Origin of the sequence: Vibrio sp. (assembly GCF_050299255.1) — a bacterium.
Classification (GTDB): domain Bacteria; phylum Pseudomonadota; class Gammaproteobacteria; order Enterobacterales; family Vibrionaceae; genus Vibrio.
This window is the reverse complement of the sequence record NZ_JBNKVP010000001.1, coordinates 1-57,671: the sequence shown is the minus strand read 5'-3', so window position 1 is coordinate 57,671 and position 57,671 is coordinate 1. Positions and strand designations below refer to the sequence as shown.

Annotated in this window: 51 protein-coding genes and 1 other annotated feature (1 of these 52 running past the window's edge); of the genes, 30 read left to right on the top strand and 21 right to left on the bottom strand. The window is 50.5% G+C overall.

Features of this window, described 5'->3' with window-relative positions:
• A protein-coding gene (prfC, locus tag ACQY6F_RS00255) for a peptide chain release factor 3 (RefSeq protein ID WP_428771270.1) crosses the window boundary here: on the top strand, nucleotides 1-797 show its 3' portion. It extends 793 nt beyond the left edge of the window; the window shows 797 of its 1,590 coding nt (coding positions 794-1,590); its start codon lies off the left edge, out of view; its stop codon occupies nucleotides 795-797.
• Nucleotides 798-1,030: 233 nt separating this feature from the next.
• Here the strand turns inward: prfC and srmB are convergent, their stop codons facing one another.
• Entirely contained in the window at nucleotides 1,031-2,266 is a 1,236-nt protein-coding gene (gene srmB, locus ACQY6F_RS00250; RefSeq protein ID WP_428771268.1) for an ATP-dependent RNA helicase SrmB, read from the bottom strand.
• Between the two features lie 86 nt (nucleotides 2,267-2,352).
• Entirely contained in the window at nucleotides 2,353-3,072 is a 720-nt protein-coding gene (locus tag ACQY6F_RS00245; RefSeq protein WP_428771266.1) for a tRNA1(Val) (adenine(37)-N6)-methyltransferase, read from the bottom strand.
• A gap of 304 nt (nucleotides 3,073-3,376) precedes the next feature.
• Between ACQY6F_RS00245 and brnQ the strand changes: the two genes are divergently transcribed.
• The 5 genes from brnQ to ACQY6F_RS00220 all read left to right on the top strand — a co-directional run bounded on the left by brnQ (nucleotide 3,377) and on the right by ACQY6F_RS00220 (nucleotide 9,853).
• Entirely contained in the window at nucleotides 3,377-4,693 is a 1,317-nt protein-coding gene (gene brnQ, locus ACQY6F_RS00240; RefSeq protein WP_428771264.1) for a branched-chain amino acid transport system II carrier protein, read from the top strand.
• Between the two features lie 148 nt (nucleotides 4,694-4,841).
• Nucleotides 4,842-5,940, top strand: a protein-coding gene (gene prfB, locus ACQY6F_RS00235) for a peptide chain release factor 2 (RefSeq protein ID WP_428771262.1) whose coding sequence is annotated in 2 segments (ribosomal slippage) — nucleotides 4,842-4,916 and nucleotides 4,918-5,940 — 1,098 coding nt in all. Because the reading frame shifts where the segments join, the coding sequence is not laid out codon by codon here.
• 34 nt (nucleotides 5,941-5,974) lie between these two features.
• On the top strand, nucleotides 5,975-7,492 hold the full coding sequence (gene lysS / locus ACQY6F_RS00230; protein WP_428771260.1) for a lysine--tRNA ligase: 1,518 nt from the start codon (nucleotides 5,975-5,977) through the stop codon (nucleotides 7,490-7,492).
• A gap of 259 nt (nucleotides 7,493-7,751) precedes the next feature.
• Nucleotides 7,752-9,086, top strand: coding sequence for a cyclic-di-GMP-binding transcriptional regulator VpsR (gene vpsR / locus ACQY6F_RS00225; protein WP_428771258.1), 1,335 nt, complete (start codon nucleotides 7,752-7,754; stop codon nucleotides 9,084-9,086).
• Between the two features lie 515 nt (nucleotides 9,087-9,601).
• Nucleotides 9,602-9,853 (top strand): DUF1127 domain-containing protein, encoded by a 252-nt coding sequence (locus ACQY6F_RS00220; RefSeq protein ID WP_428771256.1) that lies wholly within the window; start codon nucleotides 9,602-9,604, stop codon nucleotides 9,851-9,853.
• 35 nt (nucleotides 9,854-9,888) lie between these two features.
• Here ACQY6F_RS00220 and ACQY6F_RS00215 read toward each other — a convergent pair whose 3' ends face one another.
• Nucleotides 9,889-10,923 carry an NADP(H)-dependent aldo-keto reductase gene (locus tag ACQY6F_RS00215; protein ID WP_428771254.1) on the bottom strand — a complete coding sequence of 345 codons (1,035 nt, stop codon included), beginning with the start codon at nucleotides 10,921-10,923 and terminating at the stop codon, nucleotides 9,889-9,891.
• A gap of 129 nt (nucleotides 10,924-11,052) precedes the next feature.
• Between ACQY6F_RS00215 and ACQY6F_RS00210 the strand changes: the two genes are divergently transcribed.
• On the top strand, nucleotides 11,053-11,364 hold the full coding sequence (locus tag ACQY6F_RS00210; protein WP_428771252.1) for a DUF6482 family protein: 312 nt from the start codon (nucleotides 11,053-11,055) through the stop codon (nucleotides 11,362-11,364).
• A 3-nt stretch (nucleotides 11,365-11,367) separates the two neighbouring features.
• Here ACQY6F_RS00210 and mutH read toward each other — a convergent pair whose 3' ends face one another.
• Nucleotides 11,368-12,033 carry a DNA mismatch repair endonuclease MutH gene (gene mutH, locus ACQY6F_RS00205; RefSeq protein WP_428771250.1) on the bottom strand — a complete coding sequence of 222 codons (666 nt, stop codon included), beginning with the start codon at nucleotides 12,031-12,033 and terminating at the stop codon, nucleotides 11,368-11,370.
• A gap of 624 nt (nucleotides 12,034-12,657) precedes the next feature.
• On the opposite strand from mutH, the gene rppH reads away from it, so the two are divergent.
• Genes rppH through ACQY6F_RS00180 form a run of 5 tightly spaced genes read left to right on the top strand, consistent with a single transcriptional unit; the run spans nucleotide 12,658 to nucleotide 17,945 of the window.
• Complete coding sequence (rppH, locus tag ACQY6F_RS00200; RefSeq protein WP_428771248.1) at nucleotides 12,658-13,176, top strand: RNA pyrophosphohydrolase; 519 nt, start codon at nucleotides 12,658-12,660, stop codon at nucleotides 13,174-13,176.
• Nucleotides 13,177-13,178: 2 nt separating this feature from the next.
• Nucleotides 13,179-15,425, top strand: a complete 2,247-nt coding sequence (gene ptsP, locus ACQY6F_RS00195) for a phosphoenolpyruvate--protein phosphotransferase (RefSeq protein WP_428771246.1) — start codon at nucleotides 13,179-13,181, stop codon at nucleotides 15,423-15,425.
• Nucleotides 15,426-15,433: 8 nt separating this feature from the next.
• The gene (locus ACQY6F_RS00190; protein ID WP_428771244.1) at nucleotides 15,434-16,225 is read left to right on the top strand and encodes a sulfite exporter TauE/SafE family protein; all 792 of its coding nucleotides are present in this window, start codon (nucleotides 15,434-15,436) and stop codon (nucleotides 16,223-16,225) included.
• A gap of 43 nt (nucleotides 16,226-16,268) precedes the next feature.
• A complete protein-coding gene (lgt, locus tag ACQY6F_RS00185) occupies nucleotides 16,269-17,084 on the top strand; it encodes a prolipoprotein diacylglyceryl transferase (protein ID WP_428771242.1) in 816 nt (271 codons plus the stop codon).
• Nucleotides 17,085-17,093: 9 nt separating this feature from the next.
• Nucleotides 17,094-17,945: a thymidylate synthase gene (locus ACQY6F_RS00180; protein ID WP_428771240.1), complete on the top strand. Its 852-nt coding sequence runs from the start codon at nucleotides 17,094-17,096 to the stop codon at nucleotides 17,943-17,945.
• Between the two features lie 176 nt (nucleotides 17,946-18,121).
• Here the strand turns inward: ACQY6F_RS00180 and ACQY6F_RS00175 are convergent, their stop codons facing one another.
• Nucleotides 18,122-19,267 carry a Na/Pi symporter gene (locus ACQY6F_RS00175; RefSeq protein WP_428771514.1) on the bottom strand — a complete coding sequence of 382 codons (1,146 nt, stop codon included), beginning with the start codon at nucleotides 19,265-19,267 and terminating at the stop codon, nucleotides 18,122-18,124.
• Nucleotides 19,268-19,676: 409 nt separating this feature from the next.
• Between ACQY6F_RS00175 and nhaR the strand changes: the two genes are divergently transcribed.
• Both nhaR and ACQY6F_RS00165 read left to right on the top strand, forming a co-directional pair.
• The gene (nhaR, locus tag ACQY6F_RS00170) at nucleotides 19,677-20,567 is read left to right on the top strand and encodes a transcriptional activator NhaR (RefSeq protein ID WP_428771238.1); all 891 of its coding nucleotides are present in this window, start codon (nucleotides 19,677-19,679) and stop codon (nucleotides 20,565-20,567) included.
• A gap of 205 nt (nucleotides 20,568-20,772) precedes the next feature.
• Nucleotides 20,773-21,081: an ArsR/SmtB family transcription factor gene (locus tag ACQY6F_RS00165; RefSeq protein WP_428771236.1), complete on the top strand. Its 309-nt coding sequence runs from the start codon at nucleotides 20,773-20,775 to the stop codon at nucleotides 21,079-21,081.
• A 115-nt stretch (nucleotides 21,082-21,196) separates the two neighbouring features.
• Here the strand turns inward: ACQY6F_RS00165 and rpsT are convergent, their stop codons facing one another.
• Nucleotides 21,197-21,457: a 30S ribosomal protein S20 gene (gene rpsT / locus ACQY6F_RS00160; RefSeq protein ID WP_428771234.1), complete on the bottom strand. Its 261-nt coding sequence runs from the start codon at nucleotides 21,455-21,457 to the stop codon at nucleotides 21,197-21,199.
• Between the two features lie 259 nt (nucleotides 21,458-21,716).
• On the opposite strand from rpsT, the gene murJ reads away from it, so the two are divergent.
• The 6 genes from murJ (at nucleotide 21,717) to ispH (ending at nucleotide 29,304) form a co-directional block, all read left to right on the top strand.
• Nucleotides 21,717-23,279, top strand: a complete 1,563-nt coding sequence (gene murJ / locus ACQY6F_RS00155; protein ID WP_428771232.1) for a murein biosynthesis integral membrane protein MurJ — start codon at nucleotides 21,717-21,719, stop codon at nucleotides 23,277-23,279.
• A gap of 70 nt (nucleotides 23,280-23,349) precedes the next feature.
• Complete coding sequence (ribF, locus tag ACQY6F_RS00150; protein ID WP_428771230.1) at nucleotides 23,350-24,285, top strand: bifunctional riboflavin kinase/FAD synthetase; 936 nt, start codon at nucleotides 23,350-23,352, stop codon at nucleotides 24,283-24,285.
• Between the two features lie 64 nt (nucleotides 24,286-24,349).
• Complete coding sequence (gene ileS, locus ACQY6F_RS00145; protein ID WP_428771228.1) at nucleotides 24,350-27,193, top strand: isoleucine--tRNA ligase; 2,844 nt, start codon at nucleotides 24,350-24,352, stop codon at nucleotides 27,191-27,193.
• A 5-nt stretch (nucleotides 27,194-27,198) separates the two neighbouring features.
• The gene (gene lspA, locus ACQY6F_RS00140) at nucleotides 27,199-27,702 is read left to right on the top strand and encodes a signal peptidase II (RefSeq protein WP_428771512.1); all 504 of its coding nucleotides are present in this window, start codon (nucleotides 27,199-27,201) and stop codon (nucleotides 27,700-27,702) included.
• A gap of 185 nt (nucleotides 27,703-27,887) precedes the next feature.
• On the top strand, nucleotides 27,888-28,319 hold the full coding sequence (gene fkpB, locus ACQY6F_RS00135) for an FKBP-type peptidyl-prolyl cis-trans isomerase (RefSeq protein ID WP_428771226.1): 432 nt from the start codon (nucleotides 27,888-27,890) through the stop codon (nucleotides 28,317-28,319).
• A 34-nt stretch (nucleotides 28,320-28,353) separates the two neighbouring features.
• Nucleotides 28,354-29,304, top strand: coding sequence for a 4-hydroxy-3-methylbut-2-enyl diphosphate reductase (gene ispH, locus ACQY6F_RS00130; RefSeq protein ID WP_428771224.1), 951 nt, complete (start codon nucleotides 28,354-28,356; stop codon nucleotides 29,302-29,304).
• 108 nt (nucleotides 29,305-29,412) lie between these two features.
• Here the strand turns inward: ispH and ACQY6F_RS00125 are convergent, their stop codons facing one another.
• From ACQY6F_RS00125 to ACQY6F_RS00115, 3 genes are all read right to left on the bottom strand, one after another.
• Nucleotides 29,413-30,153, bottom strand: a complete 741-nt coding sequence (locus ACQY6F_RS00125; protein WP_428771222.1) for an MBL fold metallo-hydrolase — start codon at nucleotides 30,151-30,153, stop codon at nucleotides 29,413-29,415.
• The gene (locus tag ACQY6F_RS00120) at nucleotides 30,131-30,760 is read right to left on the bottom strand and encodes a chemotaxis protein (RefSeq protein WP_428771220.1); all 630 of its coding nucleotides are present in this window, start codon (nucleotides 30,758-30,760) and stop codon (nucleotides 30,131-30,133) included. Before ACQY6F_RS00120 ends, ACQY6F_RS00125 begins: the two co-directional genes overlap by 23 nt.
• 237 nt (nucleotides 30,761-30,997) lie before the next feature.
• Entirely contained in the window at nucleotides 30,998-32,482 is a 1,485-nt protein-coding gene (locus tag ACQY6F_RS00115) for a carbon starvation CstA family protein (protein ID WP_428771218.1), read from the bottom strand.
• A 213-nt stretch (nucleotides 32,483-32,695) separates the two neighbouring features.
• Between ACQY6F_RS00115 and ACQY6F_RS00110 the strand changes: the two genes are divergently transcribed.
• A complete protein-coding gene (locus ACQY6F_RS00110) occupies nucleotides 32,696-33,037 on the top strand; it encodes a DUF2799 domain-containing protein (RefSeq protein ID WP_428771216.1) in 342 nt (113 codons plus the stop codon).
• Nucleotides 33,038-33,052: 15 nt separating this feature from the next.
• Here ACQY6F_RS00110 and murQ read toward each other — a convergent pair whose 3' ends face one another.
• From murQ to ACQY6F_RS00090, 4 genes are read right to left on the bottom strand one after another with little or no spacing between them, the layout of a single operon-like run.
• Entirely contained in the window at nucleotides 33,053-33,982 is a 930-nt protein-coding gene (gene murQ / locus ACQY6F_RS00105) for an N-acetylmuramic acid 6-phosphate etherase (RefSeq protein WP_428771214.1), read from the bottom strand.
• Nucleotides 33,983-33,990: 8 nt separating this feature from the next.
• On the bottom strand, nucleotides 33,991-35,103 hold the full coding sequence (locus tag ACQY6F_RS00100) for an anhydro-N-acetylmuramic acid kinase (RefSeq protein ID WP_428771212.1): 1,113 nt from the start codon (nucleotides 35,101-35,103) through the stop codon (nucleotides 33,991-33,993).
• 2 nt (nucleotides 35,104-35,105) lie between these two features.
• Entirely contained in the window at nucleotides 35,106-35,975 is an 870-nt protein-coding gene (locus ACQY6F_RS00095) for a BadF/BadG/BcrA/BcrD ATPase family protein (RefSeq protein WP_428771210.1), read from the bottom strand.
• On the bottom strand, nucleotides 35,972-37,570 hold the full coding sequence (locus tag ACQY6F_RS00090) for a sodium:solute symporter (protein WP_428771208.1): 1,599 nt from the start codon (nucleotides 37,568-37,570) through the stop codon (nucleotides 35,972-35,974). The genes ACQY6F_RS00095 and ACQY6F_RS00090 overlap by 4 nt, the downstream gene beginning before the upstream one ends.
• Before the next feature lie 250 nt (nucleotides 37,571-37,820).
• Here ACQY6F_RS00090 and ACQY6F_RS00085 point away from each other — a divergent pair, with 250 nt between their 5' ends.
• Entirely contained in the window at nucleotides 37,821-38,669 is an 849-nt protein-coding gene (locus ACQY6F_RS00085; protein ID WP_428771206.1) for a MurR/RpiR family transcriptional regulator, read from the top strand.
• Nucleotides 38,670-38,693: 24 nt separating this feature from the next.
• Nucleotides 38,694-39,683: a beta-N-acetylhexosaminidase gene (gene nagZ / locus ACQY6F_RS00080; protein ID WP_428771204.1), complete on the top strand. Its 990-nt coding sequence runs from the start codon at nucleotides 38,694-38,696 to the stop codon at nucleotides 39,681-39,683.
• A gap of 28 nt (nucleotides 39,684-39,711) precedes the next feature.
• On the opposite strand, the gene btsR is transcribed toward nagZ, so the two are convergent.
• Both btsR and ACQY6F_RS00070 read right to left on the bottom strand, forming a co-directional pair.
• Nucleotides 39,712-40,431, bottom strand: coding sequence for a two-component system response regulator BtsR (btsR, locus tag ACQY6F_RS00075; RefSeq protein ID WP_428771202.1), 720 nt, complete (start codon nucleotides 40,429-40,431; stop codon nucleotides 39,712-39,714).
• 11 nt (nucleotides 40,432-40,442) lie between these two features.
• A complete protein-coding gene (locus ACQY6F_RS00070; RefSeq protein WP_428771200.1) occupies nucleotides 40,443-42,107 on the bottom strand; it encodes a LytS/YhcK type 5TM receptor domain-containing protein in 1,665 nt (554 codons plus the stop codon).
• A gap of 236 nt (nucleotides 42,108-42,343) precedes the next feature.
• On the opposite strand from ACQY6F_RS00070, the gene ACQY6F_RS00065 reads away from it, so the two are divergent.
• Nucleotides 42,344-43,417: a 3-deoxy-7-phosphoheptulonate synthase gene (locus tag ACQY6F_RS00065; protein ID WP_428771198.1), complete on the top strand. Its 1,074-nt coding sequence runs from the start codon at nucleotides 42,344-42,346 to the stop codon at nucleotides 43,415-43,417.
• A gap of 16 nt (nucleotides 43,418-43,433) precedes the next feature.
• Entirely contained in the window at nucleotides 43,434-44,561 is a 1,128-nt protein-coding gene (tyrA, locus tag ACQY6F_RS00060) for a bifunctional chorismate mutase/prephenate dehydrogenase (protein WP_428771196.1), read from the top strand.
• A gap of 93 nt (nucleotides 44,562-44,654) precedes the next feature.
• Here tyrA and ACQY6F_RS00055 read toward each other — a convergent pair whose 3' ends face one another.
• Nucleotides 44,655-45,029 carry a PilZ domain-containing protein gene (locus tag ACQY6F_RS00055; protein ID WP_428771194.1) on the bottom strand — a complete coding sequence of 125 codons (375 nt, stop codon included), beginning with the start codon at nucleotides 45,027-45,029 and terminating at the stop codon, nucleotides 44,655-44,657.
• A gap of 181 nt (nucleotides 45,030-45,210) precedes the next feature.
• A complete protein-coding gene (gene ettA, locus ACQY6F_RS00050) occupies nucleotides 45,211-46,878 on the bottom strand; it encodes an energy-dependent translational throttle protein EttA (RefSeq protein WP_428771192.1) in 1,668 nt (555 codons plus the stop codon).
• A gap of 255 nt (nucleotides 46,879-47,133) precedes the next feature.
• Between ettA and sltY the strand changes: the two genes are divergently transcribed.
• Nucleotides 47,134-49,080, top strand: coding sequence for a murein transglycosylase (gene sltY, locus ACQY6F_RS00045; protein WP_428771190.1), 1,947 nt, complete (start codon nucleotides 47,134-47,136; stop codon nucleotides 49,078-49,080).
• 58 nt (nucleotides 49,081-49,138) lie between these two features.
• Nucleotides 49,139-49,459, top strand: coding sequence for a trp operon repressor (trpR, locus tag ACQY6F_RS00040; protein ID WP_428771188.1), 321 nt, complete (start codon nucleotides 49,139-49,141; stop codon nucleotides 49,457-49,459).
• A gap of 6 nt (nucleotides 49,460-49,465) precedes the next feature.
• Here trpR and yjjX read toward each other — a convergent pair whose 3' ends face one another.
• The 4 genes from yjjX to ACQY6F_RS00020 all read right to left on the bottom strand — a co-directional run bounded on the left by yjjX (nucleotide 49,466) and on the right by ACQY6F_RS00020 (nucleotide 52,972).
• On the bottom strand, nucleotides 49,466-49,999 hold the full coding sequence (gene yjjX, locus ACQY6F_RS00035) for an inosine/xanthosine triphosphatase (protein WP_428771186.1): 534 nt from the start codon (nucleotides 49,997-49,999) through the stop codon (nucleotides 49,466-49,468).
• A 55-nt stretch (nucleotides 50,000-50,054) separates the two neighbouring features.
• The gene (gene pheA, locus ACQY6F_RS00030) at nucleotides 50,055-51,230 is read right to left on the bottom strand and encodes a prephenate dehydratase (protein WP_428771184.1); all 1,176 of its coding nucleotides are present in this window, start codon (nucleotides 51,228-51,230) and stop codon (nucleotides 50,055-50,057) included.
• A gap of 15 nt (nucleotides 51,231-51,245) precedes the next feature.
• Nucleotides 51,246-51,369 (bottom strand) — a sequence feature (Phe leader region).
• Nucleotides 51,370-51,465: 96 nt separating this feature from the next.
• Entirely contained in the window at nucleotides 51,466-51,798 is a 333-nt protein-coding gene (gene hpf / locus ACQY6F_RS00025; RefSeq protein WP_428771182.1) for a ribosome hibernation-promoting factor, HPF/YfiA family, read from the bottom strand.
• 448 nt (nucleotides 51,799-52,246) lie between these two features.
• A complete protein-coding gene (locus tag ACQY6F_RS00020) occupies nucleotides 52,247-52,972 on the bottom strand; it encodes an outer membrane protein assembly factor BamD (protein ID WP_428771180.1) in 726 nt (241 codons plus the stop codon).
• 134 nt (nucleotides 52,973-53,106) lie between these two features.
• Between ACQY6F_RS00020 and rluD the strand changes: the two genes are divergently transcribed.
• The 3 genes from rluD (at nucleotide 53,107) to clpB (ending at nucleotide 57,506) form a co-directional block, all read left to right on the top strand.
• Nucleotides 53,107-54,084: a 23S rRNA pseudouridine(1911/1915/1917) synthase RluD gene (rluD, locus tag ACQY6F_RS00015; RefSeq protein WP_428771178.1), complete on the top strand. Its 978-nt coding sequence runs from the start codon at nucleotides 53,107-53,109 to the stop codon at nucleotides 54,082-54,084.
• 1 nt (nucleotide 54,085) lies between these two features.
• Nucleotides 54,086-54,811, top strand: coding sequence for a peptidoglycan editing factor PgeF (gene pgeF / locus ACQY6F_RS00010; protein WP_428771176.1), 726 nt, complete (start codon nucleotides 54,086-54,088; stop codon nucleotides 54,809-54,811).
• A 121-nt stretch (nucleotides 54,812-54,932) separates the two neighbouring features.
• Nucleotides 54,933-57,506 (top strand): ATP-dependent chaperone ClpB, encoded by a 2,574-nt coding sequence (gene clpB, locus ACQY6F_RS00005; RefSeq protein ID WP_428771174.1) that lies wholly within the window; start codon nucleotides 54,933-54,935, stop codon nucleotides 57,504-57,506.
• Nucleotides 57,507-57,671: the final 165 nt, after the last annotated feature.

The following is a 57,671-nucleotide window of genomic DNA, read 5'->3' as shown; positions in this document are numbered from 1 at the left end:
TCGACCATATGCTGGATGGCCTGACCGAGTGGGCACCATCGCCACTGCCACGCCAGGCCAATGAGCGTGAAGTGGAAGCCACGGAAGAAAAATTCTCCGGCTTTGTGTTTAAGATCCAGGCCAATATGGACCCGAAACACCGTGACCGTATCGCCTTTATGCGTATTGTCTCTGGTACTTACAGCCAGGGCATGAAGATGAATCACGTCCGTATCGGCAAGCAGATTAATATTTCCGACGCGGTGACCTTTATGGCTGGCGACCGTTCCCGGGCTGAAAATGCCTATGCCGGTGATATTATCGGTTTGCACAACCACGGCACGATTCAGATTGGTGATACCTTCACCCAGGGCGAAAGCCTCAAATTCGCCGGCATTCCGAACTTTGCTCCGGAACTGTTCCGCCGGATCCGTTTAAAAGATCCACTTAAGCAGAAGCAGCTGCTGAAAGGCCTGGTGCAGTTGTCTGAAGAGGGTGCGGTTCAGGTATTCCGCCCGCTGCAAAACAACGATTTGATCGTCGGTGCGGTCGGTGTGCTGCAGTTTGATGTCGTGGTCGCACGTCTGAAAGCGGAATACAACGTGGAAGCCATCTATGAAAGCGTCAACGTCGCGACCGCCCGTTGGGTTGAGTGCGATGACGAGAAAAAACTGGATGAGTTCAAGCGCAAAAACCAGGCTAACCTGGCGCTGGATGGCGGTGACAATCTGTCCTACGTTGCGCCGACTATGGTCAACCTGAACCTGGCCCAGGAGCGTTTCCCTGAAGTGAATTTCCGCGCCACCCGCGAACACTAATCTTGTTACAACAGCAACTGCTTTGCTGATAACGTGTTTTGAATGCCGCTTCTTATTGAGGCGGCATTTTTTTATTTGCAGTGATATTGTGACCATTAGAACGCTGGTCATTCGTTAGCACGGCTAACTCGTTCGTATGCCACCGTTGAGGATGTTCGTGTAAAGGGCAGAAAATAAAAAGGGTTGACGCAAAGCATCAACCCTTATATCAATCTAGTTGCCTAACCCTGTAGCTACTTTTTCTTCTTCGCGACTTTCGCTTTACCCTTCGCGGCAGATTTTTTCTTGTCGTCTTTTTTCTTTTTCTTCTTAAATACCGGTTTTTTGTGTTGTGGGCGCATGCCGTCGATAAACCGCTCTTTGACCTCTTCTTTGATGTAGCGGATCACCCGCTCCATCATCGGCTGATCATGCGCTTCAACCAGTGAGATTGCGCTGCCTTTTTTGCCCGCTCGCGCGGTACGGCCGATACGGTGCAGATAGATATCAGCGGTGCGCGGCATATCATAGTTGATCACGTGGCTGACGTCCGGCAGATCGATCCCCCGGGCGGCGACATCGGTAGCCAGCAGAATATTAACGCTACCTTCGCGGAAGCGGCTGATGGCGTTGTTGCGTCGGTCTTGCGGCATCTCGCCCTGGATCCAGGCGCAAGGAATCTCGGCGCTTTCCAGTGCAGAACGCAGCTCAGCCAGGCGCTCTCGGGTTTTGATAAAGACGATGGTCCGCTCGGCTTGCTCGGTGACGATATGTTTCAGCAGCGCCAGTTTGTGCTCCATGCTGTCAGCGCGGTGGTACCACTGAGCAATTTTCTTGCGCTCGCGTCGTGATGGCTGGGCATCAATTTGCGCCGGCTCTTTCAGCAGGCCAGCACTGAAACCTTCGACTCCTCGACCCTCCAAAGTGGCTGAGAACAGCAGTGTCTGCTTACGCCAGCGGCACTCGGCAGACAAACGGTCGACGACCGGTCCGAAGCCCATATCCAGCATGCGATCCGCTTCATCCAGGATCAACCACTCGATCGCGCGGCAATCAAAGCGTTCGCCTTCAATGTATTCCATCAGACGACCAGGAGTCGCCACCACGATATCCTGAGTGGTCGCCAGAATATCGGCGTGCGCCTGATATTCGACTCCGCCGGTAATGGTGAAGATATTCAGCTTGGTATGTTTCGCCAGGGCACGAGCCTGGTCGGCCACCTGCATCGCCAGCTCACGGGTCGGAGTCAGGATCAGTACTCGCGCAGGGCCCGGTTTGCGACGCGGAAAGTCCTGCAGATACTGCAGCGCCGGCAGGACAAAAGCGGCCGTTTTACCGGTGCCTGTCGGGGCGGAGGCCATCACATCCCGGCCATCCAGTGCTTGTGGGATCGCTTCTGCCTGTACCTGGGTCGGGCGTTCAAAGCCCAGCTCTTCAAGAGCGAGCAGCAGGTTTGGCTCCAGCTCTAGTTCTGCAAAATTACGAATCACTCTGTTGTCTCCACAAGCCGTCTGGCCGGTATACGAAAATTGGCCGCACATTATAGTGTGATCACTGCCTGGGATCACACCTTATTTTACATCTTAAGGTAAAAGGCGCGGGTTAGCCGGACAAACTCGGCCGAATACTGGCCGCATTGCTGAATCGGCCACTGTTCTGCTTGGAGTTCGCACGTCAGCAGAGACAGCTCAATCAGATAGCGGCTAACCGGTTTATGCTCGGTCGGCTGCACGCTGGTCAGGCGGCGGACGTACCATTCGTCTGCTTCGGCCAGACGAATGAACCAGTCCCCTTCCGTTTTCGGCAGAATAAAACTGGCGGTGCCGGTAGGAGTCAGTAACTGTCGACAGCGCACCAGCAGCTGGCCATGATCGAGTTGGTCGGCATGTCTGGCGGTGGCACGCTGGCGATTACTGGCCTGTTCTCCAGACAGGAAGTAGGGCGGGTTACAGATGATGGCATCAAACCTCTGCTCAAAAGGGTAACTCAGCACATCGCCTTGTTGCAGGCTGATACGTTCTGGCCACGGTGAGTGAGCCAGGTTGTGCCGGGCAGCGGCAATGGCGTGATCATCAATATCAATCGCGGTTACCGCCAGATCCGGGTAACGCTGCGCACACATCAGGGCCAGCAAACCGGTTCCGGTGCCGATATCCAGTAGCGTCCTGCGGTTGCCGAGTTCGGCCCAGGCACCCAGCATGACGCCATCGGTACTGACTCGCATCCCCGACAATCCTGCGTCTACAGCAAACTGCTTGAATTGGAAGTGATTATTTTTCTTCGTGCCACTCTTCATGTTTATTCGGATAAATTACTCTTTTAAAGAATTTATAATTAATGTTAACGGGTTGTTTGGTTGGTTATTCTGTATTGTGCTGGTTTTGTTTCGGTTTTGATAAAATAATATCCTGCGTAAGTGCGATTATATTGTTATTTTTAACTGAATTTCATTTAAGGAGTGAATTTATATTGCGTTTTTGCCGGTTAACTTGCGATCAAAACTCTTTTTGGTCATCATGCCGCGATAAAAATAGCCTGCCGTGGCGATAAGTCGCGTAGCAGAGCAAGATTCCATCACAATAGACAGACAAGGTTCATCTGTGAAACAGACACTAAAACTAACCGATATTGTAGCGTTAGGCTTTATGCTTTTCGCTTTCTTTCTTGGCGCCGGAAACATCATTTTTCCACCTTTAGCCGGCCAGCTTGCTGGCGAAAACTTGTTGCCTGCCATGTTTGGCTTCCTGGTGACCGCGGTAGGCCTCCCTTTGATTACCATTATTGCTATCGCAGTCGCCGGAGGCTCCTGGCAGCACCTGACTCAATATTTGCCCAAGCAGAGTGCCACTCTGATGGCGGTGCTGATCTTTATTATTATCGGTCCGGCATTCGCGGCGCCGCGTACCGGCCTGGTTGCGTACGAAATGGCGATTAAACCGTTTATTGCCAATGCCGAGCAACTGCACCTGACCGCCTTTTCGGTGGTGTTTTTTCTGGTGGCGATGGGGTTTGCCTGGGCGCAGGGTAAACTTATCGATGTGATAGGCAAAGTGCTGACCCCGGTGCTGTTTGTCAGCTTGGTGATCCTGGCGTTTGCGGTGTTTGTCGATCCTCAGGGTGAAGCTATCGCGGCCCAGGGCGAATATGCCAGCCAACCGCTGATCAAAGGCTTCCTGGAAGGCTACAACACCATGGATACGTTTGGTGCGCTGATGTTCGGCATGTTGATTGTCGATGCGATTCGCAGCAAAGGCGTGACAGATCAGGCCGCGACGACCCGTTACCTGATCAATGCCGCTGTCATTGCGGCCGTTGGTCTAGCGTTTGTTTACGTGTCGCTGTTTGTGCTTGGCGCAACCAGTGCCAGTGTCGCGTCAGGGGCAGATAACGGTGGTGTGGTGCTTAGCCAGTACGTGCAGGCCCTGTTCGGCCCTTACGGTCAGATCGTTCTGTCGGTAATCGTTTTGCTGGCCTGTCTGACAACCGCTATCGGCCTGATTTCCGCCTGTTCCGAGTATTTCAGCAGCCTGACGCCGGTATCGTACAAAAGCTGGGTGATCATCAATGGCGTGGCGTGTGCCATCGTTGCCAACGTGGGTCTGTCGCAGCTGATTTCGCTGTCGGTACCTGTACTGTTTGCCCTCTATCCGGTTGCGATTGCGCTGGTGGCGCTGACCCTGATTCGCAACAGGTTGCCAAACCCGTTTGTTGCCTACCGGGTGGTACTGCTGATTTCGCTGCTGTTTGCGCTGATCGATGCGGCGAAAGTTGTCGGTATTGATGTTTCGGCGTTGAACATGTTGCCGCTGTTTGAATATGGTATGGGCTGGTTGCCGCCGACACTGGCTGCAATGGTCTGCATGTGCTTCATTGGCAAACGTGATGAGCAGGTGCTGGCACAAGAGCGCGCTCAGTAACAACCCGGTAATCAAGAATCCCCCGTCGCCTGGCTACGGGGGATTTTTTTATCTGCAAGCGGTCTGGAAGGCTAAAAATTTCTGTATCTTCGTCACATTTTTCAGTAGAATTCTGCGGTTAATTTGTAAGCTAAAATGTTGAGCAAACATGTTTGAAATCAATCCAATTAAAAACCGTCTGCAGGATGTGTCTGAGCGCACGAATGTCCTGAGGGGGTATCTTTGACTATGACGCCAAGAAAGAGCGTCTGGAAGAAGTCAACGCAGAACTAGAGCAACCGGATGTGTGGAATGAACCGGAACGTGCCCAGGCACTGGGTAAAGAGCGGGCCACACTGGAAGCGGTAGTTGAAACCATCGACCAACTGGAGCAGGGGGTTGACGATATCGACGGTCTGCTGGAGCTGGCAGTGGAAGAGCAGGATCAGGAAACGTTTGATGAAATCGATCCTGAACTGGCTGAACTGGAACAGAAGCTGGCCGGGCTGGAGTTCCGCCGTATGTTCTCGGGCGACCACGACGGGTCAGATTGTTATATCGATCTGCAAGCGGGTTCGGGCGGTACCGAAGCACAAGACTGGACCAACATGATGCTGCGCATGTATCTGCGCTGGGCGGAAGCGAAAGGGTTCAAAGCCGAAGTGATCGAAGTTTCTGAAGGTGAAGTTGCCGGACTGAAATCGGCCACGGTACGCATTTCCGGTGAATACGCTTATGGCTGGCTACGGACCGAAACCGGCGTGCATCGCTTGGTACGTAAATCGCCATTCGATTCAGGCGGCCGCCGTCATACCTCTTTTGCTTCTGCGTTTGTCTACCCTGAAGTGGATGAAAACATTGCTATCGACATTAACCCTGCCGACCTGCGTATCGATGTGTACCGCGCGTCAGGGGCTGGTGGTCAGCACGTAAACACCACAGAGTCTGCGGTTCGGATTACCCACTTGCCAACCAATACCGTGGTACAGTGTCAGAACGACCGTTCACAGCACAAAAACAAAGACCAGGCGATGAAACAGCTGCGCGCTAAATTATTCGAACTGGAGCTGCACAAGCAGAACGCCGAGAAGCAAGCCAACGAAGATGCCAAATCGGACATCGGTTGGGGTAGCCAAATCCGTTCTTACGTGCTGGATGACTCGCGAATTAAAGACTTACGTACCGGCGTTGAAAACCGCAATACCCAGGCGGTGCTTGACGGCGATCTCGACAAATTTATTGAAGCCAGCCTGAAATCAGGACTGTAAGCTTTTCACCGACCCAAGACAGGATAGATCGAAAATGACTGATGCTGTTCAAACTGACAACATTCAAGAAGAAAACAAGCTGATTGCTGAGCGCCGCGGTAAGCTGGACGAGATCCGCAAGAGCTGCAAAGCAAATGGCCACCCAAATGACTTTCGTCGTGACAGCCTCGCGGGTGACTTGCAAAAAGAGTTCGGTGAAAAGAGCAAGGAAGAGCTGGAAGAATTAAACCATGTGGTGGCTATCGCTGGCCGTATTATGGCTAAACGCGGTCCTTTCCTGGTGATTCAGGAAACCTCTGGCCGTATTCAGGCTTACGCTGCCAAAGAAGTGCAGAAAGAACTTAAAGCGAAATACCAGGGTCTGGATATTGGCGACATCATCGGTGTTAAAGGTGCGCTGCACAAGTCAGGCAAAGGCGACCTGTATGTCAATATGGAAGAGTACGAGCTGCTGACCAAAGCGCTGCGTCCTCTGCCGGAAAAATTTCATGGCCTGACCGACCAGGAGATGCGTTACCGTCAGCGCTATGTTGACCTGATCGTTAACGAAGATTCTCGCCGTGCCTTTATCATCCGCTCAAAACTGGTGGCTTCAATCCGTAACTTCATGACCTCGAAAGGTTACCTGGAAGTGGAAACGCCAATGATGCACGTGATCCCTGGCGGTGCGACCGCGCGTCCGTTTATCACCCATCACAACGCCCTGGATATCGACATGTACCTGCGCGTTGCACCTGAGCTGTACCTGAAGCGTCTGGTCGTCGGTGGATTTGATCGCGTGTTCGAAATCAACCGTAACTTCCGTAACGAAGGTCTGTCTCCACGCCATAACCCAGAATTCACTATGATGGAGTTCTACCAGGCGTACTCAGATTACAATGATCTGATGGATCTGACAGAAGAGATGCTGCGCACTGTTGCGCTGGATGTCGTCGGCGCGACCGCTATGCCTTACGGTGAGCACACGGTTGAATTCGGTGGCAGCTACCCACGCATGAGCATGCTGGAAGCGATCAAGCAGTACAACCCGAATCACGCTGAGATTCAGGCGCTGGACTATGACAAAGCGCAGGATCGTGACTATCTGGTTGCGATTGCCAAATCCGTTCACGTAGAAGTGGAATCGTTCTGGACTTGCGGCCAACTGCTGGAAGAGATCTTTGGCGAAACCGCAGAACCGCAACTGATTCAGCCAACGTTCATCACCGGTTACCCGGCCGATATTTCGCCGCTGGCACGTCGTAATGATGACAATCCGTTTATCACGGACCGTTTTGAGTTCTTCATTGGCGGCCGTGAAGTCGCGAATGGATTCTCGGAGCTGAACGATGCGGAAGATCAGGATGCTCGTTTCAAAGCTCAGGTTGAAGCGAAAGATGCCGGTGACGATGAAGCTATGTATTACGATGCGGATTACATCACTGCTCTAGAACATGGTCTGCCACCAACCGCTGGTCAGGGTATCGGTATTGACCGTCTGGTGATGTTGTTTACCAATACGCATACAATTCGAGATGTTATCCTGTTTCCGGCAATGCGCCCACAGGGATAAAATTCAAATATATCATACGGTTAAAGCCACCTTTGGGTGGCTTTTTTTGATCTTGGTCACAGGAAAGTTTTTGGCTAAATTCAGACATTGATTCCATAATTTAAGCTTTCTTGGGCATTTTGATTCGTAAAAATCGATATGAGTCACTAGTCTTATTATTAAGACGTATGAATATGCCACCTTAGGGTAATGTATTCATCATATTTATGCAGTCTATGAGTTGCAGTGAAAAAGGTAAAATTAGTCAAAGGATGTTGCAATGGGATCACAGTTTCGAATGGATTCTCTCCCTGGCTCGCTGGTGGTGGTTGGTGGTACGTATGAACCTTGGCTATCGGTTCTGGAGCAGGCCGGTTGGCGCTGCACTCAGTGTGCGGATCTGCGCAAAGCCGATGCTCTGTTCACTGAAATAGGTCCATGTATTGGTATTGTAGACCTGTGTCACGATGAGTTCAGTCTCAACGGCATGGCGAACTTAGTCAGTAGCCACCGCCATGTGCGCTGGCTGGCGTTTATTCGCGAATCACAGTTAAGCTCAGACACCATTTGCCAGTTTATTGTTAACTTCTGTATCGACTTCTTCACCGCGCCGATCCCGGATGCCCAGTTAATCAGTACCGTTGGCCATCAGTTGGGCATGCTGAAGCTGGAAAAGAAAGTCTGGCCACATTATGGCGAAAACCGGGATATGGGCTTGATTGGTGAATCGTTGGCGATGAAGCGATTGAGAGACCAAATTAAGCGGGTTGGGCCGACCGATGTCAGTATATTGATCAATGGCGAAAATGGTACCGGTAAAGAAACGGTAGCCCGAGCGGTACATAACACATCAGCGCGGGCACAGCAGGAATTTATCTCGGTGAACTGTCGGGCGATGTCTGAACGCCGTCTGGAATGTGACTTGTTCGGCATTGATAAAGAAGATCCGGCCCAGCTGTCAATACTGGAGCGGGCTCATGGCGGGACCATACTGCTCAACGACATTGTCACCCTGCCCAAAACTCAGCAGCTTAATTTACTGCGTTTCCTGCAGTCGGGCTGTGTCGAGACGGATCAGGGGCAGAAGGAAGTGGATGTCCGGGTACTGACCGCCAATTCGGCTGATATTGAAAAGGCACTGATCAACGGTGACTTTAACGAAGAGTTGTATCATCACCTGAATGTACTGCGTATCCAGGTGCCCAGCCTGAAAGAAAGAGCCGGAGATATCGCGGTACTGGCCAACCATTTCCTGCGTCAATACTCCAAAGAGTTCAATGCCCAGGCGCGTAGCTTTACTGAGCAAGCGACCCGCTCTCTGACCCGTTATCACTGGCCGGGGAACGTGCGGGAGCTGATGAATCAGGTTAAACGGGCGGTGCTGATGTCTGACAGTGTGATGATCGATGAAGACCAGCTGGGTCTGGAAAGCTTGACCAATGGTAAGCAGAGCCTGAAGAGCATTCGCGAACGGTGTGAATGCGATGCCCTGCGGCTGGTTCTGGAGTCCCACTCCGGGCAGGTGTCAATGGCAGCCAAAGAACTCGGGGTGTCACGGGCGACTATGTACCGGCTACTCAACAAACACAACCTGATCGGCAGTAACGTCTACTAATCTTTTCCTTTTCCTTCCCTAACCGTACGGCAGTTTGAGTGCTGTACGGTTTTATTATTTCATTTCAATACTTTAACCTGTAACACGTAAAAACAATGGCAGGATAGTTTGTATTTTAATCATCAGATCAATGGTATTTGGACGATGTATCGGTTTTTGTTAGAAAAGCGATTTTTCGGTTGCTTTATCAACTCGTTTGCATAGAATTTAACCGTAAGCAAACGTTTACCAACATTTTTCTCTACGGATTCAAATTAGCTAGGAGGCGCACATGAAACATTTCAATGTCATTCAAACCCGTTGTGCGTCTTTCGATCTGTGTGCTGATTTTATGGCGGATTCTTCCCGCTGCGCAGCACGCAACGTTCGACCTACAACCCAAGCTAACTAACGAATCCGTATCCACATTTTAATTGGCTGCGGAAATTGACAGCCAATTAGAGTCCTGAGCTTTTCACCGCTTTAATTTGTCTGGCATTTTCCCGGCTTTGTTATCTCAACAGCGGAGAAATACCATGAACCATTCAATTTACCTGAAACTTGCCACACTGCTCGTTAAAGTCGATTTACGCCGAGAAGATCGACAGTGGAAACGCAAACTACGTCAAAGTGCCTATCAGATCCCCTGGCACAGCGCTCACTTGCTAAAAGATATCGGTCTTGAGCAGGATGGTCGTCCGATTGGCGTTTCTGAGCCGACAGCCGTCACCGCAGAACGCCGTGTAAGACATCTTCGCCGGGTGCTCAGTGCGCGAATACCGACGTAAACCGAAGGGCTAGCTGCGGCTAGCCCCGACGTTTCCTATGGGCAGGGATTGGAGTAAGTTGTCCCAATCTGCTGCAACTCTTGTAATAACTCATCGCTCAGTTTTACATCCAGGCTGTCAATATTGGCTTTAAGCTGGTCTAAATTGGTAGCACCAATAATGTTTGACGCAACAAAAGGGCGCTGGTTTACAAAGGCCAGTGCCAGTTGTGCCGGATCCAAGCCATGACGCCCGGCCAGATCAACATAAGCTTCGGTGGCCTTAATTCCCTGCGGGGTGAAGTAGCGGACAAAGCGGTCGAACAGACTGCAACGTGCACCTTCAGGCCGCTTACCATTGAGATATTTACCACTCAGGCAGCCAAATGCCATCGGTGAGTAGGCCAGCAACTGGACGCCTTCGAAGTGGCTGATTTCCGACAAGCCGACTTCAAAACTCCGGTTGAGTAGGTTGTATGGGTTCTGAATAGTCACGATTCGCGGCAGTTCGTGCTTTTCTGCCAGCCTGAGGAGCGACATGACGCCCCAGGGCGTTTCGTTCGAAACCCCGATATAGCGGACTTTGCCCGCTTTGATCAGCTCAGCCAGAGCTTCCAGAGTTTCAATTAGGGTCACTTCCTGTTGCGTGTCCGGGTAGGGATAATTGAGCTGACCGAAGCAGTTGGTCTGCCTTTGCGGCCAGTGCAGTTGGTAAAGATCAACATAGTCGGTCTGCAGCCGACGCAGGCTGTCATCTATGGCCTGATGGATATTGCGCCGGTTCAGGCTCATGTCATCGCGAATATAAGGGACATTACGAGGTCCGGCGATTTTAGTTGCCAGTACAACTTTTTCCCGTTTGCCGGATTTACTCAGCCAGTTGCCTATGTACTGCTCGGTCAGCCCCTGACTTTTGCCGTTGGGGGGGACCGGGTACATTTCCGCTGTATCGATAAAATTGATTCCGCGTTCAACGGCGTAATCGAGTTGGCTGAATGCGTCTGCCTCGCTGTTTTGTTCACCATAGGTCATGGTGCCCAGACAGATTTTGCTGACCTCCAGCGTCGAATGCGGAATTTTGTGATATTGCATGAGCTGTCCTTTTTATTGTTCTCTCCAGTGATCCCAATATATGGGAGAACAGTACCTAAAAGAAGCGCCAATCGGGGGGAATTAGTAATTTTGTTTCGCTCGACTACACTTTTGAAGTGGAGGTGATGTATGCAAAAAAGGCAATTAGACAAGTGGCTGCATGGCGATCATAAGGACAATTATCAGTCGCCTAAGGTGTATGTAATCGGCTGTGCCGACTTGCAGCAGTACATGCTGGCGGTCGAATACAAACATAAGTTGGAACCGATCAAGCAAGATGGTGAACCGGTTCATTTTGACTCGCTTGATTCGGTAAAAGAAGAGCTGACCCGACTGGGCGTTGAGCGGGCTTATCTGAGGATGCACAACGCCTATGATGAGTTTGGTTCAGATGAAAACAGTGGGTATGCTGATTTGGAGATTTCTCTCACTGTCCACTAACGGCTAAAGAAATTGTTGCTGTAGGATCTGGCCGGTAAATTGTGTTCTTAAATAAAAACCGCGTGGCAGTGTCTTAATCGGCCTGCCGCTTACCCCATAAGCTTCTGTCAATGCCCGGGCATTGGCTGCCTTAGGTCTGAGCTGTAGCGCTTCGCCGTGGCGGGCGGTGATGCTTTCCACCTTGCCCAGCACGATCATTTCCATTAACTCTTCCCAGTCATTTTGTAGTACCTGCCATTGGGCATCCGACGGTGACCAGATGAATGGCGATCCGACCCGGCGGTCGGCCAGCGGAATCTCTCGTTCCCCCTGAACCGGTACCCACAGCACCCGGGATAACTTATTGCGAACATGGCTGGTTTCCCAGGTCAGGCCACTGATACCGATTAGTGGCGCCACACAGACAAAGGTGGTTTCCAGTGGTTTGCCACTGTGGCTGACGGGAATACTTTTCAGTTCAATTCCCAGGTGCTCAAAATCTTGTTGTGGTTTGCTACCTGCAGGTGCCCCCAGATGCCATTCCAGCAATTGTCCGACCCAGCCTTTATCACGGCGCAAGTCCGGTGGGACCGTCATTTGTGCTTCTTCAGCTAACTCCTGAAACGTCAACCCGGCAATGGAATAAGCTCTTTCGAGCAGTTCCTGTTCAGACTGAGGTAATGGCTTCATAGCAAGATTCCGGCAAATAAAGCTGATTGTAGCAAATCAGCTCCTCAATGGAACTTAGCCCGCTGGGTAGAAAATGATCAATCTGGTCAAAAGATCATAGCTCCCCAAGTTATCCACAAGCTAAGGGGTGGGATTCGTCGCATTGTGAACTATTGGATAAATAAACAGGGTTTTGAGGCGATTTTTGAGTTGAAATTGCGTTATAGAATGCCGTTTGCATCAACCTTTGTGGATAATCTTAAAATTGGTGGATCTTTGAACAATAAAAAATCTGGAAAAATTTCATGATCAGAACTTGGCGTGGTTTTGTTTTTTTTATTCTATAAGTAAATGTAATTATTGATAATTTTTCATGTTGTCAGCAGTGCTGACATAAGTGTGAGTGTGTTTGTGATGAAAAAAAGATCACTTCCTCAATGTCTTTGCACATAGTTATTCACAGAAAAGGTGAATAAATGTGGCTCAAGTCTCATTTGGGTGTTGATAACGATTGCATTGCGGGAAAATTATTCACTCCGGTGTTGTATGGCAATAAATCTCGTCTCAATCACACTAGTAAGTTTGCTCAAGTTGGGGATATGTGGAAAAATCACATTAATCAAAGATTTTATTAGAGGTTGGCCAGTGATAGATGGCGATGGTTACCGCTTAAATGTGGGAATTGTAATCTGTAACAACCATGGTCAGGTCTTCTGGGCTAAACGATACGGGCAACACTCTTGGCAATTTCCGCAGGGCGGAATCGACGAAGGCGAAACACCGGAACAGGCGATGTTTCGTGAATTGTATGAAGAAGTCGGCCTGACCAAAAAAGACGTCAGGATTATTGCCACTAGCCGTCATTGGCTTCGTTATAAGTTGCCAAAGCGTCTGGTTCGCTGGGATTCCAAACCAGTGTGTATCGGCCAAAAACAGAAATGGTTTCTCCTCAGACTGGATTGCGATGAAGAAAACATCAATATGCAGCGAGGACATTCCCCTGAATTCGATGGATGGCGATGGGTCAGTTACTGGTACCCGGTGAGGCAGGTGGTGTCATTTAAACGTGACGTATACCGTCGGGCGATGAAAGAGTTCGCTTCGATGGCGATGCCTTTTAAAGAGCGTAAAATGAAAGGTAAACGTAAACAACGCAGAGGATAAACATGCTTTCGCAACTAAGGGATATAGTTGAACAGGTTTCCAAAGTGGAAGACGTCCACCAGGCACTCGACATCCTGGTGAAACAGACCTGTCTTGCGATGCATACCGAGGTTTGTACGATTTATCTTGCCAACGACGAAATGCACCGTCTTGAACTGATGGCCACTCAAGGTCTGACGTTTAAAGGTGACAAGATCCACATTGATTATGGTGAAGGGCTGGTGGGGCTGGTGAAACGTTCCGCTGAGCCACTCAATGTGGCCGAAGCATCCAAACATCCTGCCTTTAAGTATTTTTCCCAGTTGGGCGAAGAGGTGTATCAGAGTTTTCTTGGTACGCCGATTATTCACCGTAAGCAGATTTTGGGCGTGCTGGTGGTTCAGCAGAAAACGCCTCGCCTGTTTAGCGAAATGGAAGAATCATTTCTGGTGACCCTGGCGGCGCAGCTAGCGGTCATTATTGCCCACGCCCAGACCCAGGGGTTGTGGCGGCTAACCAAAAAGCACCAGGCCATTGAGGGGATCCCGGCGTCCTCTGGTGTCGCCATTGGCGAGTTCTGGTGGGATGATACTCAGCCCCAGCTGTCTGAGGTTTATCCGGCGTCCACATTAGACATTGAGCGGGAACAAGAGTGGCTGATGCTGGCCGTAGAAGATGCGCTGAACGATTTTCGCCGCATGCGCAAACGGCTGGATAGCGAAATCAACAAAGAAACCTTGGCGATTTTCGATCTGTTTACCCACCTGCTCAACGATCCTATGCTGCGTAATGACCTGAAAGCGCAGATCCAGAAAGGCGATCGGGCTGACTGGGCGTTGCGTCAGGTGGTGGAAAGCTACTCGAACCGTTTTGCCCGGATGGCCGACGTTTACCTGCGTGAGAGAGCTCAGGATATTCGTGAACTTGGCCAGCGGCTGCTCTATTTCCTGCACAACAGTGAGAAAGAACAGCAGAGCCTGGAAAAGCCGGTCATCTTAGTGGTGCGGGAACTCACCGCGTCGCTGCTGGCCTCGGTACCGAAAGACAAGTTACTGGCTGTGGTGTCGCTGGAAGGGGCGGCCAATTCACATGCAGCCATACTCTCCCGTGCTCTGGGGATCCCTGCGGTAATGGGGGTTAACCTGAACCTGGAAACCATCAATGGCAAATTTGGTATTGTTGATGGCTACAGCGGCAAACTGTTTATCTCTCCGGGTAAACAACTGCTGCGTGAGTACCAGGCGCTGGCCGATGAAGAGCGTGAGTTGGCTCAGATGGTCAACGAAGGCATTCAGGATAAGGCGCTGACCCAGGATGGAGAAAGGGTTGAAGTTCTGCTCAACGCTGGCTTGAGTGCCGATACCAATATTGCTATTAACCAGGGCGTGGATGGCGTGGGACTGTACCGTACAGAAATTTCCTTCCTGTTGCAGCACCGTTTCCCATCCGAAGAGGAACAGACCCTGCAGTACCAGTCGGTCCTGGACTGCTACCCCAATAAGCGGGTAGTGATGCGTACGCTGGACGTTGGTGGTGATAAGGCGCTGCCATATTTGCCTATTGAAGAAGACAATCCTTTCCTGGGTTGGCGTGGCATTCGTTTCACACTTGATCATCCGGATATTTTCCTGATGCAGTTGCGCGCGATGATGAAAGCCAGCATCAGCCATTCTAACCTGAGTATCTTGTTACCCATGATCTCCGGGGCGCAGGAGCTGGATGATGCCCTGACATTGATTGAGCAGGCTTACCAGGAAGTGAAGCTACTGAATGACAAAGTCGTCAAGCCGCCGATAGGCGTGATGCTGGAAGTACCTTCGATGCTTTATCTGTTGCCGCTCATTGCTGACCAGATTGATTTTGTCTCCGTCGGTACCAACGACCTGACCCAATATCTGCTGGCGGTCGATCGCAACAACTCCAGAGTGGCAGATGTGTATGAATCGCTGCATCCGGCGGTGGTAATGGCACTGGAGCACATCCAGACCATGTGTACCAAACTGAAGCTACCTGTTTGTATTTGCGGCGAGTTGGCCGGCGATCCCATCGGCTCATTGCTGTTGGTTGGCCTCGGTTACCGTGCGCTGAGTATGAACACCTCTAACGTCGCCAAGGTGAAGTACTTGTTGCGCCACACCAGTACCAAAGAATTAAAACAATTAGCTGACAAGGCGTTACTACAACCCTATGGCAAAAGCATATACACTATGATGCTTTCGTTTCTGGAGCAGAAAGGCTTCGCCGGCTTTGTACGTGCCGGTAAAAAATAGGGGATATCGTGAGTCTGATACTGTTGCTGGTGCTACTGTTACTTGGCGCGGTAGTTGGCGTGTTGGCCGGATTACTCGGTATTGGCGGCGGCTTGCTGGTGGTGCCTGCCTTGGCTTATCTGCTGCCGAAAGCGGGGATCTCGCCGGATATCAGCATGCAGATCGCCCTGGCCACGTCGCTGGCATCCATAATCGTGACCTCCGGTTCTTCTGCTCTCAATCACCTTAAACTTGGTAATATCGATACGTTTGTCGTCAAGTGGCTGCTGCCAGGCGTCCTTATGGGTGGGTTCATTGGTGCTAACCTGGCGGAGCTCATCCCAACTCAATATCTGCCTAAAGTTTTTGGCGTTATCGTGTTACTGCTGGCGTTGCAAATGCTGTTTTCCATCCGGCGCGATATACAGGGAGCCCTACCTTCCGGTAAGGTGATGGTAGTGACGGGCACCGGCATCGGCATTGTGTCCAGCCTGGCGGGTATTGGCGGCGGGTCACTCTCGGTGCCGTATCTCAGTCGTCGGGGAGTCGAAATGCGCCGCGCGGTGGGCAGTTCTTCGGTGTGTGGCTGTGTGATTGCCATTTCTGGTATGTTGGGATTTATCCTGAACGGTTTAAGCGCGGAAAACTTACCGCAATACAGCCTGGGATACGTGTATCTGCCGGCTCTGGTGGCGATAGTGTCGACCTCAATATTAACCACCCGAATCGGCGCGCGGTTGGCCAGTAGTCTACCGACGGCGTCGCTAAAACGCATCTTTGCAGTATTTTTGTTGTTTGTTGCAGGAACTATGTTGCTGTAAACATCTCTCACTCTATATTCCAAACATTAAATGAGAAGTCGCTATGTCACAGGAATACATTGAATTTCCTAATATTGATCCTGTTCTTTTTTCTATCGGTCCGCTGTCGGTTCGCTGGTACGGGCTGATGTACCTGGTTGGGTTCATGTTTGCGTTATGGCTGGCTAACCGGCGTGCAGACCGCCCGGGTAGCGGCTGGACGCGTGAACAGGTTTCGGATCTTCTGTTTGCCGGATTCCTGGGTGTGGTCATCGGTGGCCGGGTCGGTTATGTGTTGTTTTACAATTTCGACCTGTTCCTACAGGATCCGCTTTATCTGTTTAAAGTCTGGACCGGTGGTATGTCATTCCATGGTGGCTTGCTCGGTGTGATCAGCGCAATGTTCTGGTATGCCCACAAACACAAACGGACCTTTTTCGGTGTTGCCGACTTCATTGCGCCACTGGTTCCGTTTGGCTTAGGCATGGGACGATTGGGCAACTTTATGAACAGCGAACTGTGGGGGCGGGTAACAGATGTGCCTTGGGCGATCGTATTCCCCAATGGCGGGCCACTGCCACGCCATCCGTCGCAACTGTACGAATTTGCCCTTGAAGGCGTGCTGCTATTCCTGATCCTTAACCTGTTCATCAGAAAATCACGACCGCTAGGATCTGTGTCAGGATTATTCCTGGCCGGCTATGGTACCTTCCGTTTCGTGGTGGAATACTTCCGCGAGCCGGATGCGCACCTTGGGTTGTACGGCGGTTTTATCTCCATGGGACAAATTTTATCTCTGCCGATGGTTATTGCGGGTGCCGCTATGATGATTTGGGCCTACAAGCGAGGCCATTATCAAGATCATCCGGCAGTTAAGTAAGGATTGAATGTGAAACAATATTTGGATCTTTGTCAGCGAATCGTTGATGACGGACAGTGGGTGGAAAATCAACGAACGGCTAAGCGTTGCCTGACGGTGATTAATGCCGATTTAAGCTACGATGTGGGTAACAATCAGTTTCCTCTGGTCACGACTCGCAAGAGCTTTTGGAAAGCGGCAGTGGCTGAGCTGCTGGGCTATATTCGTGGTTATGACAATGCCGCTGACTTTCGTCGTCTGGGGACAAAAACCTGGGATGCGAACGCTAATTTAAATCAAGCCTGGCTGAATAATCCTTACCGTAAAGGTGAAGATGATATGGGCCGGGTCTATGGTGTGCAGGGAAGAGCTTGGGCGAAACCGGATGGCGGCCACATCGATCAACTGCGTAAAATTGTCGATGATCTGAAAAACGGCATTGATGACCGCGGTGAGATTCTGAATTTCTACAACCCGGGTGAGTTTCATATGGGCTGTTTACGCCCCTGTATGTACAGCCACCATTTCTCCCTGTTAGGGGATACCTTGTATCTGAACAGCACGCAGCGCTCTTGTGATGTTCCGCTGGGATTGAATTTCAACATGGTCCAGGTGTACGTATTCCTGGCTCTGATGGCGCAAATTACCGGTCATAAGCCGGGTATCGCCTACCATAAAATCGTCAATGCCCATATATATGAAGATCAACTGGCACTGATGCGTGATGTACAGCTAAAGCGTGAACCTTTCCCGGCGGCGCAGTTTAGTATTAATCCGGATATCAAGTCACTGGAAGATCTGGAAACCTGGGTCACCCTGGATGATTTTGAGGTAACGGGGTACCAGTGTCACGAGGCGATTCAGTATCCGTTTTCGGTATAAATTCGCTATCCGAAACCACAACATTAGAAACAACAACGCCGCCTGAAAAGGCGGCGTTGTTGTTTCTGTGCTGACTAGAACCGGCTTGGTTGTGCTAACCGATATGAGATGAAACAAAAATCCCCCGCACAGAGCGGGGGATTGCAGTCGGCGTTTAACTAAGATGTGCTACAGGCTTAAGCACTCAGCCACAGGATGGCGCCTGGTAATACGAAGAACACACTCAGTAAGTAGCCCGCTACCACCGATTTGTTTTTCACTGCCATAGTCGAGATCGCTTCTGCGCCTTTGATTGGCAGCTCACGCAGGAATGGGATGCCAAAGATAAACAGAGTCGCCATAATATTGAAGCTAAGGTGTACAAGGGCAATTTGCAAAGCAAATACTGCAAACTCACCAGATACGGCTGTTGCTGCCAGCAGGGCGGTAATACAGGTACCAATATTTGCGCCCAGTGTGAATGGGTAGACATCACGCACTTTCAGTACCCCGGTGCCGACCAGTGGGACCATCAGGCTAGTGGTGGTAGATGAAGACTGTACCAGGACGGTCACAATGGAACCGGACAAGATACCGTGAATCGGTCCGCGGCCAATGGCATTTTTCAGGATTTCACGAGCGCGGCCGACCATCAGGCTCTTCATCAGTTTGCCCATCGTGGTGATGGCAACGAAGATAGTTGCGATACCCAGAACAATCAGCAGAATACCGCCAACGGTGTCACCAAAGCTTTCCAGTGGGTGCTTAATGGCACCAACCACAGGTTTAGTGATCGGTTTAATGAAGTTAAGCCCTTTGATGCTCATGTCACCAGTCGCCAGGAATGGTGATACCAGCCAATGAGAAACTTTTTCCAGTAAGCCGAACATCATCTCCAGTGGCAGGAAGATCGCAACCGCCAGCAGATTGAAAAAGTCGTGGATAGTGGCACTGGCAAAAGCGCGCTTAAACTCTTCTTTGCAACGGACGTGACCCAGACTGACCAGGGTATTTGTGACCGTGGTGCCGATATTGGCACCCATAACCATAGGGATCGCGGTTTCCACCGGTAGTCCACCGGCAACCAGACCGACAATAATCGAGGTTACGGTGCTTGATGACTGAATTAGTGCTGTTGCGACCAGACCTATCATCAAGCCTGCGACTGGATGAGAGGCAAAAGCAAACAACTCTTTGGCGTGATCACCAGTTGACCATTTAAAACCACTGCCAACCATAGCTACTGCCAGAAGCAGCAGATACAACATGAATGCCAAGTTTACCCAGCGCAGCCAGCGTGTCGATTGTGCGACCGGCGCCGTCGTTGATGTAGCTTGGTTCATCATAATTTTCTCCAAGGGACCTTTCTTAATCTTTGTGGTCTGTTGTTAAAACTGTCAGCGATAGTAGAGAGGAAATATTTCAGTAATATGACAGTTAAATGTCGTCGGCCGGGTTTTTGAGAACTGAACGGGTCTGGTTTGAAATACAGCAGAATAGGCTGGTTTAACTATTTGAAATATATCTAAAAATATTAACTTGAATAATTTGTGACCAAGGCGTTTTTTTTCACATTTTGCTGTTGGTTGAGCACAAAACTCGGGTCAAGAGGTTTGTGACTTGTCATATAACTTAAATTAAATCTCGGAAATACTAATTAAAAATAGTCAACCTTTCGTATATATCGAACTATTGTTGTCATCGGTACGATTTGCTATAACCGCAACATAGTGCCATCAATAGTCTTTGCTCATGTCACATCTCAACTACAATCACCTCTATTATTTTTGGATGGTGTGCAAACAAGGTTCGGTTACCAAAGCGGCCGATGCACTGTTTCTCACCCCGCAGACGGTAACGGGTCAAATCAAAACGCTGGAAGAGCGCTTCGACGGTAAGTTAACCAAACGCAATGGTCGCAGTGTTGAACCAACAGAACTTGGTCAGCTGGTATTCAAATACGCGGACCGTATGTTTGGTCTCAGTCATGAAATGCTGGATATCGTTAATTACAGTCAGCGGTCGAACATTCTGTTTGATGTCGGAGTGGCGGATGCTTTATCGAAACGATTGGTGAGCAAAATTTTGCTCACCACGGTACCTGCGGATAACAGCATCCACCTGCGATGCTTTGAATCGACTCACGAAATGCTGCTCGAGCAGTTGTCACAACACAAACTGGATATGATTTTGTCCGATTGCCCGGTCGATTCCAGCCAGAGCCCCGGCCTGTTCAGTAAAAAGCTGGGGGAGACAGGAATGAGTTTCTTCTGTTCCGGCACGCGCCCCGAAGCCAGTTTTCCTGAAGTCCTGGAGCGGTATAAGTTACTGATCCCCGGCCGGCGCACGGCGATGGGACGGCGTGTATTGCAATGGTTTGACCGGCAGGGGTTACAGCCTAATATTCTGGGGGAATTTGACGATGTTGCGTTGATGAAAGCGTTCGCCCGTTATCATTCCGAGGTCATTTTGCTGGCACCATCTTTTTACCTGCATGAGGATGATGGCAAACTGCCGCTGCAATTAATTGGCCATATTGAAGAGCTGCGAGAGGAGTATTACGTCATTTTTGCCGAGCGAATGATTCAACATCCGGCGGTAAAAAACGTTTGTGACGCGGATTTTTCCAATTTGTTTACATGAGTGGTTTGTTAGCGTTTACAAATAGATTAATATCTAACTTTATCACTTGGCATTCGGTTTGCGTTGGTTTGCAAATGCGCTCGGGTTGCCAGGTGACTTGTGGTGACGTTATTGGCAGTGGGGAGTCGATGAAAGTCACTGACAGACTGGACGAAGTCCGTATCCTTTTGTCAGAAAAATCGAGTTGTACCAAGAGGTGACGTTAATGAACCTACAAGAAATGGAAACCAAATCAGAACAAGCGGTAGTGCTACTCAAAGCCATGGCTAACGAGCGTCGCCTGCAAATATTATGCATGCTGCATAATCAGGAGCTTTCGGTGGGGGAGCTGTGTTGTAAATTGGAGTTGAGTCAGTCTGCATTGTCGCAACATTTGGCCTGGTTGCGCCGAGATGGTCTGGTAGATACCCGTAAACAGGCGCAAACGGTGTATTACACTTTAAGCAGCCAGCAGGTCAAAGCAATGATCGAGCTGTTGCATCGCCTTTATTGCACCGAAGCGCTGGTAGACTAACCATTTGCTCAGGTAGCTGCTACCCGAAGGTGGCGGTTACCTGCTTTTAGCTCAAATCACAGATATAAAAAAACCGGCAAAAGCCGGTTTTTTTCACTGAACAATCTGGGCTCGATTACAGAGCTTTGATTTGTGCAGAGAAGCGAGCCTTATGACGAGCTGCTTTATTCTTGTGAATAAGGCCTTTAGTCGCCATACGGTCCAGGATAGGTGTAACCGCAGCGAATGCAGCAGTTGCAGCTTCTTTGTCGCCTGCTTCAATAGCAGCAACAGTTTTCTTCATGTAAGTGCGCATCATAGAACGACGGCTAGCGTTGTGCTGGCGACGTTTCTCAGCTTGGATAGCGCGCTTCTTAGCAGATTTACTATTTGCCAAGGGTCTAACTCCCAAAAACTTTAGTTCGGTGACAATTTAAGGGCGAGGAATATCCCCTATTTGCGCTTAAATGTCAAATGATTTGTGCAAAAACCCGTCGAAACCAAACAAATTTTGGTATCGTGCAGTCTTCGCGGTTAAGATGGCGGGGATTCTAACAGTATTTTTTTTTCAATGCTAATACTAATCTGCCTTGAACCGCGCATTCCTTTCCGGCGGCAGAAACAACGGCACACATAATATAATTTCTGAGGTAGCAGTGAGTAAACGTCTGCTTAAGTCTGGCCTGATTGTCAGTGCTATGACTTTGATATCACGCGTGTTGGGTTTGGTCCGTGACATCGTAGTGGCTAATTTGATGGGAGCGGGCGCCAGCGCCGATGTGTTCTTTTTTGCCAACAAAATCCCCAATTTCTTGCGTCGCCTGTTTGCCGAAGGGGCATTTTCCCAGGCATTTGTCCCGGTACTGACTGAGTACCACGCCAGCGGCGACATGGATAAAACCCGTCAATTGATCGCCCGGGCGGCCGGGACCCTAGGCGTCATTGTTACTGTGGTGACGCTGCTCGGCGTGCTTGGTTCCGGTGTGGTGACCGCCTTATTCGGCGCCGGATGGTTTATTGACTGGCTCAACGATGGCCCGTCAGCCGCTAAATTTGAACTGGCCAGCCTGCTGCTGAAAATCACTTTCCCCTATTTGTGGTTTATTACCTTTGTTGCTTTGTCCGGCGCAATACTCAATACATTAGGTAAGTTTGCGGTCTCTTCTTTTACACCGGTATTTCTGAATGTGATGATCATTCTGTCGGCCTGGTTCATCTCGCCACAGCTGGCGCAGCCAGAAATCGGACTGGCGATAGGGGTATTTCTTGGCGGACTGGTGCAGTTTATGTTTCAGCTGCCGTTTCTGATCAAGGCCGGTGTATTGGTCAGGCCGAAATGGGGCTGGCGAGATCCGGGCGTGGTGAAGATTCGTACTCTGATGATCCCAGCGTTGTTCGGGGTCTCTGTCAGCCAGATCAATTTGCTGTTTGATACTTTTATTGCCAGTTTCCTGGCGACCGGTTCGATCAGCTGGCTGTATTACTCTGACCGCTTATTGGAATTTCCGCTGGGTCTGTTCGGTATCGCCATCGCCACCGTTATTCTCCCCGCCCTGTCGCGTAAACACGTAGACGCCCAAAGTGAGGGCTTTGCCCACACCATGGATTGGGGTGTACGTATGGTCGTGTTACTGGGACTGCCAGCGATGCTGGGGCTGATGGTGTTAGCCAAACCTATGCTGATGGTGCTGTTCATGCGTGGTGAGTTTTCGCCGCAGGATGTCAGCCAGGCATCTATGTCGTTGATTGCTTATGCGTCCGGTCTGTTAAATTTTATGTTAATCAAAGTATTAGCGCCTGGTTACTATTCTCGCCAGGATACCAGAACACCTGTGAAATACGGCATTATCGCCATGATCAGCAACATGGTGTTTAACGCGATTTTTGCCTGGTTTTACGGCTATGTCGGCCTGGCCATCGCAACGGCTCTGTCAGCCTTTATCAATATGGCGCTGCTCTACCGCGGTTTGCACAAAGCGGCGGTTTATCGGGTGACCAGCACCACAGTGTGGTTTGTGATTAAAGTATTGCTGGCAGCACTGGCGATGGTGGCATTGCTGCTGGGGCTACTGGATGAGATGGCGGTCTGGCTGAGCTGGAGCCTGTCACAACGGGTAATCTGGCTGGCAGGATTAATCGCCGCCGGTGCTATGGTCTACCTGGTCTGCTTGCTGGTATTTGGCATACGGCTAAAAGATCTAAAAGCAGCGACAGACTAGGTCGCTTTAGTATATAATCCGTCGGTTTCAAGCTTAGATAATAAAAATCACAAGGTGTTGATAGTTTCCAATGGAGTTGATCCGAGGTATTCATAATATTAAGCCACGACATCACGGCTGCGTGTTGACGATCGGTAATTTTGATGGTGTCCATTTGGGCCATCAACAGGTGCTGAGCCAGGTTGCCAAGCAGGCGAACCGGTTGCAGTTGCCTTCTACTGTGATGACTTTTGAACCTCAGCCTTTGGAACTATTTGTTAAGCATCAGGCTCCGGCTCGCTTAACGCGCCTGCGGGATAAATTTGTCCAGCTGAGTAAACTGAACTTAGACCGGTTGCTGTGTGTTAACTTTAACCAGCATTTTGCTAACTTATCCGCTGAAGCTTTTATTCACAATCTGTTGGTAGAGCGGCTAGGGGTAAAGTTCTTGGTGGTCGGTGATGACTTCTGCTTTGGCAAAGGCCGGCAGGGTAATTTTGCTATGTTGCAGCAAGCCGGGCAGAAATACGGCTTTGAAGTGGTCAGTACCCAGAGCTTTTGCGTGCATCAGCACAGAGTCAGCAGTACTGCCATTCGTAATGCGCTGGCGCAAGATGATCTCGCTTCGGCTGCTGAAATGCTCGGTCGGGACTACAGCATCAGTGGCCGTGTCCACCATGGTCGAAAACTGGGCCGTACGCTGGGATTCCCTACTGCCAACCTGCCATTAAAACGGCGGGTGTCTCCGGTATCAGGAGTGTATGTAGTGAAGGCCAGCGGTGTGATTGATACGCCGCTCTACGGCGTGGCGAATATTGGCCAGCGACCGACAGTAAACGGCGTTCGGCAGCAACTAGAAGTGCACTTTTTTGACTTTCAGGCTAATTTGTATGGCAAACAACTGGAAGTGGTACTTTTGCATAAGCTGAGAGACGAGCATAAGTTCGAATCGCTGGATGCTTTGAAACAACAAATTGAATTGGATGTTGATGCAGCTAGGGTGTGGCTGCGTCAATATAAAGGTTAGCCGGAAGATTCCACCGGCTGACATAATGTCTAACTTTCGCCCAAAACAACGGAATTAAGAATCGATGAGTGAGTATAAAGATACCCTGAACCTACCTGAAACAGGGTTTCCGATGCGCGGCAATCTGGCCAATCGCGAGCCAGAAATGCTCAAGCGTTGGTATCAAGAAGATCTTTACGGCGCAGTTCGTAAAGCGAAAAAAGGTAAAAAATCTTTTGTATTACACGATGGCCCTCCTTATGCCAACGGTGACATTCATATTGGTCACGCACTGAACAAGATTCTTAAAGACATTATTATTAAATCCAAAACCCTTTCAGGATACGATGCACCTTATATTCCGGGCTGGGACTGCCACGGACTGCCTATCGAACTGATGGTTGAAAAGAAAGTCGGCAAACCAGGTCAGAAAGTGACCGCTGCCGAGTTCCGTGATAAGTGCCGTCAGTATGCTGCTGGCCAGGTCGAAGGTCAGAAAGAGAGCTTTAAGCGTCTCGGTATCTTTGGTGAGTGGGACAAACCGTACCGCACTATGGATTTTGCTACGGAAGCGAACATCATTCGTGCCCTGGGCAAAATTGCCGATAACGGCCACCTGCTGAAAGGTTTTAAACCGGTACACTGGTGTACCGATTGTGGGTCAGCGCTGGCGGAAGCGGAAGTGGAGTACAAAGATAAAGTGTCTCCTTCCATCGATGTGCGTTTTAAAGCCGCCGATGAACAGGCTGTGCTGAGCAAATTTGCTTTAACTCAGGGTCATCAGGGTGAAGGTGACGTCTCGATCGTTATCTGGACCACCACGCCATGGACGTTACCAGCGAACCGCGCCGTGTGTCTGCGTGATGATCTGGAATATGTTCTGATCCAGGTAGAAGCCGATGCCGCTAACGATCGCCCGGCTGAACGTATCATCGTAGCGTCTGAGCTGGCCAAAGATGTGCTGGATCGCGCCAGTATCGAACATTACCACAATCTCGGTTTTGCCAAAGGCGCCGAGCTTGAACTGTCACAGTTCCAGCACCCGTTTTACGATTTTACTGTACCGGCGATCCTAGGCGATCACGTGACTACTGAATCCGGTACCGGTGTGGTGCACACCGCGCCTGGTCACGGTCAGGAAGACTTTGCCGTTGGTCAGAAGTACCAACTGGAAGTGGCTAACCCGGTCGGTTCGAACGGTGTTTATCTGCCGGATACCGAGCTGTTTGCCGGTCAACACGTATTTAAAGCCAACGATGCGGTTGTGGAAGTGCTGAAAGAAAAAGGTGCCTTGTTGCATCATCACGCTTATGAACACAGCTACCCACACTGCTGGCGCCATAAAACCCCTATCATCTTCCGTGCGACACCACAATGGTTTGTCTCTATGGATCAGGCTGGTCTGCGTGCTAAAGCGCTGGAAGCGATCAAAGGCGTTCAGTGGATGCCTGAGTGGGGCCAAAGCCGTATTGAAGGTATGATCGAAGGTCGCCCTGAGTGGTGTATCTCCCGTCAACGTACCTGGGGTGTGCCAATTGCGCTGTTCGTTCATAAAGAAACCGCAGAATTGCATCCGAACTCTGCTGAGTTGATCGAAAAAGTCGCGCAACTGGTAGAGCAGAAAGGTATTCAGGCGTGGTGGGATGTTGATGCGGCTGAACTGCTGGGTGACGATGCAGACCAGTATGAAAAAGTGCTGGATACCCTGGACGTCTGGTTTGACTCCGGTGTGACCCACTACTCTGTGGTGGATGCACGCGAAGAGTACCACGGCCATGGCGCCGATCTATACCTGGAAGGTTCAGACCAACACCGTGGCTGGTTCCAGTCTTCCCTGATCTCATCGATTGCGATGAAAGACAAAGCGCCATACAAACAGGTTCTGACCCACGGTTTTGTGGTTGACGGCCAAGGCCGCAAGATGTCCAAATCGATCGGTAACGTTGTGGCACCCAAAGACGTCACCAACAAGCTGGGCGCTGACATTCTGCGTCTGTGGGTTGCTTCTACCGATTATACTGGCGAAGTGGCCGTGTCGGATGAAATCCTAAAACGCAGTGCAGATGCCTATCGTCGTATTCGTAATACCGCACGATTCTTCCTGGCCAACCTGAACGGCTTTAACCCGGCCACCGATCTGGTCGCGGCGGAAGATATGGTCGCTCTGGACCGTTGGGCTGTGGCTCGCGCCTATGCGGCTCAACAGGAAATCGTCAAAGCATACGAAGAGTACAACACTCACGCCGTGATGCAGCGTTTGATGCATTTCTGCTCAATCGAGATGGGCTCATTCTACCTGGATATCATCAAAGACCGTCAGTACACCGCAAAACGTGGTGGCAATGCTCAACGTAGCTGTCAGACCGCGCTGTACTATATTGTTGAAGCTCTGGTTCGCTGGATGGCGCCGATCATGTCTTTCACCGCCGATGAAATCTGGAATGAAATGCCAGGTGAGCGCGGCAAATATGTCTTCGCAGAAGAGTGGTATGAAGGTCTGTTTGATCTGACGCAGGACGAGACTCTCAATAACGATTTCTGGCAGCAGCTACAGCAGGTTCGTGGTGCGGTCAACAAACTGTTGGAAGCGGCTCGTGCTGAGAAAACCATTGGTGGTTCACTGCAGGCAGAAGTCACTCTGTATGCGGATTCCGCGCTGGCCGACAAACTTAACCTGCTGGACGATGAGCTGCGCTTTGTGCTGCTCACTTCCGCGGCGAAAGTTATGCCATTGACTGAGAAATCCGACGCGGTACAAGCAACAGATATTGAAGGCTTGTTTGTCAGTGTTCAGGCAACAGAAGCCGAGAAATGCGACCGTTGCTGGCACCATACTGCGGATGTAGGCACCATTGCGGGGCACGAAACGATCTGTGGCCGTTGCGTATCCAACGTTGAAGGTGAAGGCGAAGTGCGTAAGTTCGCCTGATGACGATGACTAGCACTACTCTCCCTTTGACGAAAAGCGGCGTCCGCTGGCTATGGCTGGCGGTGCTGATCTTTCTGGCCGACATCGGTATCAAGTTTGTTGTGATGAACAACATGGGTTTTGGCTGGCAGAACCGGATTGAGGTATTGCCATTTTTTAACCTGTTGTACGTACATAACTATGGGGCGGCATTCAGCTTCCTCAGTGATCAGGCTGGCTGGCAGCGCTGGCTGTTTACCGGCATCGCTTTTGTAGTCAGTGGCATGCTGATTTACTGGATGCGCAAGTTACCGTCCTCTGACAAGTGGAACAACATCGCCTATGCCGCCATTATCGGTGGTGCGGTCGGCAATGTGTTTGACCGCCTGGTGCACGGCTTTGTGGTTGATTACCTGGATTTTTACTGGGGCAACTACCACTGGCCGGCATTTAACCTGGCTGACAGCGCTATTTTCATCGGTGCGGCAATGATCATTCTGGATGGTTTTCGAAAACCTAAAGCGCAGTGATAGACACCAGGTCTGATTAACCCTAAGCGCTGTCCGTTGATTCGGCCGGCGCTTTTCTATATAAAGACCTGGTCTGCACAAAATCAGGCCTATGGCGATGGCTGCCAGATTCAGGCGCAGAACTGCGTGCTGAGCGCTGAGCAAACTATGCCCACCAAGAGGCAAATGAATTAATAAGGAATAACGTGATGACAATCCAACAAGATTCTGCGGTGACCCTACACTTCACCATCAAAATGGCCGACGGTTCCGTGGCAGACAGTACCCATAATCAGGGGAAACCGGCCAAACTGATCATTGGTGATGGTAGCCTGAGCGATAACTTTGAATCCTGCTTGATCGGCTTGACGGCCGGCGACAGCAAATCAGTACAGTTGAAAGCGGCGGACGCATTTGGTATGCCGAATCCCGACAACATCCACCATATGGATCGCGCCAAGTTTGTTGGTGATGCCGAAGTTGAAGTGGGCACCGTGATGGCTTTTTCCGGTCCGGACGGCGTAGAAATTCCTGGCATTATTACTGAAATTGCCGGTGATTCGGTGACTGTGGACTTTAACCATCCACTGGCGGGCCAGGATGTCACTTTTGAAGTTGAAATTTTGTCGGTAGAATAACCGACTGACAGCAAGCAATACCGTGAGCAACACAATGAAGATTTTATTAGCCAATCCGAGAGGCTTTTGTGCCGGCGTCGATCGTGCCATCAGCATCGTGGAGCGTGCGCTGGAAATGTATCAGCCACCGATTTATGTTCGCCATGAAGTGGTCCATAACCGCTTTGTGGTGGAGGGACTGAAGCAGCGCGGAGCGGTGTTTGTTGAAGAGTTGCACGAAGTGCCGGATGACAACATCGTTATTTTCTCTGCTCACGGTGTCTCCCAGGCGGTGCGCCAGGAAGCCAAGCAGCGCGATTTGACCGTGTTTGACGCCACCTGTCCGCTGGTGACCAAAGTTCATATGGAGGTGGCGCGTGCCAGCCGAAAACATATGGAAGTGGTGTTAATTGGTCATGCGGGTCACCCTGAAGTAGAAGGGACCATGGGGCAGTACGCCAGCGATCAAGGCGGTATGTATCTGGTTGAACGGCCGGAAGATGTTGCAAAACTGATTGAAGTGGTGAAAGACCCAGGTAATCTGCATTATGTCAGTCAAACCACCCTGTCAGTGGATGAAACAGCCGATGTCATCAACGCGCTGAGACAAGTTTTCCCTGATATTCAGGGGCCTCGCAAAGACGATATCTGCTATGCAACCCAGAACCGGCAGGATGCAGTGCGTGAAATGGCCGAGCAGGTAGATGTGATGGTGGTGGTGGGGTCGAAAAACTCTTCCAACTCCACCAGACTGAAAGAACTGGCTGAAAAACTGGGCACGCCGGCGTTTCTGACCGACTGCACAGAAGATATTGATCCTGCCTGGTTTGAGGGCAAAAAGGTGGTTGGCGTAACAGCTGGCGCGTCTGCTCCAGAAGCGCTGGTGGACAAAATCGTCGCTAAAATCAAACATTGTGGTGCGGTGAGTGTTGAAGAAGTGCAGGGCAGGGAAGAGAACATGTTTTTCGAAGTGCCAAAAGAGCTGCAAATCAAACAAGTTGATTAAACCGTCAGTCTGGTTAGCGAACCTATAAAAATCACCCTCAGTGCGAAGCATGAGGGTGTTTTATTCTCTGCCAGTTCACCGTTTTGAAGTTTGGCTAAAGTGGGCTACTCAGGCGTTGTTTTTGGCGATGCCTACTTCCAGCGTGTACAGCCAGTCCAGAAAGCGTTTGACGTTGTCCCCCCGGAATATACCGCCATGCTGCGGGCATAACATATCAATTTCTAATTTACTCACCCGCTCGATCCAGTCATTTTTGGCCTGGTTTGACGGCATCCAGCGGCGGTGAAAATACTCCATCTTGGCAATGTGACCATCGAAATCCTCAACAAAAAACGGTGCTTCCGGTTTATCCAGTGCCGCGCCAATGTCGCCAGACATCATGATTTTGGCCTCTGGATCGTAGACAGAAAAATTACCGGACGAGTGCATATAGTGGGCGGGAATAAAGTGGATCTCTTTGCCGGCGAGCTGAATCTTGCCGCCCTCATCGCGGATCGGGCGGTATTCTATCGACTCCATACCGAAGTGGCGGATAAAACCTTCCCATAACCAGGGCGAGTGCAGTACCGCCGAAGGTAACGCTTTATCCCATAACCCCAGAGACGAAATAATATCCGGGTCCTGGTGGGAGGCGAACAGGTATTTGATATGTTCGATCGGCACCTCTTTCACCACGCAGCCTAGCATGGCGGAAAACAGCTCGATACCACCCGGGTCGAGCAAGATCGCCTGGTCGCGATGGACAATCATATACTGGTTGGTATCGATGATTTTATCCGGTTTCTCCGGATCACGGGCGAAGACAATCCAGCGGTGCTGGCCCTGCTCATAGAGTAGTTTTGATTGCATAATTGACCTTAGCAAAATGGGAAAAGAGTTTTAGCGACAGCGTCACGTGCGATTGAATCGCTTCGGCCAACTCGGCGACGCTTTCGGCAATATTGTTCAGCTGTTCCTGGTGCTGGGGGGCAGCCTGAGAGGCTTCGACACTGAGCATAGTGGAAATGATTTGGGCGATCCTCAATTCGTCGTACAAGGTTTTCAGTAGCTGGTGCAGCCCTTTGGTTTCGGTGGCAAAGAGCTGGTCTAGGTTGTTGAATTCCTGCTGGTTGCGTTCAATGGCGGCATCTAAGCTATTGAGATGAGCAGCCTGCGCTGATTTGATATAAACCTGTTCAAATTGGGCCAATGCATAGGAAGAGCGGGTGCCGGCGGTGGCGATTTGACTCAGGTTCTGCGCTTTGACGTTGATGGTGTGTGAGGCCGCCAGGGTCACCCGGACCAGTTCATCGATCGAGTCGGTGATCGGCCGAAATCCTGCGGCACTTTCACCGGCCCTTTGTGCCAGTGCACGGGCATTGCTGGCGACCAGCAGCAGCTTTTTCGCAATCAGCATTCCTTTATTGAGTTCTGCCGCCACCTCGGCCGCAATCACAAACACGGGTTTACTAGCCATAACTGAGTTATCTTTATTAAACGTTATACCGTTAACTATAGAAAACGTTCGCTAAAGCTCTAGTAATCAAACAATTATTTCCGTCAAGCAAAGCCAAAAATTAAACCGAGATCGGGTTTTTTCCTCTGGTCAGTAACTCTGCAGAGCCGTTGTCTGCTGGGAAATCAAATAATCGTACGGGTCACCAACAACAAAAAAGACCCCTGAAAGGGGCCTTTGGCTAGCTGAGGTGGTTCGCTATGCAGTTTCGGTCACTGCGCTTGGCTGTTCTTCATCAGCCAGGTCACGTTCACCTTTACCTTTTGATGTCTTGATGACGTAACCGGCCACGGTAGTGGCGAATACTACACCGATAACCGTTGACAGTGTCATATCCAGACCGAAACCTAGGGTTGCGTTGTTCAGGATAAAGGTCGCGATGACAGTAGTCATGAAGAACGCTGGTACCGTGGTAATCCAGTGCAGTTTGTTGTGGCGCAGCAGGTAAGCGGAAGCGGTCCACAGCATCATTACTGCTGTTGTCTGGTTGGCAAAGCCGAAGTAGCGCCAGATGATACCGAAGTCAACTTGAGTCAGGATATCGCCGACAACAAACAGAGGCACAGCCATCATTAGTCGGTTACGCAGGCTCTTCTGCTCCATGTTGAAGTATTCAGCCAGGATCAGGCGGCTAGAGCGGAATGCTGTGTCACCAGAGGTGATAGGCAGAATCACGACACCCAGGAAGGCAATCACACCACCGAATACACCCAGCAGGCCAAATGAAGCGCTGTATACCACGTTGCCTGGGCCACCGTTTTTCACTGCTTCAGACAGTGCGTCCAGAGAACCGAAGAATGACAGGGCAATCGCACACCAGATAAGGGCAATGATACCTTCACCGATCATGGCTCCGTAGAATACAAAGCGACCGTTTTTCTCGTTTTCCATACAGCGTGCCATCAGAGGAGACTGAGTGGCGTGGAAGCCTGAAATAGCACCACATGCAATGGTGATAAACAGAGCTGGCCATAGCGGCATGTCGTTCGGGTTCAGGTTAGACAGCATATCGCTGACCTGGAAGTCACCCATAACGGTGTGTTCGCTAGAGAACGCGATGGCCGTCATCAGGCCAACAGACATGAAGATCAGCAGGGCGCCGAACAGGGGGTAGAAGCGGCCAATGATTTTGTCTACCGGTACGATAGTCGCGATGATGTAGTAAGCGAAGATAATCACGACCATAGTAGTCATAGTGACACTGAAATCAGTCTGTTCGTTGATTAGGTTAGTGATCATGCCTGCAGGCGCAGAAACAAATACCACGCCAACCAGTAGCAGCAGAACAATGGCAAAGATGTTCATAAAGTGTTTTGCGCCATTGCCCAGGTAGCGGCCGGTAATGGTTGGAACCGAAGCACCACCGTTACGGACAGACAGCATGCCTGAGAAGTAATCGTGAGTTGCACCGGCAAAGATGCAGCCAACCACAATCCACAACATCGCCGCAGGGCCGTACAGGGCACCCATGATTGGACCAAAAATCGGACCAACACCGGCAATATTCAGTAGTTGTACCAGGTACACTTTTTTGGTGGACATAGGTACGTAGTCGACACCATCAGTTTTGGTGTGGGCAGGGGTTTGGCGTTTTTCATTGATGCCGAAAACTTTTTCGACAAATGCGCCGTAGATAAAGTAGCCGCCGATTAGGGCTGCAACACAGGTGAGAAACCAAATCATAGCTTTCGTCCTTCAGGTATTTTTTTAAGTCAGGGTGGATATTACGCCGGGTAGATGCCAGCGGCATTCGCTTTTGGCGTGAGTGGTCGTATACGGAGTTGAGTGGTAAATGACTCCATTGAGTGGTTTTTCACCGAAATGAGTGGCGAGGGGGTTGCGCACAGGTGTTATAGTTAAAGGCAGGCCAGCAGATTAAACAAAGAAGGTAACGAGATGAAATGGCTGAAGATTGCTTTAGCAGTGGGCGTGCTCAGCGGTTGCAGCGCGACTCCCCAGCAGATGGCGCAGCAGGGCGACTGGTACCAGATCGGTTATCAGGACGGCGTCAGTGGTCACACCCGGCGCAGCTACAGCAAGCTGGCTGAACTGGGCGATGTTGATCAAGCCGATTACGATCAGGGTTATACCAAGGGGGTGAGTGAATACTGTAACCCGGACTTTGCCTATCAGATGGGCTTGTCCGGCATGCATTACGAAGGGGTGTGTGAGGGAACTGAGCAGGCACAAAAATTTCGCATGGAGTGGCAAAGAGGCTGGAACCAGTATAAAAACTGATCCCAGCCGCCATGGCTAGGGTTTGCTTTGCCAATCTTGAACCGATTTGCGTAAGAACCCACCCTGCTGTTTGAGTTGCTCGCGGGCAGCCTCAGCATCCAGACCGGTCAATATCATCAGGATAGCCGGTTTGACATCATAATCGGTCTGGCGCAGCGTATTGACCGCGGTGCGCTGGTCACAATCGGTCGCCTGCATTACGATACGCGCGGCCCGGGCGATCAGTTTTTCATTGGTGGCTTTTACGTCCACCATCAGGTTCTGATAACTTTTGCCCAATCGAATCATGCTGGCAGTCGTCAGCATATTCAGCACCAACTTCTGCGCCGTACCCGATTTCAAGCGTGTTGACCCTGTCAGCGCTTCCGGGCCGACAACCGGACTGATGGCAATCTGAGCGGCTTCTGCAATAGCGGAGTCAGGGTTGCAAGAGAGGGCAACGGTAGTTGCGCCGATCGCATTGGCGTATTCCAGCGCGCCGATGACGTAAGGTGTACGGCCACTTGCCGCAATACCAACGACCACGTCTTTAGCACTGAAATCAATGCGTTTTAAGTCCTCAACACCAAATTCAGGTGAATCTTCTGCACCCTCTTTGGCTTTAAGTATCGCTTCAGGGCCTCCGGCAATCAGGCCGATGACCATTTTATCTGACACGCCGAAGGTCGGTGGGCACTCGGACGCATCAAGTATTCCGAGTCGGCCACTTGTGCCAGCCCCCATGTAAATTAGGCGACCACCTTGTTTAAATGCTGCTGTGATTTTATCGACGGCTTGCGCGACTTCCGGTAGTACTTTCTCTACCGCTAATGGGACCTGCTTGTCCTGTTGGTTGATCCGTTTAACGATTTCGAGAGACGGCAGCAAGTCGATATCCATGGTGTCTGGGTTTCGTCCCTCAGACACTAAATGAGATAGGGCTGAAATGAGCGCATCGTTAGTCATAATTGTCCTTATTTATCCGCAAAGTACATCACACCGAGCGAAGCCAGCTTACTGGCTCCGGTGACTTCGGGCAAATTGCTTGGCAAATTGTGAACACGGCGATAAGCCAGCCAAGCAAAAGCCATCGCTTCCATGTAGTCGTTGTCGACGCCTTTGTCGCTTGTCGGCGCGACTGTCCAGTTTGGCAGCAGAGCAGCAAGTCTTTCCATCACCAGTGGGTTTCTTGCTCCTCCGCCGCAAACCAGCAATTCAGGTGCAGGACCAAAGGTATAACGTTGAACTTCGTTGGCGATCGTCTGCGCAGTATATTCACACAGAGTGCGTTGCACATCGTCTGCGGGTAAGTCGAACTGGCTCAAATGGTGATCTAACCAAGGCAAGTTGAACAGCTCTCTTCCGGTGCTTTTAGGCGCTGGCTCGGCGAGATAGCGTTCGTTCATCAATTGTGTCAGCAGGTCGAGGTTCACGTTGCCTTTTTTCGCAAACTCAGCGTCTTTATCGTATTGGTTTCCTGTGTGGCGTAAACACCAGCTGTCCATCAGCATATTACCTGGTCCGGTATCGTAGCCGAGCACCCTTTGCTCCGGTCGAATCACCGAAATATTGGCGATGCCCCCAATGTTTAGGACGACCACGCTCGAATTCTGAGAGTGGAAAATGGTTTGGTGGAACGCGGGTACCAAAGGCGCTCCTTGGCCGCCCAGCGCGATATCTTTGCGGCGAAAATCAGCAATGGTATCGATACCTGTTTTTGTAGCGATGATGTTGGCATCGCCGATCTGCATGGTAAACGGGGTATTGCCTTGCGGCTGGTGGTAGACCGTTTGGCCATGATTACCAATTGCGCGTATTTGCTCTGCGGTATAGCCAGACTTGTCCAACAACTGGTTTACCGCATCCGCAAATAAATGGCCAAGTAGATGGTCCAGTTCGCCAATTTCGATCACATTCGTTTGCTGGCCAATGCATACATCAAGCAGTCGCTGCTTCAATGACTCCGGCATTGGAAATTCATCGTGCGCGATTAACGACGGTTGGTCGCCGTCAAAAACCAATAAGGCAGTGTCTACACTGTCCATGCTGGTTCCGGACATTACACCGATATACAGCTCTTGAGTCATGTTCATTCTCCTGATAATTGGCTCGCCAGAAGGGTCGCGCCGTCTAGTGCAGTTCCCTGCGGTACAATACAGCGAGTCTGCCATTGGTTTGCAAGCTTAGGCTGGTAGTATTGACCTAGGCTACCGAGAAATACGATAGCTAACTCATTATTTTCACAGCAATCTTTTACAAGAGACTCGATATGTTCGACGCCTCGGCGAATGATGGTTTGGGCCACTACACAACCTTGATTGGCGCTGTCAGATACCGCTGGCGCAAGCTGCGCATAACGTGTGGCGTTTGCCGTTTTGACCCAATTTAAAACCTCTAAACGGTGTGAGCCTACTGTTAAGCGAATAACATCGGCCAAAGTGTTGGACTGGCCTACATCTATTGAGTGAATCAAAGCGCGAACCGCTTCAAACCCCAGCCAGGCGCCACCGCCTTGATCGCCGATAGGGAAGCCCCACCCGCCAATCAAAGCGACGCTATTATCTGGGTTCAATCGAGTCGCAACGGTGCCAGTACCAATCGCGATGCAGTTTACCGCGTTTCCATTCGCCGCGCCTGCCAAACTGATGTGCGCATCAGTTGTAACCAAGCGATTTGGAAATGATGACAGTGCACTATCGAGCTGTTGTTTTAGCTCGCTATGACTTGCGCCAGCCACGCCGGCTACCAACATGCATTGAGCAGGCGAAAGCTGATGTTGTCGCAGCATTTGTTGTACACCGCTGACGATAGTTTGTATTCCTTGCTTACCCTGTTGGGTTAATGAGGAAGGGCCAGTCGTCAGTGTGCTGACATGTTCAGCACCGTTGTGACACGCAAGCGTTAATTGAATGGCGGTCTTAGTGCCACCGCCATCAACCGCTAAGTAATGGGTAATCATTCTTTCACAGTCTGTAGTTGGTTCTGTTCTTGCTCCTGCGCTTTACCCAATAAACACACCAATGTCGACACGGCAGTACCGATACAGAGCTGGTAAGGGAACGCAAGTCTCACGCCCACCCAGTCAGGGTGGATCACTCCCATCACGCTGTCCCAAATATACGCTTGAAGCAGTAATGTCGTGAGGAAGCCCGAAAGCAGTGCCATCGCCACAGAGGACTCACTGCCACGGTTGGTGAAGATAGCGGTAAAGTAAACCCCCAGCAGACCGGTGTAGGCAAACACCATCACACTCAGTGCGAAAGACAGTAGCGGCATATCTGTGTACTGCTGCCAGTAGTAGCAGAGTATCGCCATGCTGCCCAGAGCGAGTGCGGCAGCAGCCATACCGAATCGGCCCGCTGTGACATAATGAAGCTCAGCTTGCTTGCCGCTGCGGGTTTCTTTCCATGGACGGTAAATGTCCTGAATCGCCACCGATGACATCGAGTTCAAACCAGAGTTTAGAGTTGAAAGCGCCGCGGCAACCACACCGACAGTAACCAAACCACGCAAGCCTGCAGGCATTTCGTTCAGGACGTAGTACATAAAGATAGTGACATTTTCACCGTTGAAGCTTTGTATGACTTCTTTGTTGCCGCCACCCATCAATTCTGGACGTTGATAGAAGATGTACAACAGCAGACCAATCGACATAAAGATCAGCACAACTGGGATTGAGTAGAGGATGGAATTGATCATCGCTCTTGAGCCTTGTTTGGCATCTTTACATGTCAGGACCCGTTGAGTCATGTCCTGATCGAGGCCAAATGCTCCGATGTTTAAGAGTACGAAACCGGTAATGCACGCCCAGAAGCTAAAAGTACCCGCTGGACCAAAATCAAGACTGAAATCCAGTAACGTCAATTTTGATTGTTGGTCACCACCTGGATTTTGTAGTGCGTTGACGATTAGTCCCATATCCGCAGGGATCTGGCCAAGCAGGTAGATGATAACCGCAATCGCTGCACCAACGTAGACGATAAGCTGAATCAGATCACTCCAGATGACAGAACGAATGCCGCCCATGTAGGTATAAGCTAAGCCCACTGCAACAAGGATCACTACGGAAGTAATCACACTTTCTGGTTCAATATTGGTGAACAAAATCATCGAAACGGCAATCGCAGCCATGTATAGACGAGAACCAGAGGCGAATACCCGGCCGATAAGGTACATACTGCCCGCGCGACGTTTAGTTTTATTGCCAAAGCGCACTTGCAGCAGCTCGTATACGGTCGAGACTTTGTTTTCATAGAAGCGAGGGATTAGTACCCAAGCAACGAATAGCGCACCGATAATCCCACCGATGTTTGTCGCAAGGTAAGTTAAGTTGCCACGATAGCTCGATTCTGGCCCGCCTAGAAAGGTTGCAGCAGATTGTGAGGTAGCCAGAACAGAAACCGCAACGACCCACATCGGCATGCTATTACCGCCTAAGAAGTAGTCTTTGGTCGTGGTGATTTTCGTCCGGCTGAAGTACCAACCGGTATAGATGATGATAGCGAAATAGATCGCAAACACCGTCCAGTCAAGTGAGGTAAACAGGGTATTCATAGCAACTCCTTAGCATGACTATATTATTGTCGTTTTGTATAGAGTGGCGCTATGAATAGCGGTTAGCAAAAACCTATTCCTTGCTGGAATAATCACCAGTTGGATTGTGTGAGCGGAGTATCAGAGTTCTGCTATTTTTATTCCAAATAAGATAAGGTGAAGGAATACTTATTCCAACATTAAACTGAAATTCGTTACACTCTAACTATTCCTAATACAGTTTACGATTACTTCGACGAGGCGACTGGCTATGAAAGGGTTGGCAAAAGTGAAAGCATTATTGCCCAAGCTTTCTCCATCTGACGCGAAAATTGGTCAATACTTGCTGGATCATCCACAGCAAGTTAAGAAAAGCTCGTCACCAGAACTAGCCAAAGCGATCGGTGTCAGTCAGTCGACGATTGTAAAATTCAGCCAGAAGATCGGTTATCACGGTTTTTCTGAAATGAAGCTCAAGCTGTATGAGAGTGAACTTGCCTATCAGCCCGTTTCGCGCAAAATGATTCATGGTTCAATTACCCGTAATGACCTTCCTGATCTGGTGATGGAAAAATTGCTTGCCAGTAAGCACCAATCATTAGAACGCACCGTAATCCTCAATGACGGCGAACAGGTACAAAACGCTGCCCAGTATTTGCATTTGGCGGAAAAGATTCAGGTCGCAGGTGTTGGTGCTTCTTCGCTGGTAGCGAAAGACCTCGCGTTCAAGCTGATGAAAATTGGTCACGCGGTACACGCCGAACACGATACTCATGTGCAGATTGCCAACGCATCTGCCCTGAGCAACAAAGATGTCCTGGTCGCCTTGTCTTATTCAGGGCGTAGTCAAGAAGTGATTAAAATTGCACAGTTGGCACGAAGCAAAGGCGCTAAGGTGATTACCGTCAGCCAGTTTGCGCCGACGCCTCTGGACAAATATGCGGATATCAAACTGATCAGCGCAGCCGATGAAGAACAGATTCGTAGCTCGTCGATAACAGCGCGTGACAGTCAATTGATGATTACCGATTTACTCTTCATTGCATTGACTCAGCGAGAAGAGCAGGCTGACCAGTTAATTGAACAAAGTAAGTCCGCGGTGGCGGCGTTAAAACAATAGCATAGAAATAATGAAGGAAACCTTATGGGACCGTTGTGGCTAGACGTGGAAGGCTGTGAGCTAAGCGTAGAAGATAAAGAAATTCTAGAGCACCCGACCGTGGGAGGGGTGATCCTGTTTGCCCGCAACTACCATGACAGCGAGCAGTTACTGGCTTTGAACCAGGCTATTCGCCAGGCGGCAAAGCGTCCGCTGTTAATTGGCGTCGACCAGGAAGGCGGACGGGTGCAAAGGTTCAGAGATGGTTTCAGTCTGATCCCGGCCGCACAGCAGTATGCTCAGTATGATAATGGCGAGCAGCTGGCGCAGCAGGCTGGCTGGTTAATGGCCGCGGAGCTGATTGCCCATGATATCGACCTCAGCTTTGCACCTGTATTGGACAAAGGCCATGACTGCCGGGCGATAGGCAACCGCGCCTTTGCGGATAACGTCACCGACATCATACGCCTGAGCAGCGCATTCATGCATGGCATGAAAAGTGTCGGTATGGCGACCACGGGGAAACATTTTCCCGGCCACGGTGGCGTGATTGCCGACTCGCACCTTGAGACGCCTTTCGATGACAGAGACGATATTTTTACTACTGACATGCAGATATTTCGCGCTCAGATTGAAGCGGGCAGCCTGGATGCGGTGATGCCGGCTCACGTGGTTTACCCCCATTATGATCCCAATCCCGCCAGTGGTTCGCCTTTCTGGCTGAAACAGGTATTGCGCCAGCAGCTTGGTTTCAGCGGGATTATCTTCTCAGATGATCTGACTATGGAAGGGGCCGCGGTGATGGGCAGTGCGGCCGAGCGCGCAAAGCAGGCTCTGAATGCCGGGTGTGATATGTTGTTGGTGTGTAATCAGCGCTGCGCTCAGGAACAGGTTCTGGACGCGCTGCCGATCACGCAAGTCGGTCAGGCAACCGCGTTACTCAAACGGCAGCAGTTTAGCCTGTCGCAGCTCACCCGCAGTGCGGAGTGGCGTTCAGCCAGACAAGCGTTGGCGCCTTTGGTGGAACAGGGGTAGCTCGATAAACGATCAGAGTAAAGGCTGCTTAGTGGAAGCCAAGCAGCTCTTTGAGGGTTTTCAGGTAGCGGCGGCTGACCGGAATTGGGTGGTCGCTTAAGGTAATGATCTCGGCCAGACCGTTTTCCATCAGCTTAATTTCTTTGATCGCTTTGATATTGACCAGGTACTGTCGATGGCAGCGCACCAGTGGCGTTTTCTCTTCCAGTGTTTTCAGCGTCAGTTGGCTGGTGGCCGTCTGGTCATGAGTTTTGACCTGGACCCCGGCAATATCACTGTAAGCACACTCAATGTCCTGGGTGGCGATAATCATAATCCGGTTATGGCCGATGCAGGGTACCTGATCCAGTGAGCTGGGGGCGAGCACAGTCAGATCCGGTCCGGCGGCAAGTTCGCTTTTCACCAGTCTTTGTACCGTCTTTGCCAGCCGTTTTTCATCGACAGGTTTGAGCAGGTAGTCAAAGGCATTATCTTCAAAGGCCTGAACGGCATATTGGTCGTAAGCGGTGACAAAAACGATTTTCGGCATCGAATCCGGATCGAGCATCGCCAGAATTTCAATGCCGGTGATTTGCGGCATCTGGATGTCGAGAAACACCACCTGGGGTTTCAGTTGATTGATCTTTTTCAATGCCTCGACGGCATTGCTGGCCTGATCGATAACCTCGATCTGTCCGGTCTCTTCCAGTAACTCAGTCAGTTCTTCGCGCGCAAATTGCTCGTCATCGACGACCAGGGCTGTCAGCATTTCCTTAATCCTTAATTGGGAATGATAAAGCTCATTTTGGTGTATTGGTTTTTCAGGACTTCAATGTGTAGTGCGGCTACCGCGCCAAACTGATTAGTCAGGCGTTTATCGACGATCTGCATACCCAGTCCGGAGTGTTCGTCCTTAGGTTTACTATAGCTGCCGGCATTGTCCTCTACCGTAATTCGATAACCATCCGCGACAGGCTGACTGTATATACTGATTTTCCCGCCGGTCAGCAACTGAGAAATACCGTGCTTTATCGCATTTTCGACCAAGGGTTGTAGAGTGAAGCTGGGGAGTTCCCGTTTTAGTAGGGAATCATCGATGTTGATCTCCACTTCAAGCCGGTCGGTAAAGCGGGCTTTTTCGATGGTCAGGTAGGAGTTGACGTGTTCCAGCTCCTCTTGCAGTGTCACGGTTTCGATATTCTGCTTCAGGTTACTGCGGAAAAACTGCGACAGGTGCTGGATCAGTTCACGGGCTTTCTGTGGATCCCGCCGGACCACCGCACTGATGGTGTTGAGGGCGTTGAACAGGAAATGCGGGTTGACCTGAGCGTGCAGCAGTTTAATTTCGACCTGGGCTAACAGGGACTGTTTCTGCTGATAGTCGCCATAGAGGATCTGGCTGGCCAGTAACTGGGCGATACCCTCCGCCATCGACATGTTGATGGTCGAAAACAGTTTCCGCTTCGGCTCGTACAGTTTTATGGTACCAATCACCCGGTCCCCGGCACGAAGAGGGATGATCAATGCAGAACCGAGTTTACATTTCGGCGAGATCGAGCATTGATAGGGGCGTTCTTTTCCGTCCAGATAAATAATGACGTTGTGTTGTATGGCGTCGATGGTGCTTTGCGACGAGATCGGGGTTTCCGGTTTGTGGTGGTCATCACCAATGCCGACGAAGGCCAGAATTTTTTCCTGATCGGTAATGGCGACCGCGCCAACGTTAGTCTCCTCGTAGACGATTCTGGCGATTTTATCGGCGTTCTGGCTGTTGAAACCGGTTGCGAGTATCCCGACCGAGCGCTCGGCAATATTCAGCGCCCGGCGCGAGAAGGTGGCCGAATACTCTTCAAAAATGGTTTTCCTGTCCTGCAGTATGCTCATAAACAGCGCTGCACCAACCGAATTAGCGATGATCATTGGCGCGGCGATGGCCGAAACCAGGGTATAGGCCTGATCAAACGGTTTGGCGACGAGCAGAATAATCAGCATCTGCACCACTTCGGCAACAAACGTGACGGCAAACACCGCACTGGGGTTGAACAGCTTGACGCCTTTACCCTGACGCATCAGGTGGGCATGCATCAGCCCGCCAATCAGCCCTTCTGCAGTGGTGGAAATCGCGCAGGCCAGATCGGTGAAGCCGCCCAATGAATAGCGGTGCAGGCCGCCGGTCAGTCCCACCAGAGTGCCGACAACCGGCCCACCGAATAAGCCGCCCATGACCGCGCCAATTGCTCGGGTGTTGGCTATCGCATCATTGATCTGTAAGCCAAAATAAGTGCCCATGATGCAAAACAGTGAAAACAGCACGTAAACGATGATCTTATGACTTAAGCGGCCAGAGATACTGAGCAGAGGTAGGAAAATCGGCGTTTTACTCAGCATATAAGCCAGTACCAGATAGACGCTCATTTGTTGCAGCAGAGAAGAGACAAGATCCATAACGCTTTCCGATGGCGGTGACATCCCCATTTTAGGTAAGTTATGCTGCTGATAACAGCGGTTATGCGGCAATTTAGCCAAATAGAGTATGAAACTCTTTGTGTAAATATTTATTTACATCAAATGTTTCTTTATTTTTACACTTGATTTTGTTTTTGTAGCTGTTAATTTGTTGGCTATAGAGAGGGGAGCCCAAGATCACCTCTAGGTGTAAAAAATAAAATACAGGTCGAGTCATGCAAAAAAGTGAATTGAGTAATATTAATATCAGTGATGAACAGGTACTGATCACTCCGGACGAGTTGAAAGCGAAGCTGCCTCTTAGTGACAAAGCGCGCCGCTTTATCCAAGAATCCCGTCAGACCATTGCCAACATCATTCATAAGAAAGATCACCGTTTACTGGTGGTTTGTGGCCCATGTTCAATTCACGATGTCGACGCAGCCAAAGAATACGCCAAACGTCTTAAGGCCCTGTCTGAGCAGCTCAGTGATCAATTATACATTGTAATGCGGGTGTACTTCGAAAAACCGCGTACCACGGTAGGCTGGAAAGGCCTGATCAACGACCCGCACCTGGATGGCAGCTTTGATATTGAGCACGGTCTGCATGTCGGACGTGATCTGCTGGTTGAACTGGCTGAAATGGAAATCCCGCTGGCGACGGAAGCGTTAGATCCTATCAGCCCGCAATACCTGGCAGACACTTTTAGCTGGGCCGCGATTGGTGCCCGTACCACCGAATCGCAAACACACCGTGAAATGGCAAGTGGTCTGTCGATGCCTATCGGTTTCAAAAACGGCACAGACGGCAGCCTGTCGACGGCGATCAACGCGATGCAGGCCGCGTCATCCAGCCACCGTTTTATGGGTATCAACCGTGAAGGTCAAGTGGCACTGCTGACCACCCAGGGCAATTCTAATGGTCACGTGATCCTGCGTGGTGGTAAACAGACCAACTACGATTCAGTTTCGGTAGCGGAATGTGAGGAAGAGCTGGGTAAAGTCGGGCTGGATTCGGCATTGATGGTCGATTGTAGCCACGCTAACTCTCGCAAAGATTACCGCCGTCAGCCGCTGGTGGCAGAAGATGTGATTCATCAGATTCGTGAAGGAAACAAGTCGATCATCGGCCTGATGATCGAAAGTCATCTCAATGAAGGAAACCAGTCTTCAGATTTAGCGATTTCTGAGATGCAATACGGCGTCTCTATCACCGATGCCTGTATCAATTGGGATTCGACTGAGGCACTATTACGTCATGCTCATCAAGAGCTGGTGCCGTTTTTAGAGAACCGGCTGAAAGGTTAATGGAAAGGGAAGTCGAATGGCTGTAGAACTCAATCAATTGCGCGACCAGATAGATTCAGTCGATAAACAGATGTTAGAGCTGTTGTCGCAACGTCTGGCCCTGGTGGAAAAAGTCGGAGAAGTGAAAAGTGAGCATGGATTGCCTATCTATGCGCCTGACCGGGAGGCGGCGATGCTGGCTTCCCGTCGTGCTGAAGCGGAAAAGATCGGTGTACCACCACAATTAATTGAAGATATTTTGCGTCGCACTATGCGTGAATCCTACGCCAGTGAGAAAGATTCCGGCTTCAAATGCCTCAAGCCTGAGCTCGGCCCGGTGGTGATCGTCGGCGGTCACGGTCAACTGGGTGGCCTGTTTGCCCGCATGTTCCGCTTGTCTGGTTACCAGGTCAGAATCCTGGGCAGCCAGGACTGGGACAATGCCGAGCAGATTCTGGCCGGGGCGGGACTGGTCATGGTGTCTGTCCCTATCCATCTGACTGAACAGGTTATCGCCAAACTGGGTAAGTTGCCGCAGCAGTGCATCTTGTGTGACCTGACCTCCATTAAGTCTAAGCCGCTACAAGCCATGTTAGCGACCCATTCGGGTCCAGTGGTCGGACTGCACCCGATGTTCGGCCCGGATGTACCTAGCCTGGCCAAGCAGGTGATTATTCATTGTGAAGGGCGTGGTGGCGAGCAGTACCAGTGGCTGCTGCAACAGTTTGCCATTTGGGGTGCCAGCTTGTGCCCGATTAATGCGGAAGATCACGACCACGGTATGACTCTGATCCAGGCGCTACGTCACTTCACTTCATTCGCTTACGGCCTTCATCTGAGCAAAGAGAATCCGAGCCTGGATACTTTGCTCAGCCTGAGTTCGCCTATCTACCGGCTGGAGCTGGCGATGGTCGGGCGGTTGTTTGCCCAGGATCCTAACCTGTATGGTGATATTATTCTGTCGTCACAAGAGAACGTTGAGATGATCCGTCGCTTCCATAGCTGTTTTGGCAATGCGTTGCAGCTATTGGAAAGTGGTGATAAACAGGCATTTATCGAGCAGTTTAACTCGGTCAGCGAGTGGTTTGGTCAGTATTCTGAGCAGTTTATGCGGGAGAGCCAGAACTTGCTTAAGCAGGCCAACGATTCCATCCATCGCGGTTAACGCTGGCAGCTTCTGCTCACTTCGGGCTTGATTGATTGTCTAAGGCACTGACGGGTTCAGTGCCTTTTTTGTGGTCATAATGGCGCGGAGCAATCAGCTATGATCACCAAGGTCGGAGAGATATTCAATATTACGGTGCAGTAGGGCATCGTCGCCAACATTCAGCTCAACCAGGCGCTTAAGGTGGCTGATGCTGTCGATATCGATATGGTCGATGCTGACCCGCAACACTTGTGATCCCACGTCGACCAGCCGAGCGCTGAGATCAATTTCAATGTCGCTGCCCGGCAGAATAAAAGAGATGAATGCCGGATGCTCAGGATCCAGATTGGCGCAGTCCGCGTCGCTATAAAGCAATAAACCATGCATCGACAGATCCTGCACGTGGCAGGCTAGCTGATGTTCCCCTTGAGTCAGAGTGGCAGGGGCTCGATAGACAATGCGGGAAAAGCGGCGGCGCTCAGGCATGATGATACTCGCTCTGCTGAATATTCCATTAGAGATGTACTGTGAAGCCTAGCAGAAATCTGCCTTAAGACTGAGGGTTAGCTCCTGAAATGCCTAACTTTTCGAACTGTGATTGATAAAACGCCGGGTAGATCAAAAAAGGCCGCCCAAAGGCGGCCTGACACATAAAACTAGACAGAGCTTATTTAGTAATACGCTTGTACTTGATGCGGTGTGGTTCTGCCGCTTCAGGCCCAAGGGTTTTCTTCAGCCAGTCCATGTATTCGGTGTAGTTCCCTTCGTAGAAGTTCACCTGACCTTCGTCACGGTAGTCGATGATGTGAGTCGCGATACGATCCAGGAACCATCGGTCGTGCGAGATAACCATGGCACAGCCCGGGAATTCCAGCAGCGCTTCTTCCAGTGCACGCAGAGTTTCTACGTCCAGGTCGTTGGTTGGTTCGTCGAGCAGCAGAACGTTGCCGCCAGCTTTCAGCAGCTTCGCCAGGTGGACACGGTTACGCTCACCACCAGACAGTTCGCCGATCACTTTCTGTTGATCGGAGCCTTTGAAGTTAAAGCGAGAGCAGTAGGCGCGCGCCGGAATTTCAAAGTTGTTGATCTTGATGATGTCGGCACCTTCGGAAATCTCCTGGAAGACGCTGTTCTTGTCGTTCATTGAATCACGGAACTGATCCACAGACGCCAGTTTCACGGTATCGCCCATCTCAATACTGCCCGAGTCAGGCTGTTCCACGCCACTCAGCATCTTGAACAGGGTTGATTTACCGGCACCGTTAGCACCGATGATGCCGACGATGGCACCTTTTGGCATACTGAACGACAGATCATCAATCAGCACGCGACCGTCAAATGATTTGCTCAGGTTCTTCACTTCGAGCACTTTGTCACCCAGGCGCTCACCTGGCGGGATGAACAGCTCGTTGGTTTCGTTACGTTTCTGGTGATCAGAGCTTTGCAGTTCTTCAAAACGAGCCATACGCGCTTTAGATTTCGCCTGGCGGCCTTTTGGATTCTGACGAACCCATTCCAGCTCTTTCTCGATGGTTTTCTGGCGAGCTTTTTCCTGCGACGCTTCTTGTTGCAGACGGGCGTCTTTCTGCTCCAGCCATGAGGTGTAGTTACCCTGCCATGGGATACCTTCACCACGGTCCAGTTCCAGAATCCAGCCAGCGGCGTTATCCAGGAAGTAACGGTCGTGGGTAATCGCCACTACGGTACCGGTGTAATCCACCAGGAAGCGTTCCAGCCACGCAACGGATTCAGCATCCAGGTGGTTGGTCGGTTCGTCCAGCAGCAGCATGTCTGGTTTTTCCAGCAGCAGGCGACAAATGGCCACGCGGCGTCGTTCACCACCGGACAGGTTGGCGATTTTCTGATCCCATTCAGGCAGGCGAAGGGCATCTGCGGCGCGTTCCAGTGCATTGTCCAGATTATGGCCGTCTTTGGCCTGGATCAGCGCTTCCAGTTCACCTTGCTCTTTAGCCAAGGCATCAAAATCGGCATCCGGCTCAGCATATGCGGCGTATACGGCATCAAGACGCTTCAGGGCACCGGCAACATCAGAGACGGCTTCTTCCACCACCTCACGTACGGTTTTGCTCTCATCCAGCACCGGTTCCTGCGGCAAATAGCCCACATTCAAGCCGGGTTGAGGACGGGCTTCACCATCGATATCAGTATCAATGCCTGCCATGATGCGCAGCAGGGTCGATTTACCTGCGCCGTTTAGACCAAGTACCCCGATTTTCGCTCCAGGGAAGAAGCTCAGTGAGATGTCTTTAAGGATCTGCCGCTTCGGTGGCACAATCTTGCTCACCCGCGACATGGTATATACGTATTCAGCCATTGCCGGATCGTTCCTAAACAGTAAAAGAAGTAACGCTGCATTCTATACCAATCGCAGCGGTTTTGTTACCCGCCCGGCAGCGATTCCCTTGCATTGATTTGTGTTGAGCAAGTTGTAAGCAAGGCTGACAGGGAATGGTCAGCTAAGTCACGCTGTGGTGAATTATTTGTGATTTTCTCCGTAAGACTTTGCAACCTTGCTTACAATTAGCATTAATAGGAGTCCCGATAAATAATTCGTTCAGGATGTGACGAGATGACGCAACTGTTTTCAAAATTGCCGTCCCGCTGGCTTGCCAGCGTATGTGCCTTGACCTGCGGCAGCGTGTATTCTTTATCTGTGTCCGCGGCAGATCTTCATTCTCAGCGTGAATGGTACGACCAAGCCCAGCAGATGCTCGACGATCGCCAGTTGGACGCCTATCAGGCACTGCGAGACAAATTATCAGATTACAGCCTGACGCCTTATCTGGACTACCGAATATTTATTCTCGAGCTAGCCGAAAAATCCCCCCAGCAGGTTGAACAGTTTATCAGCCAATACAGTGAGTTGCCGTTTTCCAACCGCATTCGGGCACCGTACCTGCAGCAACTGGCCAGCAACCAGCAGTGGCAGAAGCTACTGCAGTTTCAGACCGCAGAGCCGAGAGGTGAGGTCTATCAGTGTCTCTACTATCGGGCGCAGCTGGAAACCGGACAGACAGAGTCCGCCTTTAAAGGGGCTAAGAAGCTATGGCTGAGCGGGCAAAGTATCGCTGACGAGTGCGATCCGCTGTTTAAAGCACTGGACCAAGCCGGACAGAAATCAGATAACCTGATCATTGAGCGAATGTTGCTGGCATTTGACAGCCGCAATATCAGTTTGATGAGTTATCTCAGCAAGCAGTTAAAAGGCAAAAAAGCCAAGCAGACCGCTGAGAGTATGTTAGCGCTGGCGCGTAAACCAGACAGTGTCGTTAAGTTTGCCAAATCGCAGCCAGCCAATCGTATCAGTCGTATGCAGGCGCAATATGCGCTGGAAAAACTGGCCAGACAAGATGCAGATAAAGCCAGAAAAGCCCTCGAACCGGTTGGCAGGGCGCTCGAATTTGAGCCCGCCCAATCTAAGCCACTGGCTGACTATATTGCCGGCTATCTATTTGATGCGGAAAACGCAAACAGCATTGCCTGGCGAGATCAAACCATTGCTCAGTCCAGCAGTGTAGCGCTGATCGAGCGTCGGGTGCGTCTGGCTATTCAGCAGGCCGATTGGTCTGATGTAGCCAAATGGATTAACCGACTGCCCGAGCAGGCCAGAAGCAACCTACGTTGGCAGTACTGGCTGGGGCGCAGCGAACTCAATTCGGGCAAGCGCGGTCAGGGAGTACAGCGGCTGGAAGCGCTGTTAGGACAGCGTAATTTCTATAGTGTAGCGGCAGCAACGGAAGTAGGACGCTCGGTGGTATATCCGACCACTACGGTGAGTTTGAAGAGAGAACAGCTCAAGCCCTATCAAGCCAGCTTAAGCCGAATTGCCGAGTTGATTGCCCGTGATAAAATTGCAGCGGCTAAAAGTGAATGGTACTGGTTACTGCAGCGGGTTCCCGCCAGCGAACGCGAGATGTTAGCGGCCTATGCTGCGGTTAAGCGCTGGCACCACCTGACCGTGACGGCCAGTATTCAGGCTAAAATGTGGGACAACTTGGAAATGCGTTTCCCCATTGCGCATAAATGGTGGTTTAACTTCTACGGCGAAAAGCATGGTATTAGCCCGGTTACTTTAATGTCGCTGGCCAGACAGGAGAGTGCGCTGGATGTGGAAGCCCAGTCACCGGTCGGAGCCAGAGGCATTATGCAGATCATGCCTTCAACGGCAAAATATACCGCCAAGAAATTTAACCTCAGCTATGAGGGGGCCGATGATCTGTACGAGATTGGCAAAAATATCGAAATTGGCAGCCAGTACTTCAGCAGTCTGCTCAAGCAGTACGACAATAACCGCATCTTTGCCCTGGCGGCCTATAATGCTGGCCCTCACCGGGTAAAACGGTGGCGCGAAGCCAGCGCAGAAAAGCTGGATGCTTATGCCTTCATCGAAGCGATACCGTTTCGTGAAACGCGGGGCTATGTACAAAATATCCTGATGTTTGAAACCTACTATCGTGATTTGATGGGGGTAGATGGTGCCTTTTTGACCGAAGCGGAAGTACGGACAAAATATTGATTACATTCAACGTGCAAGGCCCTACAATCTAGCCATCTCTATCTGTCGGGGAAAGGAAATGTCGACCCAACCAGAATATAGCGATTGGCAACAGATACTCGATTTGGTTGCCGGCGCGGCCGAAACGGGTGAGCATGAATTGTTGCTGACTATGCTGATGACACCGGATGAACGTAGCGCTATGGTCGCGCGAGTTAATATTGTCTGTGAGTTGTTGAAAGGTGAGTTGTCGCAGCGTCAGATCAGCCAGATGCTGGGCGTAGGTGTCGCTACCATCACACGTGGCTCTAATGAATTGAAAGCCAGAACAGATCAGGAAAAGCAGCAGATTGCCCAGTTATTAATGATGGATTCGCCGTCACAGCGCGACGGCGAATAAGCGCTGTTACAGGTTGGCTGGAAAGTGGTCAGGGTTGCTAAACGGGATCAGGGCCAGGATCAGTGCCTGATGGTAGACCGAGCTGCGCGTCAGCTGATGATCGGTCAGCAAACCAATCGCGCCACCTTTCTGTTTAATATTCTGCGTACCGAACACTTCATCCATCACATCACCTAATTCATTGGCATCCGCCAGTTTCTCAACCACTTCTGGTGGCAACATGACACTGGCCGAGCGTGACTGGCCGCGATGAGTCGAAGACTCAATCACCATCCAGGCGAAAGTCACATCAGCTTCTATACCGGCTTCCAGACCGACATAAAAGTCCGCCCCCGGCTTTTGTTGTTTCGCATTGGCTACCCGGTTGCGCGCTCCCTGATAAGTTTCCTGATCGGACATCGGTTGATCGGCGACACCGCTCGGTACGCTAACCCCTTCAAACTGCCAGTTGACCTCTGGAAAAGCGGTACAGAACGCGCTTTCCACCGCGTTGATTTTGGCCGGGTTAAGCGACGCGACAATCACATGTTGAACTTGCATAGTCTTCCTTTCAAGCTGATGACTGGCTTTCGCCAGTGCTGTAAGTCGCCGGATATTATATCAGTTTCACTTGAGTGGGTTTGACGTTTTCACTCGGGTAGCAGCCCAGCACCTTAAGGTGTTGAGTTAGCTTGGTCAGTTCAGCGATCGCCTGCTGCATCTCCTCTGAGGCAAGATGGGCTTCCAGATCAACATAAAACATCTCTTCCCAAGGGTTACCCATGATCGGGCGTGACTCCAGCTTGGTCATATTGATGCCATAACGTTGCAATACCAGCAGTGTTTCTACCAGAGCACCCGCTTCCTGGGAGGTGGACATGATCAGGGTCGTCTTGGCCGGGATTTGCGGCGACACTTCCACCGGCTTGCGCGCCACGACGATAAAGCGGGTATGGTTTTCGGTCTGGTTGGCGATATTGCCCTGGATTGGCTGCAGGCCATACAGCTTGCCGCTGGTGGCATTGCCGATCGCCGCGACATCATCACGATTGAGTTGTTTGACTTTTTGCATTGCATCTGCGGTGCTGGCGCAGGATTCCAGCGTTACCCCTTTCAAGTGGCTGAGGAATTCACTGCACTGCTGGTGGGGCTGTGGGTGCGAATAAAGCGTGGTTAGCTGCTCGAGCTGGATATCGGATGTTGCCAACAGGCAGTGCTCAATCGGCAGTGTCAGTTCGCCGACGATATACAGCGTAGTGTGTTGCAACAGGTCATACACTTCGTTAATCGAGCCGGAACTGGTGTTTTCAATTGGCAGCACGCCATAGTCGGCGTGTCCGGACTCAACCGTGCTGGCTACTTGTTTAAAATGCTCGCAGTTGAGTTCGATCAGCTCCATATTCTTGCGGCTGAAAAATTCGCGACTGGCCAGGTGGGAATAGGAGCCTTTGGCTCCGAGAAAAGCGACTCTGGCGAGTGGTTTTCGACTCTGCGGATTGGCTAGGTTTTGCAGATAAGATTGCTGCAGCAACACGGAATCTTCGATGATGGTGTGGAAGATCTTAGTGATATATTGGGCGTCTAAACCGTAGCTATCGTGGCCTTTGGTGATCAGTTTGACCAGTAATTGCTGTTCACGATCGGCATCACGCACTGGTTTGGACGTTTCCACCTTGCTCTTCGCCACTTCAATACTCATCTTGCGTCGCTCAGACAGCAGACTAAGCAATTGGTCATCTAATTGGTTCAGACGCAGTCGAATCTCGTCCAGTGAGTATTGTTTATCTGTCATGAAAATTTCCTTGCTCATAAAAAAGCCTCCCTGGTGGGAGGCTTTCTGTTCGTTTTTGACCTGTTTTTCGTCAACGAGCTAGCCTCCAAAATGGCTGGCGTTAAAAAAGAAGTCAAAAAGAAACAGTGGGTTCATATTACTAGCGCGTTTAATCGGTGTCTAAACACAATAAGCAAGCGACATGGTAGCGTCAAGCAAAAAAATAGCGCCTGGCGGCGCTATCGTTGAATTTGGTCTATTCGGAAATTTCTTCCTCTTCCAGTGTCGGCTTTTCTGCTCGTCTGGCTTCAGGTTTATGACGAAGCTTATTGAGCTGTCGCTCCAGCTTTTGTTCCACTTCATTTACGGCGATATACAGATCCTCATGGGTTGCAGATGCGACCAACTGGCCTTTTGGAACGGTGATGATAGCTTCGAATTTTTTCTGTTTATTCGGTTCCTCACTGAAGCTGGCCTGACATGAAATAATGTCGACTTGCCACTTTTCCAGTTTTTTAAATTTGCTCTCGATATGAGCACGGATTGCAGAGGTGATGTCGATGTTTTTACCGGTGATGTTTACTGTCATAGTTGTTTTTCCTCTGTTGCATCCCTCATGGGTTAACTTCAGATTACTGCTTTAGTGAGGAAAAAATGTGATCTGTATCATTAATATTTGGCGTTTTTTCAAGGAGAAAACTAAATGTGATCTGTTTCAAGAACTGTCGAATCACACAGTAGAAAAAGCTTGTGATTTGTTGTCAGACCGCTAGATTGGGAAGAGTAGCACACTAAAAATCACTGGTTTTTTAGGGAATTGTTACAGCCTAAAATTCATCAGAGTTCAATTCTTGTTCAATCCCACTTTGTGATCCTTATCCGATTTTTATTCAAACCGTCGAGATTCGCTTACCTATTTTAATGGCTCAGAGAGCGGGAGTGTGACAGGTTTTTTTCTGACCACGATACGTAAACAGTCAAAAAAACCGCTGTTGGACAGCGGTTTTAGTAAATAGCAGTGGCGAGCTAAACTAGAGTCACAGCGCGTTTAGCTTGATAAGCTCTTCAGTGCGGGCAACCGCGTCATCCAGTCCCAGCTCTTGGTAGGCTGCCAGTTGGATTTGCAGCGACTTGCGGGCCGCTTCAGTACCTGGGAATGCTTTCTGCAGTTCTTGTGAACGTTTTATCGCTGCGATCCAGGCTTTGCGGCGCAGGTAGAAATCCGCAGTAGCAAGATCATAATCCGCCAGGCGGTTTTTGATAGCGATCATCCGTTTTTGCGCATCGGCCGCGTACGGACTTTGCGGGTATCGCTCCAGCAGGCGACGAAAATCGATAAACGCGGCCTTGGCTGGCTCAGGGTCTCGATCGCTGCGATCGACATTGAACAGATCGTGCATAAAGTTACGGTCTTGAGCCATATGGGTCAAACCACGCATATATAGCACCCAGTCAAGTTTGTCGTGGGTCGGGTTGAGGCGGGTAAAACGCTCTATGGTACCCAGAGCCAATGCCAGATCGTCATTCTTGTAGTAGGTGTAAATCAAATCCAGTTGGACCTGTTCGGTGTATGCTCCGAATGGGTAACGGGTATCTAACGCTTCCAGTCTTTCTTTTGCGGTAACCCAGTTGCCGCTTTGCAAGGCTTCTTGAGCTTGTGAATAGAGTTCGGAAGGAGCCACATCAGGGACGATTTCTTCGCTGCTTGAGCAGCCGAACAACAGAGATAAAGCTAATAAACCTGATAACGTATGCTTTTTCATGTCAGCAGACAAATCCTTGCAGTAAATATTTTTTGGTGTTCGTTACTTTCTTAGCAGTAACAGATACAATGAATCAATCATCTATTTTTTCACAGTAGTGAGTATTAGTCTCACGGTTTTTTAAAAAGTTCGATATGGCCCAACAGATTGAATTAACCAACACCATAAAAGAAAGCCAGTTAGGGCAGCGACTCGACCAGGCGATAGCGGAGCTATTCTCCGATTTTTCACGTTCACGACTCAAAGAGTGGTTACTCGAAGGCAAAGTCCAGGTCGATGGCGAAGTGGTCACCAAACCCAGAACCCGAGTTATGGGAGGCGAAACCATCAAACTGCAGGCCGAGCTGGAGGATGAAGTGCGTTGGCTACCCCAGGATATTCCGCTGGATATTGTCTATGAAGATGACGACATTATCGTGATCAATAAGCCGCGTGACTTTGTTGTTCACCCCGGGGCGGGGACTCCGGACGGTACAGTACTGAATGCACTGCTGCATCACTTTCCCGATATCGCCGAAGTTCCTAGGGCGGGGATTGTGCACCGTTTGGATAAAGACACCACCGGCTTAATGGTGGTCGCGAAAACGGTACCGGCACAAACCCGTTTGGTTCGCGAGCTGCAAAAACGTAACATCACCCGTGAATATGAGGCGATTGCTATTGGCCGCATGACCGCAGGCGGGAAAGTGGAACAGCCGATCGGACGTCACGCCACTAAGCGGACTCTTATGGCGGTTAGTCCTATGGGTAAGCCAGCCGTTACGCACTATCGGGTGGCGGAACATTTTCGTGAACATACCCGGATTCGGTTGCGGCTGGAAACCGGGCGTACTCACCAGATCCGGGTTCACATGGCTTACCTGCAGCATCCTCTGCTGGGTGACACCGCTTACGGTGGCCGAGCACGAATTCCGCAAGGAGCGACGGAACAACTGGCAGAGATGATCCGTCAGTTTGATCGTCAGGCTCTACATGCGGTTATGCTTAGATTCAACCATCCGATTACCGACGAACCGCTGGAGTTCCATGCGCCGGTACCTGACGATATGGTAATCATGACCGAAGCCCTGCGCCAGGATGCAGAGAAGCATGGTCTGGAGCAAGATTTTTAATATGGATTTGATCGTACCTAACTGGCCTGCACCAAAAAATATTAAAGCCTTTGCATCAACGCGTGTGGGTGGTGTGTCCGAGGCTCCTTATCAAGGGTTGAATCTGGGAAGCCATGTTGGGGATGATTTGGACCGAGTAGTGAAAAATCGCCACTTGCTGCAACAGCAGGCGGCGATGCCGAGTCATCCCGTTTGGCTCAATCAGACCCATTCCACTGTAGTAGCCGAAATAACCAGTCCTACAGCGGATATCATCGATGCTGATGGCGCCTATACCCAGAAAGCGGGTGTGGTCTGCTGTGCAATGACAGCTGATTGCTTACCTGTTCTGTTGACCAACACACATGGCGATCAGGTGGCGGCAGTGCATGCCGGTTGGCGTGGGTTAGCCAGTGGCATCCTTGAGCTGGCTGTGGAGAAATTTGACGGTGAAATTTTAGCGTGGCTCGGCCCCGCTATCGGCCCCGACGCCTTTGAAGTCGGCGAGGATGTGCTGACCGCCTTTACCGATAGACATCCACAGGCCAAACAGGCATTTCGCCCCGGCAATGATCCTGGTAAGTGGTGGGCGAACATGGCTCAGCTGGCTACGCTACGCCTGAAACTGGCTGGCGTCGGTCAGGTGTTTGACTGCGGCCTCTGTACCTATTCGTTGCCAGAAAGATTCTATTCTTACCGCCGTGACGGAGTCACCGGACGGCAAGCGACCTTCATCTGGATGGAATAACGCTCACAGTTACTGTTGTAACTGTGATAGTTGATCATCCTGCCCTTGAAAATAGACCATTGAGTAACCATCTTTTTAACTGTTAAGAATGCTCATCTCAGTTGAGGTTAAGAAGGTTGATATGCGTCTAGATAGATTTACCAGCAAGTTCCAGATTGCGATTTCTGATGCACAGTCGTTGGCGTTAGGGCGTGATCATCAATATATTGAACCGGTCCACTTAATGGTGGCTCTGCTTGATCAAAATGGCAGCCCGATACGGCCGCTGTTGACCATGCTAAATGTTGATGTTACCCAAATACGTTCAAAGTTGGGGGAAATACTTGACCGTCTGCCTAAAGTCAGTGGCATCGGTGGCGACGTTCAGTTGTCCAGCAGCATGGGGACGCTGTTTAATCTTTGTGACAAAGTGGCCCAGAAGCGTAAAGATGCCTACATCTCATCAGAGATATTCTTACTGGCGGCCTTGGAAGATAAAGGCCCGCTAGGCAGTCTGTTAAAAGAAGTCGGCCTGACAGAGCAGAAAGTGAGTGAGGCGATAGATAAAATCCGTGGTGGCCAGAATGTTAATGATCCTAATGCGGAAGAACTGCGCCAGGCGCTGGAAAAATTCACCATCGATTTAACTGAGCGGGCAGAGCAGGGCAAGCTTGACCCTGTCATCGGCCGTGATGATGAAATCCGCAGAACCATCCAGGTACTGCAACGCCGGACCAAAAATAACCCGGTGATTATCGGTGAACCCGGTGTAGGTAAAACGGCGATTGTTGAAGGCTTGGCGCAGCGTATTGTCAACAATGAAGTCCCTGAAGGACTGCGTAACCGGCGGGTATTAGCACTCGACATGGGTGCGCTGGTGGCTGGTGCCAAATATCGTGGTGAATTTGAAGAGCGGCTGAAATCGGTCCTGAATGAGTTGGCCAAAGAAGAAGGCAACATCATTCTGTTTATTGATGAGATCCACACCATGGTCGGTGCCGGTAAAGGTGAAGGCTCAATGGATGCGGGTAACATGCTCAAACCTGCCCTGGCCCGAGGTGAGCTGCATTGTGTCGGTGCCACCACTTTAGATGAATACCGCCAGTATCTGGAAAAAGATGCGGCGCTGGAACGCCGATTCCAGAAAGTATTGGTCGACGAGCCGACGGTGGAAGATACCATCGCCATTTTGCGCGGTTTAAAAGAGCGCTATGAGTTACACCATCATGTTGAGATTACCGATCCGGCCATAGTGGCGGCGGCAAGTTTGTCGCACCGTTATGTGTCTGACCGGCAACTGCCGGATAAAGCTATCGATTTAATCGATGAAGCAGCTTCCAGCATCCGAATGCAAATCGACTCCAAACCGGAAGCTCTGGACAAATTAGACCGGAAAATCATTCAGCTGAAAATTGAGCAGCAGGCGCTGAGCAATGAAACTGATGAGGCCAGCGAAAAGCGCCTGGCGACATTAAACGAAGAGTTGTCTGAGCGGGAAAGGGAGTATGCCGAACTGGAAGAAGTCTGGAATGCGGAAAAAGCCGCCCTTTCCGGCACCCAGCATATTAAAGCGGAACTGGAGCAGGCTCGGATGGACATGGACATTGCCCGCCGTGCCGGTGATCTGAACCGGATGTCTGAACTGCAATATGGTCGTATTCCGGAACTGGAAAAGCAGCTCGATCTGGCTACGCAAGCTGAGATGCAGGAAATGACTTTGTTGCGTAATAAAGTCACCGATAATGAAATCGCCGAAGTGTTGTCGAAACAGACTGGTATCCCGGTATCGAAAATGCTCGAAGCAGAAAAAGAAAAACTACTGCGTATGGAACATGTGCTGCACGAAAGAGTGATTGGTCAGGGCGAAGCGGTAGAAGTAGTATCAAATGCCATCCGCCGTAGTCGTGCCGGATTATCGGATCCTAACCGTCCGATAGGTTCATTTCTGTTCCTTGGTCCGACCGGGGTTGGTAAAACCGAGCTGTGTAAGACACTGGCAAGCTTTATGTTCGACAGCGAAGATGCCATGGTTCGGATCGATATGTCCGAGTTTATGGAAAAACACTCGGTTGCCCGATTGGTAGGTGCGCCTCCCGGTTATGTAGGCTATGAAGAGGGTGGTTACCTGACAGAAGCCGTTCGCCGTAAACCTTATTCAGTGATTCTGCTCGATGAGGTTGAAAAAGCGCACCCGGATGTATTTAACATTTTGCTTCAGGTGCTCGATGATGGCCGGTTAACCGACGGGCAGGGTCGCACGGTAGATTTCCGCAACACTGTGGTGATCATGACTTCTAACTTAGGCTCAACCCGAATACAGGAACATTTTGCTTCACTCGACTATCAGGGGCTTAAAGACATCGTAATGGAAGTGGTCAGCCAGCACTTCCGGCCAGAATTCCTTAACCGGGTTGATGAAAGCGTGGTCTTCCATCCACTTGGTCAGGAAGACATTAAAGCGATTGCTTCTATTCAGCTGCGCAGACTAGCGAAGAGAATGGAAGAAAAAGGTTATATCCTGGAAGTATCGGATAAAGCACTGGAGTTGATAGCTCAGGTAGGTTTCGATCCTGTATATGGTGCACGACCGTTAAAACGAGCAATTCAGCAGAGTGTCGAGAACCCGCTGGCCAAAGATATTCTTTCCGGCAAGTTGCTGCCCGATAAAAAAATCCAGCTGGTGGAAAGTAATAATCAGATTATTGCTCATCAGTAACGGTTATTTCAGACGAGGTTTTACTCGATATAAGGGAGGCAATTCCGCCTCCCTTACTTATATTGCGCTTGAAATGGTCGATTCTTGAGCGGTTAAATCACAGAACCAGGCTTTATGTAAATAATCGCTTGTCTTTCATTATTCGACGCCTATAATGCCCCTCCG

Coding starts and splice junctions, on each gene's coding strand:
- ACQY6F_RS00245 (WP_428771266.1), bottom strand. CDS start 3,072: ATGAAGAGTGGCACGAAGAAAAATAATCACTTCCAATTCAAGCAGTTT.
- lysS (WP_428771260.1), top strand. CDS start 5,975: ATGACTGATGCTGTTCAAACTGACAACATTCAAGAAGAAAACAAGCTG.
- vpsR (WP_428771258.1), top strand. CDS start 7,752: ATGGGATCACAGTTTCGAATGGATTCTCTCCCTGGCTCGCTGGTGGTG.
- ACQY6F_RS00220 (WP_428771256.1), top strand. CDS start 9,602: ATGAACCATTCAATTTACCTGAAACTTGCCACACTGCTCGTTAAAGTC.
- ACQY6F_RS00215 (WP_428771254.1), bottom strand. CDS start 10,923: ATGCAATATCACAAAATTCCGCATTCGACGCTGGAGGTCAGCAAAATC.
- ACQY6F_RS00210 (WP_428771252.1), top strand. CDS start 11,053: ATGCAAAAAAGGCAATTAGACAAGTGGCTGCATGGCGATCATAAGGAC.
- mutH (WP_428771250.1), bottom strand. CDS start 12,033: ATGAAGCCATTACCTCAGTCTGAACAGGAACTGCTCGAAAGAGCTTAT.
- ptsP (WP_428771246.1), top strand. CDS start 13,179: ATGCTTTCGCAACTAAGGGATATAGTTGAACAGGTTTCCAAAGTGGAA.
- lgt (WP_428771242.1), top strand. CDS start 16,269: ATGTCACAGGAATACATTGAATTTCCTAATATTGATCCTGTTCTTTTT.
- ACQY6F_RS00175 (WP_428771514.1), bottom strand. CDS start 19,267: ATGAACCAAGCTACATCAACGACGGCGCCGGTCGCACAATCGACACGC.
- nhaR (WP_428771238.1), top strand. CDS start 19,677: ATGTCACATCTCAACTACAATCACCTCTATTATTTTTGGATGGTGTGC.
- ACQY6F_RS00165 (WP_428771236.1), top strand. CDS start 20,773: ATGAACCTACAAGAAATGGAAACCAAATCAGAACAAGCGGTAGTGCTA.
- ribF (WP_428771230.1), top strand. CDS start 23,350: ATGGAGTTGATCCGAGGTATTCATAATATTAAGCCACGACATCACGGC.
- ileS (WP_428771228.1), top strand. CDS start 24,350: ATGAGTGAGTATAAAGATACCCTGAACCTACCTGAAACAGGGTTTCCG.
- lspA (WP_428771512.1), top strand. CDS start 27,199: ATGACTAGCACTACTCTCCCTTTGACGAAAAGCGGCGTCCGCTGGCTA.
- ispH (WP_428771224.1), top strand. CDS start 28,354: ATGAAGATTTTATTAGCCAATCCGAGAGGCTTTTGTGCCGGCGTCGAT.
- ACQY6F_RS00125 (WP_428771222.1), bottom strand. CDS start 30,153: ATGCAATCAAAACTACTCTATGAGCAGGGCCAGCACCGCTGGATTGTC.
- ACQY6F_RS00120 (WP_428771220.1), bottom strand. CDS start 30,760: ATGGCTAGTAAACCCGTGTTTGTGATTGCGGCCGAGGTGGCGGCAGAA.
- ACQY6F_RS00115 (WP_428771218.1), bottom strand. CDS start 32,482: ATGATTTGGTTTCTCACCTGTGTTGCAGCCCTAATCGGCGGCTACTTT.
- ACQY6F_RS00110 (WP_428771216.1), top strand. CDS start 32,696: ATGAAATGGCTGAAGATTGCTTTAGCAGTGGGCGTGCTCAGCGGTTGC.
- murQ (WP_428771214.1), bottom strand. CDS start 33,982: ATGACTAACGATGCGCTCATTTCAGCCCTATCTCATTTAGTGTCTGAG.
- ACQY6F_RS00100 (WP_428771212.1), bottom strand. CDS start 35,103: ATGACTCAAGAGCTGTATATCGGTGTAATGTCCGGAACCAGCATGGAC.
- ACQY6F_RS00095 (WP_428771210.1), bottom strand. CDS start 35,975: ATGATTACCCATTACTTAGCGGTTGATGGCGGTGGCACTAAGACCGCC.
- ACQY6F_RS00090 (WP_428771208.1), bottom strand. CDS start 37,570: ATGAATACCCTGTTTACCTCACTTGACTGGACGGTGTTTGCGATCTAT.
- ACQY6F_RS00085 (WP_428771206.1), top strand. CDS start 37,821: ATGAAAGGGTTGGCAAAAGTGAAAGCATTATTGCCCAAGCTTTCTCCA.
- nagZ (WP_428771204.1), top strand. CDS start 38,694: ATGGGACCGTTGTGGCTAGACGTGGAAGGCTGTGAGCTAAGCGTAGAA.
- btsR (WP_428771202.1), bottom strand. CDS start 40,431: ATGCTGACAGCCCTGGTCGTCGATGACGAGCAATTTGCGCGCGAAGAA.
- ACQY6F_RS00070 (WP_428771200.1), bottom strand. CDS start 42,107: ATGGATCTTGTCTCTTCTCTGCTGCAACAAATGAGCGTCTATCTGGTA.
- ACQY6F_RS00065 (WP_428771198.1), top strand. CDS start 42,344: ATGCAAAAAAGTGAATTGAGTAATATTAATATCAGTGATGAACAGGTA.
- tyrA (WP_428771196.1), top strand. CDS start 43,434: ATGGCTGTAGAACTCAATCAATTGCGCGACCAGATAGATTCAGTCGAT.
- ACQY6F_RS00055 (WP_428771194.1), bottom strand. CDS start 45,029: ATGCCTGAGCGCCGCCGCTTTTCCCGCATTGTCTATCGAGCCCCTGCC.
- ettA (WP_428771192.1), bottom strand. CDS start 46,878: ATGGCTGAATACGTATATACCATGTCGCGGGTGAGCAAGATTGTGCCA.
- sltY (WP_428771190.1), top strand. CDS start 47,134: ATGACGCAACTGTTTTCAAAATTGCCGTCCCGCTGGCTTGCCAGCGTA.
- trpR (WP_428771188.1), top strand. CDS start 49,139: ATGTCGACCCAACCAGAATATAGCGATTGGCAACAGATACTCGATTTG.
- yjjX (WP_428771186.1), bottom strand. CDS start 49,999: ATGCAAGTTCAACATGTGATTGTCGCGTCGCTTAACCCGGCCAAAATC.
- pheA (WP_428771184.1), bottom strand. CDS start 51,230: ATGACAGATAAACAATACTCACTGGACGAGATTCGACTGCGTCTGAAC.
- hpf (WP_428771182.1), bottom strand. CDS start 51,798: ATGACAGTAAACATCACCGGTAAAAACATCGACATCACCTCTGCAATC.
- ACQY6F_RS00020 (WP_428771180.1), bottom strand. CDS start 52,972: ATGAAAAAGCATACGTTATCAGGTTTATTAGCTTTATCTCTGTTGTTC.
- rluD (WP_428771178.1), top strand. CDS start 53,107: ATGGCCCAACAGATTGAATTAACCAACACCATAAAAGAAAGCCAGTTA.
- pgeF (WP_428771176.1), top strand. CDS start 54,086: ATGGATTTGATCGTACCTAACTGGCCTGCACCAAAAAATATTAAAGCC.
- clpB (WP_428771174.1), top strand. CDS start 54,933: ATGCGTCTAGATAGATTTACCAGCAAGTTCCAGATTGCGATTTCTGAT.